The sequence below is a fragment of the Desulfovibrio sp. An276 genome (assembly GCF_002159665.1).
Lineage (GTDB): Bacteria > Desulfobacterota > Desulfovibrionia > Desulfovibrionales > Desulfovibrionaceae > Desulfovibrio > Desulfovibrio faecigallinarum.
The window spans coordinates 1-56,431 of the sequence record NZ_NFJC01000013.1; the positions used below are offsets into that span (position 1 = coordinate 1).

Below are 56,431 nucleotides of genomic sequence, written 5' to 3' on the forward strand. Positions count from 1 at the left end.
TGTAGGGCCGAGGAAGACTACCTCGTTGATAGGCTGGAGGTGGAAGTGCCGTGAGGCATGGAGCTGACCAGTACTAATAGCCCGTGAGTCTTATTCTTCCAAAAAATAAACTTCCTTCCTCCCTGTTTGATTATATATTTGCATATTTCTTGGTGACCATGGAGAGGAGGGTACACCCGATCCCATTCCGAACTCGGAAGTTAAGCTCCTTTTCGCCGATGATACTGCATATCTTCATGTGGGAAAGTAGGTAGTTGCCAAGATTTTTCATGGAAGCCCCGTAGAGCACGTTCTGCTCCGGGGCTTTTTGCATTGTTGTTGCTCAAAAACTGTATTCATCATGCAAGAGGGGCCGTCTTCTCCCCCAGAGTATTTCTGGAGAGAATGCGGCCCCCGATTTCAGTTAGGGTTTCACAGGTAATTAGTAGCTCTCGTCCTCGTCCTCATCATCGTCATAGTCCGGGTATTCAGGTGGAATCTTGCCCACAGCCTTCACAAGCCTGAATTCGTCAGGATCTTCTTTCTTCACTTCCTGATAAGGAAACGGTGATCTTGTGCATCCACTCGTCTCCATAGTCGAAGACATAGAAGAAGTATTGCTTGGGACTGAGATTGAGATTTGCCAGGGTCACCTCGCTGGCAAGCCTGATTTGGTCAGCCTCGTCGCTGTACTCCCTTTCGGCATCAATCGTATCTTCGGAGGCGAAACGAAGAGCATGTGGGGCGTTTGGTCGCCTTCCGCCAAACTGGAAGTCCCACAAGTGATGATCGTATCTCTCGAAAAGTGTGAAAATTTCGTCGTGAAGATCTTCCAGGGTGTTGGTAGAAAGGGCATCAATTGTCCTGTAGATGTCCTTGTATTTCTCCCCACAGCCCTCGAGAAGGCTGATGCACAGGCGCAGATAGTAGGGTTTGCTGCCGTCAGGAACATAGGGCATGGAGGTCTCCTCCTTGTGGTCAGAGTAGTATTGCCTTGAGCTGTGTGAGAGCGTTTTGGAGGCTGAGCCTTGGCGCACGCCTTGCATGCCAGCGCAGCCGCGGCAGGGCGGAAAGACAAGGAGTGAGTTGCAATGCCATGACAGCCCTTGCGGGCATGGTTTTGAGGCGGCATACTGGGCTGGATAGAGATTTGATTCGGAGGATGTCATGAAAGAACAGCGACGCGGACTTGCCCGTCTTGTGTATGCGCTGCGCTACTCGCTGGAGGGCCTGCGCGCTACCTGGAAGGACGAGGAAGCCTTCAGGGAGATTGTCCTGCTATGCATGGTTGGCGTTCCCCTTGGCCTGTACCTTGGTTCATCCTGGGCAGAGCGGGTGTTGCTCATAGTGCCGCTTGTCTTGTGTGTTGTCGTGGAGCTCCTCAATACCGCCATAGAGAATGTCGTGGACCTCGTCTCGCCAGAGTGGCATCCCCTTGCCAAGAAGGCCAAGGACATGGGCAGTGCTGCCCAGTTTGTCTGCCAGATATTTCTGGCCTGTGTGTGGCTTGGCTTTCTGATTGGCCTTGTCCTTGAGTAGTCCCGGGGCTTGCGTGCCTCACATGTCCCCTGAATCTGACAAAAGCCCAAGCCTTGTGGCCCGCTCCTCCAAAAGTTTTGCGTAGTCCTTTTGAGCTCCTCAGGCAGAAAGCTTTTTTGCACAAGAGCGAACAGGACAGGCAGGCTTGCTGCAAGCTGGTCGCAGGCTGTCCGAAACTGTTTTGCATTGAGCCCGATGTTTTTGGCAAAGCTGGCAAAGTCCTCGAACTTCAGCTTGTTCTTCTTGCCGTTGATGGTCAGTGCCATTTCCTCTGGGGCATCCTTTTCAGGAATCACAAGGCGTGTGGAGAGAAGATCGTAGGCAGGGGCAAGGCGCCTTGTACGTACAACTCCATCCTGGAGCAGCGAAAAGTTCTTCAGATGCGGTCTTTGACCGGCATTTGGCGCTGCGCAAGTATTGTTTCTTCCTTGAGAAAAGGGCATAAATCGTACCTTGCGAACAGCAAATTCCCCTATACCCACAATACTGGAGGCTTATTAGGGCATGCAGATTCTGGATTGCGACGTTGTTGTCGCCGGTGGCGGGCCTGCCGGCACCTTTGCGGCTGTGAAGGCCGCGGAGGCCGGAGCCCATGTCATACTGGTGGACAAGGCCTATGTGGGCAAGAGTGGCTGCGGCACCTTCGGGGCAGGCTCCTTCAAGGCCTACATCAAGGAAGAGGACAGCTACGATCTCTGGTACGGCAAGGCCGTTGAGGAAGGCTTCTTCATCAACGATCAGGACTGGCTCAGGCAGCATTTCGAGACCATTGGGGATCGCGTGCACGATCTCGAGCGCTACGGTGTTGTCTTCGAGAAGAATCCCAACGGTACCTACAACCGCATCGAGGGCCAGGGTTCGTCCGACGAGCGCCCCATCAAGACGCTCATGTTCCACGGCCCCCAGTTCATGGAAGTCATGCGCAAGGCCTGTGAAAAGACGGGCGTAAAGATTGTGGATCGCGTCATGTGCGTGAGCCTTGTGCACGACAAAAAGAAACCCAATGCCATACGCGGCGTTATGGGTTTCCACGGTGTCACTGGCGAGCTCTATCTTTTCAGGGCCAAGGCCGTTGTGCTCACCACTGGCGCCCAGGCCTACAAGTCCCACTATGCAGATCTGCATATGGTGACTGGCGATTCCCACATCATGGGCCTCAATGCAGGCGCTGCCCTTTGCAATTACGAGTTCAACTGCCACCAGCTGACACACGCTGGCTTTGCCACCCACGGCATGAACATTTCCCAGGGCCTGGGCGCCAAGTTTGTGAACGCCCTTGGCGAGGATTTCACAGCCAAGTACGATCCAGAGTACGCCTCCCACGGCAACCTGTGGCGTATTTCCGCCTCCATGGCCATGGAAGTGCATTTCGGGCGTGGCCCCCTTTATTTTGACTACTCCTCCTACACTCCGAAGGATTGGGAGCTTTTCGCGCGCACATTGCCCCTCATGTACAGATCCTATGTGCAGGCAGGCTACGTGACCAACGAGGGCGTCTGTCGCAAGGGCAAGCTCGAATGGGTCTCTGCCCTCATTGGCAACGTGGGCTTTGGCGGAGGATTGTGGATCGACATCAACGGTCGCACCACTCTGGAGGGCCTCTACGCAGCAGGCGATGCGTCCTACGGTCCGACCTCGGGCGTGGAGGGCTTTTGCGCCTACGCCATGCCGGCTGCCTCCACCACGGGAACCATTGCCGGTCAGTCCGCAGCTGCCTATGCCGCAAGCGTGGATGCTGTGGAGCTGGATCAGCAGGAGATAGACGCGGCTGCCTGGGCCATGACAGAACCCATGCGCCATGCGACTGGCTGCGATCCCGCCCATGTGGTCATAGCCGTTCAGGAAGCCCTCTTCCCCTACGACGTCTACATTCTGCGTACAGAGGAGAAGATGCAAAGGGCGCTTTGCCGCATACAGGAGATCAAGGAGGACGACGTTCCCCGCCTCAAGGCTGCGGATCCCCATGGGCTGCGCTTTGCGCTTGAGGCCAGGAACATGGTGCTTTGTGCGGAAGCCATGCTCACTGCAGCACTTTTCCGCAAGGAGAGCCGCGGCTCCCATTTGCGCCTGGACTATCCGGAAATCGACAATGAAAACTGGCTCAAGTGGATCATGATTGAAAAGGGTAGCGACAACGGGCTTGCGCTGTCCACGAAGGACATCCCCATTGACCGCTATCCCTTGCGCCCTGAAAGGAAGCGCGAGCTGCACGCCTCCATTGCCGCTGCCAGAAAACTCGGGGAGAACATCTGATGGGAGTCAGACACATAGACAAGAAAAAGTGCCTGCGCTGCGGATTGTGCGTGACCATCTGCCCGCAGGATGTCCTGCGCAGGGACGATAAGAAGTACCCTGTCATCACCTATCTGCAGGACTGTCAGTCCTGTTTTCTGTGCGAAAAGTACTGCCCGGCCCAGGCCATCACTGTCTCCGCAGACAGGGAGCGACGCCCTGTACTGCCCTGGTGAGGATGCGCCCCCTGTCTGTGACAAAGGGACAGGGGCCTTTCGGACACAAAACAGGGAGCATCCAGCAAGGAGCACCTAAATGATCGCCAACATGCCAGCCGATACCTTTCTCTTCTACGTCGGCGTCTTTTTGCTGCAGTTTGTCCTCGTGACAGGCTATGGCATCTGGTGGGCACTGCAAAAGGACAAGCCCCACACTGACGATGAAGAAGGACTCGACACCTAAAGCCGGAAAGGTCCACCAATCCCCCGTAAGCCGGACATCCAGATGGCTAATACGACCGCAAGCCTGATCACATCGGGATTTTTGTCATGACCGTAACCATTCTCATACTTGTCGGGTACTTTGTACTCATGCTTGCCATTGGCTGGATTGCCTCGCGCCGCATCCGCGATTCCAGGGACTACTTTCTCGGCGGCAAGGGCTTCGGGCCCTGGCTTACGGCCTTCAAGTTCGCCTCCACCTGGGAGAGCGGCGTGAAGCTCGTGGGCGCCCCGGGCATGGCCTGGAACGTGGGCTGGGCTGGGTTTTCCATGGGGATAGCGACACCCATCTGCTACTTCTTTTCCTTTCGCGTCTTTGGCCAGCGCCTGAAGGTAGCCTTTGATCACTTCAATGTGCTGACCCTGCCGCAGCTTCTGGAAAAGCGCTACCAGAGCCGTACTGTGCGCATCCTTGCGGCTGCAGCCATAGTCATAGGCCTTGGGGGCTCCCTTGTTGCCCAGTTCAAGGCAACGGGCGAGATCTTCAGCGTGACGCTCGAGACATCCTATCTGAACGGCCTTTTCCTTGGCGCAGGCATAGTGGGCGTCTACTGCATTCTGGGAGGGTATCTTGCCTCTGTGTGGACGGACTGCCTGCAGGGCGTTCTCATGATCATTGGCTCCATAGTCATCATGGTGGCGACTGCCACCGTGGCCTTCGGCGGCCTGCACTGGAACTTCATCCCTGAGCTGAACTTAAGCCTTGCGGCCATTGACTCGAACCTTCTGGACATCACGGGTGGCGGGAAGATTCCGGTCACGCAGATTGTGATCATAGTCGTAATCACCGGCCTTGTGGGTCTTGCCCTACCACAGCAAAGCGTTGCCATCTTCAGCATGCGCGACGTGCGCACAGCGCGCACGGCCCTTGTGATCTGCACCTTCTTTTCCGCTATCCTTGCCTGGACGCTTGTGCCCACAGGCATGATGGCACGCATTGTGCTCGATCCGGCAACCATACCCAACCCGGACGCAGTCATACCCCTGCTCATACAAAAGGTTCTCTCGCCTGTGACAGGCGGGCTTTTCATAGCGGCCATACTTTCGGCCATCATGTCCACAGTGAGCGGCAGCATCGTGGTTGCAGCAGCAACGCTTTCCGAGGATATCTTCAAACTGATCATTCCCGAGCGCTACGAAAGGCATCCTGTCCTCTACAATCGCGCAGGAGCCTCGTTCTTTGTGCTTGTGTCCATGCTGCTTGCCATTGAGCCTCCCACGATCATCTTCTGGATAGGCGTCTTTGCCTTCGGCTTTCTGGTCTTCACCTTCCTCATGCCCATGATAGGCGTCATCCTGCTTCCGCGCACACCAGCAAGGGCAGTCATTGCGCAGATGGTAGTAACCATGATTGTCATTCCCATCTGGACCATTGTCGGACAGAAGGCAACCGGCATCCCTGCGCTGTTGGTGGGCCTTGTGATCTCGCCGCTCAGCTTCTTTGCTGTGTACTGGCTTACAAGGGAAAAGCTCTTGAGAGAGGATATGGCACGGCTGTGGAAGAAGTTCGCGCGACTCTAGACGATACGGGAAGGTTGGGGCAGGAGCTTTCAAGCTCGGGCCTCAACTGGACTGTTCCTGCCCTGTACAAGCGCTACGGTTTCTTGCGCAGGCTGAAGGAAGAGGTCTTTTTCGATCTGCTCTACTACCCCTACTGGTTCTTGAGCTATCGGGAGGAGCTTTCCTGGCGATTCTTCGGGAAGAGGCAGGTTGAAGAGCTGCGCATTCTGGATGGTGTGAGCGCTCGCTCGCAAAAGCTCATTCAGGCCCCGGAAAGTGTGCGCGAGCGCATTGTGTTTGCCGAAGGCCCGGAGGATTGCGCACATCCGGACAATGCGCTCAAGACGTGTGGGGGCAGGCAGTTTGCGGAAGCCTTGGTGTTCAGGGGTGAGGATGTCCTGGTCAGGGCCAGGGCACACGTGGTGTCCTGCACTGTGACAAAAGAAGAGGCCCTTCAAAAGGGGTACTGCGATCTTTTGCGGGACATGGGCAAATTCTACAATAGACCACTGGGACTTTGGGCCACCATGACAAGTCTTGGGCAGGAGGCTGCACGTATCTGCAAGCCTTTCTGGATCATGCGCTCCCAAAGCCACGAGGAGAGGGTCTTTGTCTTTGACGCGAGCACTGGCCTTGGCGGTGTGGCAGAGTACTGGAATGTGGTGGACTATCTGACAAATACTGGGGGAGAAGGATGAGGAACAACACAAGAGATGCTGTCCAGGAAGATGGCCGTTTGAAAAAAAGTCCCAGAAAAGGGACAGGAGTCTTTGCAAGGGGCCTGCAGGTATTGCTTTTGGCAGCAGGACTTGTTTTCGCGCAGGCTCAAGGTGTCCGGGCAGTGGATTTCAAGGTTGCCGGCGAATGGGTCGTGAACTTTGACTACGGCCAGAACGGCAACTTCACTGGCGGCAACGGCCAGACAGGCTACAACGGCAGCCAGGACGAATTCGACGCCAAGCAGCGGCTGCGCATACAGGTGGACGCTGTGGTCTCGGAGTATCTCTCCGGCACGGTCTTTTTCGAAATCGGCGAAACTACATGGGGCGACGCCCCGACTGGTGGCGCTCTGGGCACGGATCAGCCCATCATAGAGGTGCGCCGCGCCTACATAGACTGGACCATCCCGGACACGAACTTCAAGGTGCGCATGGGCCTGCAGGGCGCCATTGTGCCAAGCTACGCCATGGCAAAGCCGCAAAGCCTTGGCGATGACTTTGCTGCAGTGGCCTTCAGCTGGCAGTTCCACGAGAACGTGGGCGTGAGCGGCTTTTGGGGCAGGCTCTACAACGACAACTACGCTGGCCGCCCCAATGGCAGCGGGGGACGTTCCTACGCGAACTATCTGGACAATCTGGATGCCTTTGTGCTGACTCTGCCCGTGACCTTCGATATGGGCAAGGTGACACCCTGGGTCATGTATGCAGCCATTGGCCCCAATGCCTTCAAGGGCTATGGTGAAAACGGGGAGTTTGACGGCGAAAGGTACGGCAATTTCAGCAATGCCACGGGCGTGTCCGGCCCCTGGATCACCAGAGGCCTTTTGCCTGCCTGGGCCAACAAGGTGATATTGCGCGGCGCAGACAAGGCCTTCGACTCCTACGGCAACGGTTTCTGGGCTGGTGTGACCGGCGACATTACGGTCATGGACGCCCTGCGCATAGCCTGGGATTTTACCTACGGCACTGTGAGCTTTGATTCCAGCGCCTTCAACCGTCAGGGCTGGATGGGTGCCCTGCTTGTGGAATACGCCTTTGACTGGGGCACACCCGGCCTTGTGGGCTGGTACGCGACAGGCGACGACGCAAACCTTGGCAACGGTTCCGAGCGTCTGCCTTCCATCAGCACTGGCGCCATGGACAATGTCTTTTCCAACTACGCCCTGGACGGCAAGGTCTACATCGGTCGCGACGCTGCCATGTACAACAACCTCGCTGGCTCCTGGGCGATTGGCCTGCGCGTGCGTGACGTAAGCTTTATCGAGAACCTGACTCACATCTTCCGGGTGTACTACATAGGCGGCACAAACAGTGCCGGCATCCTGGACGAGGCGCGCAGCCGCGACTTCAATCCCACGCCCAACAACTTTGGCGGCCAGGCCTATGGCGTGGAGAACATGTATCTGACGGACCACGACTCTGCCATGGAATTTGGCGTGACTTCGGTCCTTGATGTGTACGAAAATCTCAAAATAGCCCTGGACGTGGGCTATATTGCTCTGTGGCTGGACAAATCCGAGGATGTCTGGGGCAGCTCCAAAATCAACGGCAGGGACGACACCACGCGTGACGCCTGGAACGCCAACCTGATGTTCCTCTATTCCTTCTAAACGCCATGGGGGTGTGGCGCCTCTTCAATATGCACGAGGCTCCCCTGACGCAAGGCAAGGGGAGCCTCAAACTTTGGAGGAGTGGGCGGCGCTCAGAAGAGCTGGACACGATCGAGGAGCAGATCAACGAGATTGCAGTGGAAAATCCCCTGATTGTCGTGGAAGTTGTGGGGAATATCCATGCGAACGACCACCTTGCGGAAAAAATCTCCCGTAAGCTTCAGGGATGCGAGCTCGGAAGACTCCTTTGCTTCTGTATCCATCCTGAAGGCGGACTGGATATAAACTCTTTTGTCCATGTCATTCACGACAAAATCGATTTCCCTTTGAGTGTTGGCACCATTGGTGCGATCGCTCACAACGCCCACGTCAACGGAATAGCCGCGCCGAACAAGCTCAAGGTAGAGGATATTCTCCATGATATGCCCCGGATCGTACTGCCGAAAGTTGAGCCGTGCGTTGCGAAGTCCCATATCCGTATAGTAGTACTTGTTTGGGTATTTAAAATATGTCTTTCCTTTAACGTCATAGCGTTTTGCCATGGAAACAAGAAAAGAATCGATGATATGCTGTGTATAATTTGAGACAAGAGAGGAACTAATTTTTTCGTTACGCATGCTTGTCAGAGCGTTTGCTATTTTTGTAGGATTTGTCAAAGAACTTATCTGAGATGCCAAAAAATCAAGAATATTATTTAATATATCTTCTCGTTCTATTTTATATCGTTCAACGATATCTTTAACATATAATTCCTGATAAAGTGAGGCAAGATACTCTTTTTTATCGTTTTCATCTTGAAGAAATGTAAGACGTGGCATGCCACCATACAGCATGTAGTTTTCAAGAGCCTTTTGTTCGTCTCCTCCGAAAAACGAGGAGAATTCGGAAAAACTCAAGGGAAAAACATGGATCTGGGTGGCACGACCACGAAATTCTGTTGAGATATCCCTGGAAAGGCCTTGAGAGTTGCTGCCTGTCACATAGACATCCAGATTCTTGTACGATTTGAGCTCGTTCAGCATGTCATAGATAGAAACCTCGATATCACCGTTTTCTCTGTCAATGACCTTGAACGTGAACTGAACCTCATCAATAAAGAGATAAAATTTTTCTTCCGGATGTTTTGTGACAACGCTCTCGACAAACTCGCACAGGGTGATCGGATTCCTGAATCTGTAGAAGCGTCTTTGATCCAGTTCTATCTTGAGGATATGATTTTCCTCTACCCCTTGGGACAAAAGATAGTTGTTGAACAACTCAAAGAGCAGCACAGATTTGCCACAGCGCCGAATCCCCGTGACTACCTTGATTTCTCCGTTCCACATATGGCGTATCAGGCGATTGAGATAGAAGTCTCGCTGGATCATAGCACGTACCTCTTACTTATGACGTATTTGTCGTTACTTTTTTGCATGATAGGCAAGATTTCTGAAAAATCAAGAGATTGGAGGAGTCAATCATGGCTTTGACTCTCTTTGCCTGGCCAGATAGATTCTCCCAAAGCGTTCCCCCTGGACCTTTCGTCTGTCCGCCAATCCAGACTGTATGCCAGGCGCTCTTTTTGCTAAATTTCAAGGAATAGCATGGATCTTTCCCTGTTCGTCTCGATTCTCGCCTGGTTTGTGGCCGCCTTTGTCAGCGGCCTGTGCGGCATAGGCGCCGCCGCTATCGCGACAGCCATACAGATCACCGTCATGCCCGTGCAGACTGTGGTGCTTGTCTCCTGTCTCACAGGTTTGTCTGTCGGCCTTGTCATGAGCCTCAGATACTTTCGCTACTGTCGCTGGAAGACTGCCATGCTCATGTTTGGGGGCACCATCCCCGGTTCCCTTTTGGGCCTGTTCATCCTGCAGTACGCTCCTGCCCATATCCTGGAAATCTTCGTGGGCATCATGCTCATCTTCTGCACTGCGGGCATGGCTCTTTTCAAAAACGTCAGTCTCTTGCGGGAAAGCACGGCAGCAAGCATTGTCGTGGGCATGATAGGCGGCATGCTTGGTACCTGCGTGAACATAGATGGACCCGTTGTCGCCATTTACGGTCTGCAGGCTGGCTGGCAGCCGCTAATCTTCCTTGGGACCACCAGCATCTACTTCCTTTTGCGCATTCTGGTTACCTGCACCATGCAGGCTTCGGCTGGCCTCTATACGACTGAAATACTCCACTATGTGTTTTTTTGCGTGCCCTTTGTGGTACTGGGGATCCTGCTTTCCATGCCGGTCGTGAAGAGAGTGAATGCGGAAACCTTTCGCAAGGTTGTCCAGGCTGTCATTGTACTGGCAGGCATATTGTGTCTTGGCAGGGCCATCCTGTGATGGTTGTGAGCAGATTGTCAGGCAACAGAATTTTTGTACCAGGATTCGACAACAAAAGTATACCAGTCGTCAGCCAAAATCCGACAGGAAAATGTACCAGCGCCTGCTTTGGAAGAAGCCAGGTGGGTGCCATACAGAGGGGGGCAGGGCTTGCCCTGTGTCTGGCTCGCGCCCGTGCCAGTACAAGGCTAAACCGCTTCGCGACACTTGCGCCCACCAACATGCATGAGGCTTTCCTGTTGCAAGAGATGGGAGCCTCAATCTTTTGGAGAAGGGGAGAGGGGCAGGAGGCCATTGTGCCATATTGCCAAGGCAGAAACGTATCCATTGCGAAAGGACACAGACAGCAGGCAGCGGGGCAGTGCGGGGGAAAGCCCCCTTGTCCCCATGGGCGCGGTTCCGGAATTCGAATCTCTGTCTCTCCGCGACACATGGCAGCCCTCCTTGTAACACAACATGATATTGATCCCACACGCGACACAAAACTGTTCCTCCCTCGATTCTGGATGGTTGGGGCAGAGCCTTGCCAATGCCGCAAAAGGGGATACACTCCCGAAAACCCCGGACCTGTCCGGACTCAATCTCCTGGGAGCACCTCGCATGACCGCTTTTTTTCAGGGGCTGTCGCTTGGCCTTGCCTACGTCGCACCCATTGGGCTGCAAAACCTCTTTGTCATCAACTCCGCCCTGTCCCGTCCGCGATGGGTTGCCTTCCGCATTGCGGGGATAGTGATCTTCTTCGATATCCTGCTCTCTATGGCAGGCTTTTTCGGTGTGGGCGCCATCATCACCCGTTCGGATCTTGCGAAGATGGTGATCCTGGGAGTTGGCAGTCTGCTTGTTTTTGTCATAGGTGCTAGGCTTGTCTTGAGCCGCGATGTTGCGACAGCAGAGCTTTCCATGGACATGCCATTGTGGAAGGTGGCCTGGATGGCCTTTGCAGTAACCTGGCTCAACCCCCAGGCCCTGCTTGATGTCTCTCTTCTTTTGGGGGCATTTCGTGCTGTTTTGGCGGAGAGCGAGACTACTGCCTTCATCCTGGGCGTAGTCTCGGCCTCAAGCATGTGGTTTTTTTGGCTTACGGCAGCGACAAGCCTTCTGAAAAGCCGCTTCACGCCCAAGGTTTTGCGCATCATCAACCTTGTCTGCGGCCTTGTGATCTGCGGCTACGCCATCAGTCTTGCGCTCTCCTTTATGGACCTTGTGCGGGGGTGATGTGGCAAGCGACCTTATGGGCAATATCTTTCCTGATATCACTTTCTTGGCACGCAGAACGACAAACGTTTATCATGATGAACTACCTCGCACTTACGTGCGAGGTTTCGCGGGGGCGTACCCCCGCTTTTAGCAATATTCCGAGTTCGAAACATTGGTGCAGATCTCGGACTACTGCGGACGTGTCCACAACGCCCCCATCGAGTTAAATGGGGAGAAGCTCTTTCCGTGGATCGCGCAGGCCTGCTTGTGCGGCTTTTTGTTGCCAAGGAGCAGAAGATCCAGCTCGACAGGGACAACGGCAATGGTGGCGGCAATGGCAATAGCGGCGCTGGAACTACGATTACTCCGCCTTCTCCCAAGACCCACAACTTCTTCATGACAGCCGAGCTTGATTCCGTCCGCATCAACAGGGACGTGAACCGTATCCTGGAGGAAGTGACCTCGCATCTGGCAAATTCCGGCATGAAGCTGAAGTTCAGGCTGGAAGTCAGTGGCGAGTCTCCCGATGGCGTGGATCAGCAGACTGTCCGCACTGTCGTGGAGAATTGCATGGCGCTCAAGATCAGGGACTTCCATTTCGACGAATAGTCCCTATTGTCAGTGTCTGACAAAACAAAAAATACCCGTCGGGGCTTTGTCCTCCGACGGGTGTATCATCTTGAGATAGCTGGCCTTTCTGCTCTATAGCGAGTTCAGCACAGCTCTATGCGTTTCTTGTGCGTGTCTTTGAGCGGCGATTCTCCGAACATGCGCTTGTACTCGCGGCTGAACTGGGTAGGGCTCTCATAGCCCACTGCATAGGCTGCACTGGCAACGTCGTATTCACCATTCAGCATCATGCGCTGGGCCTCAGCCGCAGGGTCTTCTGGTACTGCAGGGGGCTCAAGGACGTCATCGAACCCCCATCTTGCAGGACTTCTTGTAAAACGCCATCCCCCAGTGGAGGATCTGTGTGTAGCCTCTGGTCTTGAGCTCTGTGTCGTACTGGCGCTCTTCGATCTGCAGCAGGGCCTTTTCGACTTCAGCCTCCAGCTCTTCCCTAGAATCGGCGCGCTTGACCTCAATGACTGCGGCACGCTTGTCCCGTTCATCCTGCACAATGAGATCGAAAAAGCCCTCTCCGGCTTCCCTGTTGGAGGTTACTGGATACAAGAGCATGAAGATGCCAAGCAGGAAGGAGTGATAGAAGTGCTCCCTGTACTTGTAGTCTTGGACACTAGAACTTGTGAGAAGCATCGTCCCAAGCGACTTTTCCAGATTCTGCGCATCGCCCTTCCAGAACAGATTGAAAAAGTCTTCTTGCTTGTCCTTGGGCAGCATCTGGCTGAACCAGGATTTGATTTCGTTTCGGAAAACATCCTTCACTTCCCTGTTGGGAATGGCAAGAACTGTTCGCCCGGGGCCAGGAGGCACAACGCAATTTGCGCTATCCGAAGAAGGTGTCAGATAGCCTGTGAGATAGAGCAGCGTCCAGAAATTGTCCTCATCTGTGTATATCTGGTTGTAGTTGAGGTCTTCCTTGATCGCTACTGCTATGTTTTTTCCTTCTGTCAGAGAGGCTATATCATCCTGGACTGTCGAGGGCATACGCCCCAAGAAGGCCTTGGTCAGCTCGTTGCCACTAGTTCCTACCCAATAAGCTTTCGGCTTTTCTTGGGGAATACTTTGCGCATCGGCAAGATACTTCATTATGCTCCAGGGGCAATAGATATCCGAACGATCTCCAAAATGATACCCGTCGTACCATGACTTAAGCTCGTCCCGTTTTTCTTCAAGGCCAGCGTCGAAAAGCATCTGGTCTACTTCACATTGCGTGAATCCAAAGACGTCAGCATACTTGGGATTGGCGATATCAAAGCAGTCCAGATTATTCAGACCAGTAAAGATGCTTTCCTTGGTGATGCGCAAGGCTCCTGTAAGGATGCCAAATTTGAGATAGGGATTTGTTTTCAGCGCGTCCGAGAGAAAACCGCGCATGAACACGATCATCTCGTCGTAGTAGCCCCTCTCCGCAGCCTTTGCGACAGGTACATCGTATTCGTCAATGAGAAGGATGACAGGTTTGTTGTAGTGCTGGAAGAGGACTCTGGTGATCGTGAGAAGAGAGCTGCAGAGTGTAGTCTCGTTTGTTTCGCAATCTATCAGTTTTTGAAAAAGCCTTCGATCTCTGGATTTGATGTTGGCGTTCTCTAGAACTTCGTCGTGCAGTGTGCATATCTCGCTGATCAGATTTTGTATGCTCTCTACGGCTTCTTTGTATGTTAGCTTGTCAGCTCTCTTCAGAGTCAGGGAGACGACGGGATACTGGTTCATCCACTCCCTGCATAGAGTCTTGTTTTCGGCAACCTTGAGACCCGCAAAAAGCTCCCCGCTGTTTTTTGTGACATCGAAAAACTCGGCCAGCATGGACATGAACATCGTCTTGCCGAAACGCCTAGGGCGAGTGAAAAGCGTAGCGCTTGAAGGCAAGCGGAAACGGGTGGCATCAGTTGGATCTTGAAGAAATTGCACCAGAAATTCGGTTTTGTCGACGTAGTAGCCGTAATTTTGGCGCAGTTTCGCAAACAGTTCGACATTAACAATGTTGATCGGCATGCTCCTTCCTCCCGAGGCACGCTGTCCTTGTCATTGGGCCTTCTCTAAAGTTGCTGCTCTCCTCCCGCGTTGCAAGGGGTCAACACATTTCGGGTGAAATTCTATCACAAGGACAAGGTACGGTTTTCGTTTTTTGCGGTCAATCCAATGTCCGAGGCAAAACACTGCGGTGCTCGTCGTCTGCAAGGACGTATTCTGCCCTTGCGCAGTACATATGGAAGGCAACACCCTTTTAGCAGACGCGCCGAAATACCCCATCTGTAAGTGGGACATAAGGCGCGCTATAATAAAAAAGCAGTCTTTGTAGACCCTTGGGTCTTAACAAAGACTGCTCTTGCTTCCATAAGTGGCGGAGAGATAGAGATTCGAACTCTAGAACGGCTTTAGACCGTTACACGATTTCCAATCGTGCTCCTTCGGCCAACTCGGACATCTCTCCGCGAGTGAACTTGTGCCTTATACGCACTAATCGTAACTTTGGCAAGCAAAAAATCAGCAAAAAATCACTTTTTTTCCTGCTGGCCAGATTTTTCTTCTTCAGTGCCTGCCTCTGGCTCCCTGTTCCGCGAGCGTTGGGAGTGTTTCTTGCCTACCCAGTAGAACAAGCCAAGCCCAAGTATGCCCGCAAGGGTGATGCCCACCTCGTTGACAGCCTGGACATCCATGGGAAGCCCCTAGAAGGCCATATTGCTGAAACCGCTGTCCACGAAGAGGACCTGACCGGTCACAGCGCTGGCAAGGTCGGAAGCGAGATAGACTGCAGTGCCACCCACATCGGTTGTCTCGATGTTGCGATGCAGGGGAGCAGTTTCCTCAACCTTGCTGAACACGCTCTTGAGCCCGCTCACTGCGGAGGCAGCCAGGGTCTTGACTGGGCCAGCACTTATGGCATTCACACGCACGCCCTTGGCGCCAAGGTCATAGGAGAGGTAGCGCACGGAAGCTTCGAGGGCTGCCTTGGCAACACCCATGACGTTGTAGCCGGGGACGATCTTGGTAGAACCGTAGTAGGTCATGGCCATGACGGAGCCACCCTCGTTCATCAGGGGTGCAAAGGCGCGACAGATGCCGAGCAGAGAGTAGGCGGAAATGTCCAGGGCCAGATGGAAGCCCGCGCGGGTGGTGTGCAGGAAATCGTCCTTCAGATCCTCGCGGTTGGCGTAGGCCACGGAATGGACAAGAATGTCGACGCCGCCCCACTTTTCCTTCACGAGCTCGGCTGCAGCCTCGATCTGATCGTCCTTGCTCACATCGCACTGGAAGGTGAACTCGCCACCAATTTCCTCTGCCAGGGGATCAAGGCGCTTCTTGATGGCGTCACCGACGTAATTGAAGGCCAGCCTTGCACCGGCAGCCTTGAACGACTGGGAAATGCCCCAGGCAATGCTCTTGTTGTTTGCGACGCCAAAAACAAGGGCTTTCTTTCCTTCAAGCAACATATTTGTTCTCCCTTGAGCTGGTTATGGAAACTAGTGGATACCCAGCTCGCGTCCCGTGAGGATGCGATAGGCGTCCTGGTACTTGGCTGCCGTGGCCTCGACCACTTCTTCGGGCAGGGCGGGCGCAGGCGGCTGCATGTCCCAGGGCTGGCTCTTGAGCCAGTCGCGCAGATACTGCTTGTCAAAGCTGGGCTGGCTATGCCCGGGCTCGTAGCTTTCTGCTGGCCAGAAACGAGAGGAGTCCGGAGTCAGAACCTCGTCGATAAGGTGCAGGGTTCCATCAATGATGCCGAATTCCAGCTTTGTGTCGGCCACGATGATGCCGCGGGAGGCAGCGTAGTCGCGTCCCTTCTTGTAGATGGCCAGGGTCTTTTCCTCGACCTCCTTGGCAATGTCCTCGCCAAGGAGTGTACGGGCGCAGTCTACCGTGATGTTCTCGTCGTGCTGTCCGAACTGGGCCTTGGTGGAAGGAGTGAAGATGGGCTCTTCCAGCTTGTCGGATTCCTTCAGACCCTCGGGAAGCTTGTGACCGCAGATAGTGCCGTCATCCTGGTAGGATTTCCAGCCGGAGCCGGAAATGTAGCCGCGCACAATGCATTCCACGGGCAGGGGACGGGCCCTGCGCACCAGGACTGCGCGGCCTTCGAGCTGGTCTGCCCAGGGCTGCAGTTCCTGGGGGAATTTGTTCACATCGCTTTCAATGATGTGGTTCGGCACGATGTCCTTGAACATGTCCATCCAGAACAATGTGATCTGGTTCAGGACAACACCCTTGTAGGGAATGGGTCTGGACATCATGACGTCGAAGGCGCTCATGCGGTCTGTGGTCACAATGAGCAGGGTTTTGTCGTCAACGGCGTAGATGTCGCGCACCTTGCCGCGGGACAGGAGAGGAAAAGCGTTTATGCCCGTACGGGTAATTATTTTCACAAAACACCTCGTCTAGGTTGCTCCTGCCTGTGCGCATGGGCGCTGCGGGGCCTTGGCCCAGACAATCGGCAGGGAATGGAGCGAAGGGCGCTTTAGTTTCGCACTTCCACGGAAAGGGCGTGCGCTTCCAGGCCCTCGAGGCGGGCAAGCCTTGCTATGGCTTCCCTGTTGTCGCGCAGGAAATTGCGCGACGTTGCTACGATACTTGTTTTCTTGCAGAAGGTCTGCACGGACAGTGCAGAGGAAAAGCGTGCCGTGCCAAGTGTGGGAAGCACGTGGTTCGGGCCGGCAAAGTAGTCGCCCACTGGCTCGGGACTGTTGTGACCCATGAAGACTGCGCCGGCGTTCTTGATGTAGGGCAGGGTTTCCCAGGGGGAGCGGATGCACAGCTCCAGATGCTCTGGCGCAATCTGGTTTGCGACACTCAGGGCATCGTTCAGGGAGGGCACAACCACGATGGCTCCCCAATCCTTGAGGGACGTTGTGGCGATTGCCGTTCTCGGCAGTTTCGCGCACTGCTCTTCGAGTTCCTCGGCAAGGGCTTTGGCCATGAGGGGATCGAGCACAATACAGACAGCCGAGGCCAGGGGATCGTGTTCTGCCTGGCTCAAGAGATCGGCCGCAAGCCAGCGGGGATTTGCGGAACTGTCGGCTATGACGCAGACCTCGCTTGGTCCTGCAATCATGTCTATGCCGACCTTGCCCTGGACCAGACGCTTGGCAGTGGTCACAAAGAGGTTGCCGGGACCTGCTATGATGTCCACCGGGGCTATGGACTCTGTGCCGTAGGCCATGGCCGCTATGGCCCAGGCCCCGCCCACGCGGTAGACTTCGTGTATGTCGAGAAGATGCGCTGCTGCCAGGATGACAGGGTTCACTGTGCCGTCCGCTCTCGGGGGCGTGCACACGGCAATTTCCGGAACGCCAGCCACTAGGGCCGGAATGGCGTTCATGAGCAGGGAGGAGACCAGGGGTGTGTTGCCACCCTTGCCGCCCGGAACGTAGAGGCCAGCACGGGGCAGGGGATTCACTATCTGCCCAAGGATGCTACCGTCTGCGCGCGTCTGCAGCCAGGTCTTTTCCTTCTGTTCCTCGTGGAAGGTGCGGATGTTGCTGCAGGCTTGGGCTATGACTTCCCTGTCCTCGCTGGCCACGCTTGCAGCGCCCAGGGCGATTTCCTGCTCGCTCAGGCGTATGGGAGCCGCGAAGTCCGGGCAGTCGAATTTTTGTGTGTAGCCGACAAGGGCTTCGTCGCCCTTTTCCCTGACGTTTGCCAGAATGTCCCTGACACTCGCTTCCACGTCTGCGGAGCCGGGGTTGCCGCGTTCCTGCAGCCACTGACCCTGGGCTGCCCATTCGCGTTCACTCTGCAAATTGATGATGCGACATATTGCCATGACTGAAATACCTCTTGAGCGGGCACAATACAGGAATTGTTTCCTATTGTCTAACTATACAAGTCAACTGTCCCCGGAAAAAGACAACCGGAGGCCAGGGCCTCCGGTTGTCTCGAGAGCTATGTGGGGTGCGAAACCCTAGCGGGCTTCACGGGCGTGGCTTTCACAGGCCTCGTCGGCCCTTGCCACGGACGCTGCAACGCGAGCTTCAAGGCTCTTTGCGTAGGCGTCGAGGTCTGCGATGGGGGTTTTTGCCACACCGCTTTCCATGGCTGCCTTCGCCACTGCCGGAGTCATGGTGGTGAGGATGCGCGGATCGAGAGGCATGGGCAGGATGTAGTCCCTGCCAAAGGACGGGGCCTTTTCAAGGTTGTAGGCCTTCAAAACCTCTGCCGGGATGGGTTCGTGGGCAAGGCTTGCGAGAGCATGGGCTGCGGCGAGCTTCATCTCCTCGTTGATGCAGGTTGCGTGCACGTCCAAAGCACCGCGGAAGATGTACGGGAAGCCGGAAACGTTGTTGATCTGGTTCGGATAGTCGGACCTGCCTGTGCCAATGATGGCGTCCTCGCGGGCAGCGCGCGCCTCCTCGAAGGAAATTTCCGGATCCGGGTTGGCAAGGGCGAAGATGACAGGATTCGGGGCCATGCTCTTCACCATATCCTGGTTCAGGATACCCTTCTTGGAAAGGCCGAGGAAGAGGTCCGCGTCCTTCATGCAGGTGGCGAGATCGCCGACATTGGTTTCTTGCGCAAACTCTTCCTTGTAGGCGTTCACGCCTGCGCGGCCCTTGTAGATAAGGCCCTTGCTGTCAAACATGTGGATATTCTTTGCTGGCACGCCAAGGAGGGTGTAGAACTTCGAACAGGCTATGCCGGCAGCGCCTGCGCCCACCACCACGATCTTCATATCGCTCATCTTCTTGCCAGTGATCTCGCAGGCGTTGATGAGGGCAGCGCCGGAAATGATGGCTGTGCCGTGCTGATCGTCGTGGAAGACGGGGATGTTCATGAGCTCTATGAGCTTGCGCTCTATGTAGAAGCACTCCGGAGCCTTGATATCCTCAAGGTTGATGCCGCCAAAAGTGGGCTCAAGGGCCTTGACTATGGCTATGAATTTGTCGGGATCAAGTTCGTCCACATCGATGTCGTAGGAGTCCACGTCGGCAAAATGCTTGAAAAGGCACCCCTTTCCTTCCATGACGGGCTTGCCTGCCAAAGCACCGATATTGCCAAGGCCAAGGACAGCCGTGCCGTTGCTCACGACACCCACAAGATTGGCCTTGCCAGTGTAGATGTTGGCAGATGCGGGGTCTGCCACTATTTCCCTGCAGGCCTCTGCAACGCCGGGGGAATAGGCCAGGGCCAGATCCCTCTGAGTATGAAAGGGCTTGATGGGCAGCACTTCAAGCTTTCCTGGGCGCGGGAAACGGTGGTAGGCGAGGGCGTCGGCCTTGAGATCTTGAGCCATGGCTAATCCTTGTTTGTATGGCACTGCCAGGGGCCCCTGGCAGAGGCTTGAGGGGAAAAAGAAAGGCCGCCCCAAACGGTGCTGAAGCGGCCGTCTCTTGCAAAAGTACTAGACCAGGCGACCGAGGAGTTCCATCCTGTCGCCGGGCAGGAGCATGATGGGCGGAATGTCGATGAGGGTGTAGCAACCGAAGCGCTCTTCCTGGCTTAAGCGCACAGCGGCCCTGGCGCTTGCCACCAAGACCTGGGCCGTGAGGGCAGGGTTGTTGATGCGCATCTCGAAGCGCAGCTGCTGGTTGTGGGCTGCACCCGAGGCGCCTATGCGCTCCATGACAACGCCGTGGGATGCGTCTGCCACAAGCTCGAGGGCTGCGCTATCCTTCACCACTGTGACCACGAGGGGATCGTGGGCAAAGTAAGGGTCTGCCTTGATGGCTGCCTCGACCTGCTCCCCTGTGTAGCCCTTTTCGAGGACCACATAGACGTGGCGGGAGTGGCGGCCACCGCCAAGGGGAATGGTGATGGCCGTTGCGTCGGCAACGCCCTCGATGGCGCGCACTGCTGCGCTGTGGCCCATGGAGCGGCCGCGGCCGAAGTTGGTGAAGGTGGTGCCCACAGGGGTCATGGCCTCGAAAAGGGCGCGCTGGACGGAGTCCGTGCCGGGATCCCAGCCTGCGGCTGTCACGGCTACTGCGTGACCCTTGATGGCTGCGTTTTCAAGGTGGCCCACGACTTCCACGATGCGATCGTGGATATCAAAGCTGTCCACTGTGCAAAAGCCTCTGGAGAGAAGCTCGCCGGCAGCGCCGGGGCAGAGGCGGGAAGGCAGGCCCATGATGACAACGTCGGGCTTTTCCACGTGTTCGCACAGGTCATCGAAGCTCGGAAAATCCGGAACTCCCCGCAGGTCGTAGGGGGTTGTGCCAATTGAGGTCTGACGGCGAACAACACCGACGCACGTGCAGTCCGGGACCAATTCGATGGCCCTCAAGACACAGCGGCCAATGTTGCCCAATCCGAGAATGGCAGCGGTAAAGGCCATGTTTTCTCCTGGTATGAATCTGAAGCGCTCAGGCTAAGTGGTTGAAAAACAAGGGGAGTCTCTCCTCCCGACTTCCAGGCGGGGCAACAGTATAGGGGGCTCAAAAAAGATACGCAAGAGCGAAAAAAGGTGAAATTTTGGGCAGGTCCAATGTCCGGGGTGGCTTTTGTGAAATGTATCTTGTGGCGAGAAGGGTGTGCCATCAGGAGCAATCGCTTCCCAAAAAACTTCCCGGACCCCGGACATCCTCGGCAAGGACAACACGGGCCCTTGCCAGATGCTCTTCGAAGGCAAGGGAGGGCACAACGAGATTGGGTGTCTTCTTTGGCAGCCCCTTGTGCAGGGGCTCTGGCTCGGATGGGTACCACTCGTTCATGGGCGAGAGCACAAGGGTGCAGGTTATGGGGATGTCTGGAAGGGCCCTTTTCAGGAGGGAACAGAGGCTTTTGCGCGCGCTCCTTGTGCAAAGATCCGCACAGATGAGGACGCCTTCCTCGCGTGTCCTGGCAGACTGCTCCTGGATGCGAAAGGCAAGCTCTGCAAAACCTTCCGAAGGCCCGGAATTTTCCAAAGCACCCGTATCCTCCAGCCAGATTGTGGCGCGCCCATTGGCAAGAAGCATAGTCTGGACTTCCTTTGCCCTGCCTTTTGTGCCGCAGACAAGGTGCAGGCCTGGGCCCTCGGAAACAGGGCCTTGCTCCGCAGGGGCTTGCCCTGCAAGAAGTTCTTCAGCAACCCGCAGGATCTCGAGGTTGCCAAGAAAGGCCTTGCCTTGCGTATCGGCAATGCTGCCCTGCATGTCGCAGTACATGAGCCGCACAAGGGTACGGAGGGCTGCTGCATCGTTGTTGCAAAAGGAGAGGGCTGACTTTGAGTCCGGCAGATTGTAGAAGGCAATGTGGTTTGAGGTAGCAGAAGCTATGCGGGCTATCTCCTCGTTTGTCAGGGGGAGAATGCCTGCCTTTCTCGCGGCAAGGCAGAAGTCAACGGCAGGCTGGACGCCCAGGGGACCGTGGCCGGCAAAGGACATGCGATAGCCTTGCCCGACCTTTGCCTCTTTCACTCTGGCTGTCAGGGGTTTGGCAAAGTCGTGCACAAGGGCTGTGGCGATATCCTCAAGGCCAAAGTCCGTCCGCTCAAGTGCTGCCTGCAACACAAGCATTGTGTGCGTCCAGACACTGTCCTCCATGTGATAGTCCGAAGTTGAGCCCGGATAGACCTGAGGTGTTGCCTTGAGGGCCAGGACAAGCTTCGGGCAGGCCGAATAGAGGAAGGTCACAAGATTTCTGCACAAAGTCTGGCGTTCGAGATCCATATGTCGTGTCCAGAAAACATGGGTTTTGGAGCAGGGCTTTTGCAGCCCTTACTGTGTGGACAGGGGAGTGGGAGTTCGTATCTCCCCTGCGACACCGTAGCCGAAAAAAAAGGGAGATTTTTGGGCAAAATGGCCCGGATTTTCGGACAGGCTATGGGCCTTCGTAAAAAAAAATTCAACTTTTTGTCAAAAAAAGCTTGCCAAGGAGGGGCGATTGCTGTAGGTATCTTTCTCGCGCCGAAGTGGTGGAATTGGTAGACACGCTAGGTTCAGGGTCTAGTTCTCGCAAGGGAGTGGGAGTTCGAGTCTCCCCTTCGGCACCATCAGAAAGCAACGGGCTGGAATCGAAAAGGGTTCCGGCCTTTTTTTGTGCCCGCCCTTCCTGTCTTCGAAAAGACGGAAAAGGCGGGCTAAATATACAAGGCGCTTCCTGGGGAGCAGAGTATTGTGCAGGACCGTGCGGACTGACCTATTTGCCGTTTCTTTCCAAAAGCCAGGTCTGCCAGGCGCGCAGGCATGCCTTCTGGGTTCCGTCCAGGCGCTTCATAACCTCTTCTTCCATGGCCTTTGGCAAAGGCCCGTAGAAGGCCTCGGCAATGCTTCCGGCAATGGCCGCCTGGGTGTCGCTGTCGCCGCCAAGCCAGATGGCAAGGCGTATGGCGTCCTCTGTGTCCGTGCTCTCCAGAAAGGCCGTGATGGCCTCGGGGACAGAGCCCTGGCAGGTGACGTCGAAACTGTAGCCGGGCTTGATTTGCGCAAGCGTGCGCCCCATGTCGTAGCCGTAGCGGGAGCCCACGTGGGTTTTGATGTCCTCTTTCGAGGAACCGTTGCGCGCAAGATAGATGGCTGTGGCAACAGCGCAGGCGCCCTTGATGCCCTCGGGATGGCCGTGGGTCACGCGGGCAGAGATGGTCGCATACTCCTCGGTCTCCTCAAGGCTTTGGCAGACCCATCCAACCGAGGAGACGCGCATGGCGGAACCGTTGCCAAAGCTGTAGCTCGAGCTTTGGCCGTTGGTCTCAAGCCAGCGCGTAAAGTTTCCCCCGTAGCCGGCATTGGGGTACATGTGCCCAAAGCGCAGCATGCTCTCGCGCACAAGTTTTTCTGTCGCGGCCTTGTTGCCGTAGCCATTGCGCATGGCATCCCCTATGGCGAGGGTCATGACGCTGTCGTCCGTAGGACGGGAGAATTTGCCAAAGAGGGGGAAGCTTTTCTTGTCTCCCCGCACAGGTCCCCATTCGTACATTGATCCGGCGATATCGCCGGCTATGGCTCCAAGCATGGGTCACCTCCTGAAAGTTCGCGGTTTGGCCCAGGGTTCGGACTTGTCCCATGTCCTTTTCGTCTATCGTATCTCTCTTTTCTCCTACCCTCAGGCAGGGCAAATGTCATGTGCCTCAAAGGCGGATAGGGCCGAAATGAAGCGGGCAGGAAGCCGTGATACGCGTTTTTTTCGGACAGGCTGGAAAAATGTTCATTTCATCCCTTGACATATATTCGATATCGAACTACTTTCCGTCCATGAGGCCGGCAGGAAATCAGCTCCTGTCGGCAGGATTTTTGTCCATACTGTTCGATGTCGAACATATATAAGGAGACCATCATGAGCACCATTTCTTCCACTACCATTGATCTTCAGGCACAAAGAAGCGAGCTGCACGATGCGCTGAATCTGACAGGTGCCGAAATTTCCGTAAACAACCTGCCAGCTGGTGCTGCTGTGCCCTTCGTGCATTCCCACAAGAATAACGAGGAAATCTACATGGTCCTGCAGGGCAGGGGCGAGGCTTGGGTGGACGGTACTGTCCACGAGCTTCATACAGGCAGCTGTCTCAAGATTGGCACGGGTGCTGCCCGCGCCATCCGCGCTGCAGAGGACAGCGCCCTCTCCTTTGTCTGTGTGCAGGTGAAGGAAGGCTCCCTTGAGGGCTACACCATGAGCGACGCAGAGCTTGTGAAGCCCGAAAACGGTCCTTCCTGGCTCGCCTAAGGGGCAAGGTTGTTGAGCAGTTGCCCGAAATGCCGCACTATCCGGAAAAATCCGGACGGGTACGGAACACCATCCGGGCAGGACGCAGGAAAGAAGTATCATGGACAACACAGAACTTCTTTGTGCACTTGAGCTGTACAGGCAATCCATAGACAATGCAGAGGATTTGAGCCTCGCGGAAAAAGTCTGGGAGACGGATTCTTCGGTCTCCATGATTTTCCCCCTGGGGCAGGCCCAGGGCTGGGACAATGTCCGCGACACTTTCTACAAAAAGGTCATGGTCGGTCGCTTTGACAAAAGGGAGCTTTGCGTTGTCGGGACATCCAGGAGTATCGTGCGCGAGAGCTTTGCCATAGTGGAATTCGACTGGGAATTCCACGCCCGCAAAAGGGAGGATGGCTCGTCCGTCAACACAAAGGGCCGCGAAAGCCAGGTGTACGAGAAGAAGGACGGCGCATGGCGCCTTGTCCACGTCCACTACTCGCAGCGCGTCTGATCCCGGAGCATTTGGGTAGCGATGCGCAAAAGACATGGGGCCGGATCCTTGTGATTACAAGGACCCGGCCCCGGTTTTTTTCGTACGTCCGAAAGGTGATGGGCTTTTGGGGCTAGTGCGCAGCCCCCCAGTCGCTGCCTATGCCGCAGTCCACCTTGAGTCTGGGCTCGAAGGGCACACCTTCCGGATCAACACCTTCCATGATGGCTACCACGCGCTCACCTGCCCTGCCGGCATTCTCCCACGGGGCTTCGAGGACAAGCTCGTCGTGAACCTGCAGGACCATTTTTGCCTTGAGCGCGGCAAGCTCTCCGTCCTGCCAGACTCTCAGCATGGCTATCTTTATGATGTCCGCTGCGGATCCCTGGATCACTGTGTTGATGGCCTGCCTGCGAGCCAGGGCCTGCTCCTGGGTATTGTTGGAGCTTATGTTTGGCAAAAGGCGCCTTCTGCCGCCGATGGTGGTCACAAAGCCATGCTCCATGGCCTCTTGTTCCACCCTTTCGTAAAAGTCCTTCAAACCGGTCAAACGCTCGAAGTAGCGGGCGATGAAGGCCTTGGCCTCGTTGGTATTCACCCCAATCTCGCGCGCCAGCTTTTGCGCGCCCATGCCGTAGATAAGGCCAAAGTTGATGGTCTTGGCATTGCGGCGCTGATCCCCTGTCACCTCTTCGGGTGCAAGGTCGTAGATGAGGGCAGCCGTGCGGGTGTGTATGTCCTCGTCGTTGGCAAAGGCCTGCAAAAGTTCCCTGTCCCGGCTCATGTGGGCAAGCACGCGCAGCTCTATTTGCGAGTAGTCGCAGCTTATGAGAAGCGAGCCCTTCTCGGCCACAAAGCAGGAGCGCATGCGCTTGCCAAGGGCCCCGCGCACGGGAATGTTCTGCAGATTGGGATTGCTGGAAGAAAGGCGCCCCGTTGCCGTGGCTTCCTGGTTGAAGGTGGTGTGCAGCCTTCCCTGATGGTCTGTGAGCTTTGGCAGGGGCTCAAGATAGGTCGAGCGCACCTTTTCCAGCTTGCGGAAACGGAGGATAGCGTCCACCACAGGATTGCCGGCAAGGCTTTCCAGGGCCTCCTGGCTTGTGGAGGGCTGGCCTGTGCGCGTCTTGCGCGAGGCGTGCAGTTTCAACTTTGTGTAGAGAATCTCGCCCAACTGCTGGGAGGAGCGCAGATTGAAGGTCTCCCCTGCAGCCTCGTAGATGTCCTGGGTCAGGGTGGAGAGCTCCTGGCGCACCTCGCCGAGGAAATTCTGAAAGGCAGCCATGTCTATGGATATGCCCGTATCCTCCATGTCCGCAAGGACTGCGGTGAGCGGAAGCTCAAGCGTGTGGTAGAGGCTGGCCAGGCCATCGCGCTCAAGCCTCTTTCTTCCCCATTCCTCCATGGCAAGGGCTACAAGCCCTGGCCCCTGCACATCCACGTCGTTGGGAAGCGAGGCCTGGCCCACAATGCGCTGCCATGTGTAGTTGCCCTCCTCGGGATTGAAGAGGTAGGCCGCAAGGCCAAGATCGTAGAGGCCCTGGCTTTTGGCCCGCAAAAGAAGGTTGTCGCGCCAGACACTTCCCTTGCGCATGAGCTCCTTTGCGCTTGCCACAACAAGGAGCCAGGCGGACGCGCTCCAGGAAGCAAGTTCTGCCTCGCCTCCCTGCCAGAGAAAGCTTTTTGGGGAAGCCGGAGTGTCCTTTTCCTGTTTATCCTGGAAGGCCAGGCCCACGCAGCGGGGGCCTTTTTCTCCCTCGGGCCAGATCACGGCAAGGCGCGCGCCCTGGCAGGAGGGCAGCTCGTCTGCGCTTTTAAGGGTGGGAAGACTTGCCACGGACGATCCCCTTGCAAGATCAAGAAGGCTTGCGCCCTCTCTTGCCCGCAAAATGTCCGTCTCGTCACGCGCCTGGGGCTCTGCCCTGGCTGCGCTTCCCTTTTGGGCTCTGGCCCTTTGGGGTGCGAGATCTGGTTCGGGTGTTTGCGCACTTTCCCTGCCAAGGGCCAGGATGTCCTGGAAGAGCTGGCGCAGTTCGAACTCCTTTGCGAGGGCAAGAGCCTGGTTCAGGTCCAGGGGGCGCACTGAAAGGTCATCCATGCCCAGATTCTGGCACTGGCTGGTGGAAAGGGTGGTGAGCTTTCTAAAGACAAACATCTCCTCAAGATGGCCGTCCAACTTTTTCTGATGCTTTGGCGAGAGCAGGGAGAATCGGTCGCGTATGGCCTCAAGGCCAGGGAAGTCCTTCAATATCTGCTGGGCTGTCTTGGGGCCAATGCCTGGAACGCCGGGAATGTTGTCCACACTATCGCCAGTGAGCGCCTGCAGATCGGCCCAGATGGCAATGGGTATGCCGGCCTCCTCCTCGACGCCCTTGGCAGTATAGATCTTTTCGTCCTTTCCTGCCGGATCCCACATGATGACATTGTCGTTCAGGCACTGCTTCAGATCCTTGTCAGCGGAGACAATGACCACAGGTCTCTCTTTTGAATACCTTGCGGCAAGCGAAGCTATGCAGTCGTCCGCCTCGCACCCTTTTGATTCCTCATAGTAGAGGCCAAGGGCCTGTACCATGCGCACTATGGGTTCTATCTGGCTTGCCAGAGCCTCCGGCATGGCAAGGCGGTTTGCCTTGTAGTCGGGATAGAGTTCGTGGCGGAAGTTCTTGCCGTGCCCATCCTTGAAGAAGGCAAAGTAGGCCGGCCTTTCCTTGCGCAAGATGCGCACAAGGATGCGGCTCACCACGGTCAGGGCTCCGGTGGGAAAACCGTCCGAGCGCTGCAGGGAGCTGTTGGCGTAAAAGCCCCTGTACATGTAGGCTGTGCCGTCCATGAGAAAGAGGGGCTTTTTGTCGGACGAAAAGTTGGCTGGCAGGGGCATGGCTGGGCTCCTTCGACACCTTGTTTTTTTTTGCTCCAAAGTCGGAAAGAAAGGTAAATACGCGCTCTTTGCTCAGTTTGTTCCCTGCAGGAAAAATGCCTTGGCATTTTGACAAGGGCAGGGCAAAAAACGTAGTTTCCTGAAAATGTGTCTTGGTACAAGACGTATCTTCGAATAACGCCGTATCGGAAAATGGCTTGCGGGAACTTTCCTCTGCAGTCCCGCTGTTTGTCAACAGGGGACATTTTTCAGGACAATGCCCAGGGCAGGACTTATGAGCGCAAACGAGACAGACAGGAAGGATACATCCCGGATCCCATCCCCTGCAGGGGATGGGGCCCATGCCTTGCAGCCGGACAGCATGGCAAGCCTTGCCCTTGTGCGGGAAGGGGATACTCTGCGTGTCACGCTTTCCGGGTCCTGGTCCCTTGAGGGAGTGCAGCCGGCAAAGAGCATGCAAAAGGCCTTCTCGCGCCTTGGCGAGGAGGGCCTAGCCTGCGTCGAGATTTGTGCGCAGGACCTTGGAGAGTGGGACAGTTCCCTTCTGGCCTTTGTGGTAGACATGCGAAGGGCGGCAGGCGCACATGGCCTGGCCTGCGAGCTTCTTTTGCCTGAGTCCATGCAGGACCTTTTGCGCCTTGCGTTCGCAGTCAAGAGCAGGGAAGGGTCCGAGAAGGAAAAGAGGAAGCTTGGCTTTCTGGAGGGCCTTGGCGCAAAGGCCCTTGAATTCCCTGCCAGGTTTTCCGATGTTCTGGAATTTGTGGGCGATATAGCACTCTCCCTGGGACGTCTTTTTCGCGGCAAAAGCGCCATGCGCAGCAAGGATTTTTTTGCCGCCATGTACGAGTGCAGCGTGGGCTCCCTTGCCATAGTGGCCATCACCAATCTGCTCTTCGGCCTGATCCTCGCCTTTGTGGGTTCCGTGCAGCTTGTCTCCTTTGGGGCCCAGATCTACGTGGCAGGCCTTGTGGGCATAGGCATGCTGCGCGTTCTTGGCGCAGTCATGGTGGGTGTTGTCATGTCCGGCCGCGTGGGCGCGGCCTACGCAGCCCTCATAGGCACCATGCAGGTCAACGAGGAGGTGGACGCTTTGGAAACCATGGGCATATCGCCCGTGGACTTCCTGGTTTTGCCGCGCCTTTTGGCTCTCACCATCATGATTCCCCTGCTCACTGTGGTGGCGGATCTCATGGGCATGGTGGGCGGCTTTCTTGTGGGTGTTGGCATCCTGGATCTTTCCCCTGCCCAGTACATTCAGTCCACCATCAATATGGTCAATTTCAAGCACGGCGTTGTGGGCCTTGCCTACGCCGTAAGCTTTGGCGTGGTCATAGCCTTTTTCGGCTGCTACCACGGCATGCGCTGCTCACGCAGCGCCCAGGGTGTGGGCCGTGCCACCACTACGGCCGTGGTGCACTCCCTTGTGGGCATCATCGTGAGCACGGCCATCATCACCATCATCTGCAATGTTCTCAAAATCTAGCGGAGGCCGTATGGCAAGCGGGTTGCAAACAATAGTCCCAAAGCCAGCGGGGACCGTTATCGAAGCCAAAAGCCTGACCGTAGGCTACGGAAGCTTCGTGCTCATGCGCGACGTAAGCTTTACTGTAGGGAAGGGAGAAATCTTCTTCATCATGGGGGGATCGGGCTGCGGCAAATCCACTCTCTTGCGTGTGCTCATGGGCTTGAAGGAACCCCAGGGGGGCGAGGTGACCTTTCTGGAAAAACCGTTTTGGCCAGGAACCCTTGCCGATCGCTACGAGGCAAGGCGGCGCAGCGGCGTCCTCTTCCAGGGCGGCGCCCTCTGGTCCTCCATGACCCTTGCGGAAAACGTATCCCTGCCCCTTGAGCAGTACACGTCGCTTTCGCAGGCGGAAATCCGCTCTCAGGCAAGGCTCAAGCTTGCCCTGACCGGTCTTGCCGGCTTCGAGGACTACTACCCCTCGGAAATTTCCGGAGGCATGCGCAAGCGCGCAGGCCTTGCCCGCGCCCTGGCCCTGGATCCGGCAGTCCTCTTCCTGGATGAGCCCTCGGCTGGCCTTGATCCCGTAAGCTCCCGCCTTTTGGACGATCTCATCCTCGAACTGCGCGAGAGCCTTGGCACAACCTTTGTCATTGTTTCCCACGAGCTCGCCAGCATCTACGCCATTGCGGACACCTGCATCTTTTTGGACGCCACAACGCGCGCCATGACTGCAATGGGCAATCCCCATGCCCTGCTCAAATCCCCGGACACGGACGAGGCAGCCATGCGCTTCCTTACCCGCGGGGAGGGAAGGCAAAAGGACTAGAGTCCCAACTCAAGGCCAGTATCAAGGTCACCATTGTCACCATCAGTGTTCCCGGAAAAAGCCTTGCCCTGCGAGCCTTTCCGGGCGTGAGAACTCCCATGCAACTAGAAAAACACAAGGCCGGAGTCGGTCTGTTCATTCTGGCTACCCTTGCCCTGCTCATTTGCGGAATCATCGCCCTTGGTGGCGGCAGGTACTTTTCCCGCGACACGGAATACGTTCTCTACTTCGACTCCTCCGTGAACGGCCTGACCATAGGATCCCCGGTTATGCTCAGGGGCGTCCCCTTGGGGGCTGTCACGCGCATAACCCTTATGACCGGTGCCAGCGACACAGGAGTGACTACGCCCGTGAACATCCGCATCAATGCGGATAATCTGGTGCAGGCCTCTGGCGAGCGTGTGCACGACGAGGTGGCGGAGCAGGAAATCATCCGTACCATGATAAGCAAGGGCATGCGCGCCCAGCTGCAGACAGCAAGCCTGCTCACCGGTCAGGCGCGCATACAGCTCGACTTCTACCCGGACGTGCCCGCCAGATTCCGTTCGCCAACACCGCTTCTGGAAATCCCCACCGTGGCCTCGCCCATAGAGTCTTTGCAGAAAAGTTTGAGCAAGGTTCCAGTGGAGGAGATGGCAGCCCGCCTGCAAAACTCCCTTGTCCTCATCAACGAATTTCTGGCAAGCGGCAGTCTGCAGCGCACAGTGGAAGCCATGGAGGCAACTCTAACGACCACCAACAGCCTTTTGCAGGATCTCGGGGACGCGCCTGCGCTGGTTGAGAAGATCCTTGCCAATCTCGCTGTCAGCACAGATGCCGTGAAGAAAGAGACGCCGGCAACCCTTGCAGAGTTCCGCAAGGCCCTGCAGGACTTTGGTGCGGCAACAGCCCAGCTGAAGGTTTTTGCCTCGGCCGCAACCGAGCTTGTGAGCCCGGACGCTGTGCTTTCCAACAATCTTGAGCGCCTCTTGCGCGACGGAGCAGCCGCAGCGCGCTCTCTGCGCAATTTTGCAGACACCCTCGAACGCAATCCCGAGTCCATCCTGCGCGGCCGCCAGGGGGCCTATTAGGAGATAATTCATGAGAACATTGCGTCTGTCCATCCTGAGTCTTGTTCTGTGCGCTCTTTTGACAGTCCTTTTGTCCGCCTGTTCGAGCAGACCAACGGATTTCTACATGCTTGCGGCAGACACGGAACCCTTGAGCGCCGCAACAATGCCCGAGACCACCCTGGCCCTTGGGGGTATCATGATACCGGCCTATCTCGACAGGCCGAGCGTGGTCGTTCTGGCAGGCGAGGGAACAGGACTTACAGTTCCCCGCTTCAACGTCTGGGCAGAGCCCCTGCAGCAGGGCTTACGCAGGGTCATGGCAAGCATGCTGGCAAAGCCCCTGTACGAGGAGGGCGTAACCGTCCTTCCCAGGGGTGCCGACAGGGGTGATACGGATTTTGCCCTGCACATGGAAATCGTGCGCCTGGACGCGGACGCCAATGGCAATGTGGTACTCGAAGCGCGCTGGACCCTGGTCAACAGGGAAGACAAGCGCGTGGCGGGCAGGGGAAGCTTTGCTGCCAGCGACAAGATTGATATGCCCGCCTTTGGCAGCAGTGCCATGTTCAACAGCGTTGTCGAGGCGGAAAGCAGGCTCGTGCAGACCTACGCCAAGGAACTTTCCGCTGAACTCAAGCGCATTGTTCGCAAGGAAAGGGCCAGGGGCACAGCAAGAACAGGGAGAGACAGATAGGCAGGGAGTAGATGTATTCGAAGACGGTCATGCCAGTGGAAATGCCAAAGGGCGGACGCATCTACGTTCTCAAGAACGGCTATGTGTACTGGGCCTCGGAGTGGCATTGGGACAGGGAAAAGAAAAGGACCTTGGACAATCGCGTCTGCATAGGAAAGAAGGTCGAGGACAGGGAAGGATGGCTCTACCCCAACGCGAGGTATTTCGATCTGTTTGGGGAAGAGAAGCCGGAAATCCCCTGGTACAGCCGAAAAAGGCCAGATTCTGATTTCTGATTTGTGTCTGATCCAGAAAAATCGGCTTGCCTTGCAAGAAACGCCACGAAAAAGGGCCCAGGGTGATGCACCCTGGGCCCTTGAAGTATGCTTACAGAATCAGACTAGAAGGCCTGTCTGTAGATTTCGGCGACAGCAGCGTCGGTCATCCTGCGGGGGTTGGTGAGACCGCAGGCGTCCTTCTGGGCGTTGGCAGTCATGATCGGGATATCGTCCTCGCTGACCTGCACGCCGTACTTTGCTGCGCAGGCGCGGATGTTGGCGGGGATTTCCACATCCTGGGACAGGGTGCGAATGGCCTTGATGGCGAGGCGGGAAGCTTCGTCAGAGGTCTTGCCCTTGGTCAGTTCGCCAAGGAGTTCGGCGATGCGGCCGAAGCGGCGGCGGCTGGAGATACGGTTGTATTCGCAGACGTAGGGCAGGAGGATGGCGTTGCATTCGCCATGGGGCAGGTTGTAGAAGCCGCCGAGCTGGTGAGCCATGGCGTGCACGTGACCCAGGCTTGCGTTGTTGAAGGCCATGCCGGCGAGGTACTGGGCATAGCACATGCCTTCACGGGCTTCCTTGTCTGTGCCGTTGGCAACTGCGCGGCGCAGGTAACGGTTGATGTATTCCATGGCCTTTTCGGCGCAGGCGTCGGTCATGGGGGTGGCTGCGGTGGACACGTAGGCTTCCACAGCGTGGGTCAGGGCGTCCATACCGGTGGCAGCGGTCAGTGCTGGGGGCATGCCCATCATGAGGACGGGGTCGTCGATGGCAACGGAAGGGGTGCAGCGCCAGTCAACGATGGCCATCTTCACCTTGCGGCTGGTGTCGGTAATGATGCAGAAGCGGGTCATTTCCGAAGCCGTGCCGGCGGTGGTGTTCACTGCGATGTAGGGCGGGAAGGGTTTGCTGGACTTGTCCACGCCTTCGTAGTCATGGATCTTGCCGCCGTTGCCAACCACAAAGCCGACGCCCTTGGCACAGTCATGGGAGGAGCCGCCACCGATGGAGATGAGGCTGTCGCACTTGTTGTCATTGTAGGCGGCAGTGGCTGCCTCGACATTCTTGTCGGTGGGGTTCGGGACGGTTTCGTCGTAGATGGCGTAGTTGACGCCACCAGCGTCGAGAATGTCGGTCACCTGCTTCAGAACGCCACAGGCAACAATGCCCTTATCTGTAACGATCAGCGGCTTGGCTCCGCCGATGGATTTCAGTCTGTTGGGGATTTCCTTGGAGCAACCTTGTCCAACCAGAGTAACTGTGGGGATGAAGAAAGACGTAACCTGGCCCATGTGCATGCTTTTCAGTTCAGAACTCATGTGGTTCCTCCTAAGAACGTAAGAAAAAGAAGTCTGACTACAAGGATTTTTGGGGGTTGTTTAAAAATTTCCTTTGATAATTTATCTTTTCAGGTTGCAATACAGGCATATGTAAGGCGATGTCTGTATGCAACATGTAGGCTTAGCTTCCTTGTATCTCAATTTTGCAGGTCTGGCAATATGTCCAGACATTTTTTTCAACAACTTTTTTATTTTTTTTGAGGAAAAACAATTGTGATAAATGGTACAAGCTGCAAAACACAAATGGATTTTTGGGAACGGTAGCCTTGTGAAGCGGGTAACTATTTGACAATGCACAAAAAAATATCCCCCGAAACTGGAGTTTCAGGGGATATGCTGCGTGCTTTTTTGCACAATGGCAGGCATCTTGGGCTGCCGCAAGGGACAAAAATATTTTTTTAGCGCTTGTTGACCATGACCTTGGCCGGGCGAACAAGCCTGCCCTGCAGGCTGTAGCCGCCCTGCATGACACAGGCAATGCTGTCGTTCGGCAGATCTTCCCTGCTCTGAGTGCCAATGGCCTCGTGCAGGGCAGGATCGAAGACATCGCCCTCCTTGCCTACGCGCTCAAGGCCGTGCTTTGCGCAGGCATCGAGCAAGAGCTTCTGGGTCATTTCCACACCCTGCAGAAGGTTCTTGCAGGCCTCGTCCCTTGAGCCGTAGGTGATGGCGAGTTCAAGGTTGTCCAGGGAGGGGATGAGATCCTTCATGACGTTTTCGGCAGCGTACTTCAAATGCTCGCCGTGCTCGCGGTTGAGGCGCTTCTTGAAGTTCTCAAGTTCTGCCAGATTGCGCAGGCGGATGTCGCGGATTTCTTCCTCCGTGGCCTTGCGCAGGGCTTCCATGGCCGAGCGCAAATTCTCGGCCTCCTTTTCAAGATCCTCGTAGGAAGGCTTTGCCTCTTCCTCGCCGGCATTTTCTTCCTCGGGGGCCTTCTCCCCGGCTTCGGCTGCAGCCTCGCTCTGGGCCTCGTCACCGATTTTTTCGTTTCCCTGTTCAGCCTCGGACTCTTCCCTGGGGGCTTCCTCGGTCACGATTTCCACGGGGATTTCCACTGCACCCTCGGGGATGTCCTGATCTTTCACGGACTGTTCGCTGGCTGCCCTTTCCTGGGTGGTTGTATCTTTTTGTCTCTCATCCATGATGTTTCCCTCGAAATTTTGCTTTGGCCCAGCTTCCTCCATATATTTTATTAAAGGAAGGGCCCTGGACAAAGTCTGACGTATCTTGCGTCATAGCCTTGCGAAAATGCAAACTAAGTCCGCTTTGGCTTTTGTCTAGACGGTAAGGCCATGCAAGCCTTCTGTCAGCACAAGGGGGCAAGCCCCAAATCAAGGTATTTTTCGGCAAGGTCCGTTTCCTCGCGCGTTATGGAAATGCGGGCCCTGTCCACTTCTGGCAGAGCTGCAAGACAGACGTGTACTTCCTTTCCCAGGGAAAGGAGAGCGTCCTTTTTCATGAACATGGACGCGGGACAGACCCTGTAGAGGTAGAGTCTGCCGTTTACAAGGACATAGGGGAAGATGTTGCAGGCTATGGGGCGAAGTGTATTGTCCAGTTTGCAGCCTTTTGGGCCAAGGGCCCTGCAGCCGCGCTTATCAAGGGCAGCCGTGTGGCTGTCAAGAAGGTAGAAGTCGTCGGCCGTTCTTTGCGAGACCTGACTGTCGAGCAGGGCCATGGGAAAGGGTGTGGTCTCTTCCTGCGGGCCGCAGCAAAAGCGGCACTTGGGACAATAGGGGTTTTGGACAACCTGGCCGCAAAGGCGCATGTCCATACGGTGGGGAAATATTTTTGCCCACCTTTCCCTGAAGCCTGCTATCCTTTCGCTCTCCGACACATCCATACTGGTATGACCTCCATGTCCATTGCTGAATATGCTTTCAAGGTAGGCACGACATGCCCCTTGGCAAGGGGATTGCCCTAGTCAAAGTCCGCCAGAAGGCTTGCGAGATGCATGCAGGAAGGGACCTTGTCCGTATTTTTGAGCTGGGATGTAAGGCGGAAGATGGCGTTGGTCAGGGTCGTTGAGGAAACACCGCTTTTTATGGATTCGTAGGCCTCGAGATAGGCGCCCAAGAGATCGCAGGCCTTGACTATCTGGCCGTCCAGGGGATGCTCCGCATCTGTATCGTGCTTTGTGTCCAGTTCGGCAAAGCCTGCCAGAGCTCTGGTTTCGGCCTCTGGCTCCTTCGGGAGAAGTATGCGCTCACAAAATTCCGAGTCCGTGCCAAGGCCAAGGTAGTAGCCCAAAAGTGTGCCGAGAACACTTTCCTTTGCCGTACGCAGGGAAGCAAAGATGCGTCTGTCGAGCTCCTCTGCCTCGTATTCGCGTATGAGGCGCGCAAGCTCGTCCGAGGACTGTTTCACTGGCGAGATGATGTCGCGGGTGAGCAGTTCCGGCAGATCGTGGAAGAGGCCGCAGAAGAAATTGTTGACCATGCGCGCCGTGCAGGCCCCGTGTGCAAGGGTATAGAGGTAAGCAAGGGAACCTACAAGGAACATGTGGCCCAGAACGTCCGTCTGAGGAATGCGGGGGATCTGCGTCCAGCGCACCTGAAAGCGCAGCTGGCCACTGAAGTTGGCAAGGCGGGAGATGGCAGAATGAGCGTCCAGGATTTCGGAAAGGCCTGTCACCTCTTCGCTCATGGCCGTAAGGTCCCTGTCAAAGTTTTCCGCAATGAGAGGCATTTCCGCATCAAAGGAATTTAAGGGCTCTATGAGCCTGAACTCCCAGCGCGAGGCAAAAAGGTGGGCGGCCTTGAGGATGGTCCTTGCCTTGCCAAAGCTTTCCCGCTCGCTATGCCATTCCCGAAAGCGATCCCAAAAGGATCCCAAGGGCGAGAGCACAGGAGCGAGGGTCGCAAAGACATAGGCCGCAAGCTTTGTGTAGCGCTCGTTGTCCTCGCGTATGCGGTAGAAAAGCGGAGGCTTTATGTCCGTGACCACTGTGCGGAAGAGGTAGTCGAAAAGTGCGCCCTCAATGATCTGCTGTGCAAGAGCGTAGTCACTGGCATCGGGCAGTCCCTTCAAAGTTCTTGTCCAGAGAAGGTGGGCCACGATCATCTTGTGGGCCTGCTTGTCCAGTTCTGCTAGGTGGCAGGGCCGCAGCTTGTCGTTCCAGCGCTGCATGTAGGCGCCACAAAAAAGCTGGCGCAAAAGGCCCTTGCGGACAAGGGCAGGGGAGGAGACACCCGCCTGGGAAGAAAGGGAGGATGGGTTGTACATGTGAAAAGTCCGGACAGAAAAATATGCAGGGAAAAACACGCCTTTTTGTGACATGACGCGATCTTTGCCTTGACAAGATGGGGAAAACTCTATAGGGGAGACCGTTCAAGGCAATTCCACTGTCCCCGTTTGGTGGTAGCCTTGCATCAGGCACAACAAATTTTCTATCGAGCGGCAGCCAAATTCTGGCGCCGACGGAGTTTTGCTTTATGAAGACCTTCAGCCCCACACCCAAGGACATCGACCGCAAGTGGTACGTTGTCGATGCCCAGGATCAGGTGCTCGGACGTCTGGCCACCCAGATTGCCCACCGCCTGCGTGGCAAGCACAAGCCCGAATTTGCTCCCCACATGGACAACGGGGACTTCATTATCGTGGTCAACTGCGATAAAATCAAGGTGACCGGGACCAAGATGGACAAGAAGCTGTACTACCGCCATTCCGGCTGGGTAGGCGGCCTGAAGTCCACCACTCTTGCCGACATGCTGGCCGAGAAGCCCGAGCGCGTGCTCGTGGCTGCCGTGAAGGGCATGCTTCCCAAGAACCGTCTCGCCCGTCATATGCTGAAGAAGCTCAAGGTGTATGCCGGACCCGAACATCCCCACACCGCTCAGCAGCCTCAGCCCTTGACGCTGCCCTATTAAAAAGGAGTGATCCATGAGCACTGCTTTCCATTACGGCACCGGACGGCGCAAGACTGCTACTGCCCGCACCCGCATCTACACGGGCACAGGCAACATCGTGGTGAACGGTCGTCCCTACCAGGAATATTTCAACCGCAAGACCCTGCAGATGGTCGTGAACCAGCCCCTGAAGCTGGTCAGCCTTGACGACAAGCTCGACGTGCATGTCAATGTCTGTGGCGGCGGCAACGCCGGCCAGGCCGAAGCTGTGCGTCACGGCATCAGCCGCGCCCTGCTTCTGCTTGATCCGGGCCTGCGCAGCGTCCTGAAGAAGGCCGGTTTCCTCACCCGCGATTCCCGCAAGAAGGAACGCAAGAAGTACGGTCTGCGCGCAGCTCGCGCCCGTTACCAGTACAGCAAGCGTTAATATTTCGCAGAGTCATCTGCACCGTATATGGAAACGACAGTCTCTTGTTTTTTGGGGGACTGTCGTTTCTTGTATCCAAAGCTTGCGCCCCAAGCTTGTATCCAAGGAATATCAAGGAGGTTCTACATGGCACTGGATCCCCGTCAGGTCCCCGACTGGCAGATTGCCCTGGACGCCGAAAAGAATATGAAAACGATCGAGACCCTTGCCGGAGAGCTCGGTCTCGAAAAGCAGGAAGTCCTGCCCTATGGACACTATATGGCCAAAATCGAGGATCGCGCCATCCTCAACCGCCTGGCCTCCCGTCCCAACGGCAAATACATTGACGTGACTGCCATCACCCCCACTCCCCTTGGCGAGGGCAAGTCCACCACGACCATCGGCCTTGTGCAGGGTCTTGGCAAGCGCGGCAAGAAGAGCACTGCTGCCATTCGCCAGCCCTCCGCAGGACCTGTCATGGGCATGAAGGGATCCGCTGCCGGCGGCGGCCTTGCACAGTGCATTCCCCTTGAACCCTACAGCCTCAACTTTACCGGCGACATCCACGCCATCACCCAGGCCAACAATATGGCCATGGTGGCCCTGACCGCCAGGATGCAGCACGAGCGCAACTACACGGACGAAAAGCTCCTTGCCCTTTCGGGCATGCCCCGCCTGAACATAGATCCCACCAGGGTGATCATGAACTGGGCCATGGACTTCTGCGTTCAGTCCCTGCGTAATGTCATCATCGGCATCGAGGGCGAGGGCAGGCGCAACGACGGCTTTATGATGAACTCCCACTTTGTCATCACTGCCGCATCGGAAGTCATGTCTATCCTCTCCCTGGCAACGGACCTTGCCGATTTGCGCAGGCGCCTTGGCAAGATCGTGGTCGCCCTGGACAGAAACGGCAAGCCCGTGACCACCGAGGATTTGCAGGTGGCAGGCGCCATGACCGCCTGGCTCACCACTGCCATCAAGCCCAACCTTATCCAGACCCTGGAAGGCCAGCCCGTGTTCGTGCACGCAGGCCCCTTTGCCAACATCTCCCTGGGCCAGAGCTCAGTCATAGCCGACAAGGTGGCCCTGAAGCTCTCCGACTACCACGTGACGGAATCCGGCTTCGGTTCGGAAATCGGCTACGAGAAGTTCTGGAACATCAAGTGTCGCAGAAGCGGCCTTGCTCCAGACGCAGTGGTCATTGTGGCCACCATCCGTGCCTTGAAGCGCCACGGTGGTGCACCCGCGCCCGTTCCCGGCCGTCCCATGCCCGAGGACTACACGAAGGAGAACGTGGGCCTTGTGGAGAAGGGTTGCGAGAACCTTCTGCGCCACATCGAAATTGTACAGAAGTCCGGAGTTTCGGCAGTGGTCTGCCTGAACGCCTTTGTGACAGACACCAAGGAAGAGATCGCTGCTGTCAGGCGTTTTTGCGACAACGCTCATGCCCGTTTTGCAGTGTCCGAACACTGGGCAAAGGGCGGCGACGGTGCTCTTGAACTGGCAGACGCAGTGCTCGACGCCACAAGCGAGAAAGCCAGCTTCAAGCCCCTGGTCACGCCCGACCAGCCCTTTGCAGAGCGCATCAGCCGCATTGCCAGCGAGGTCTACGGCGCTGACGGCGTTGACTTCACGGATCTTGCACAGGCAAGGCTCAAGGAATTGCAGGCCCGCGAGGACGCTCATGAACTCGACGTCTGCATGGTCAAGACGCAGTACTCCCTCTCCGACAATCCGAAGCTGAACGGTGCGCCCAAGGGATGGCGTCTTTCCGTGCGCGACGTTCTCTTCCACGGCGGAGCCGGCCTTGTCATCCCCGTGGCAGGCGACATCAGCCTCATGCCCGGAACAGGCTCGAGGCCTGCCTACCGCAACATTGACGTGGACACCGAAACGGGTGTTGTGAGCGGCCTCTTCTAAACAAAAGAGGACAAATCGTATGTGCCGGACAGGGGACAAAATCCTCTGCCCGGCACCTTGTTTTTTGTGGGCCTGGAAGAAAATAGGGCAAAAGCCAGGGCCAACGACCAGCGGGGTTTGGCAAAAGGGCCTGACAAGCGTGCGAAAAATTTTTTTTGTTTCGCAATTTCTTAACTTTTTGCTTGCTTTTGTGTATACAGGGAACTTGGCTGGCGTCTTCTCTGCCCCTTGCAAGGCTTGCGCCTTAGACCTTTCCTGCAAAGAGAAAGGGCCTCTTGTGCGAATCTTTAGGCCAATCCCCTTCAAACCTGGACCCGAAACGCATTTTCGGGCGGCAAAAGCCTTCCCCCGGCTCGGGGATGGATTGCAGTTGTTTTTTGGGGGTATGCGGCGCCGTTTCTCCAACCTTTTACGCAAGTAGGAGATAAGATGAAATTTGCAAAGTCTCTTGTGGCCGTGCTGGCCATGGCGGGTTTTTGCCTTGGTGCTGCGCCCTTCGCCGGTGCAGCCGACCAGGGCCCTGTCAAAATTGGAGTGTACCTGCCTCTTACGGGACAGAACGCCTTTGGCGGCCAGCTTGAGCTCGACGGCGTCAGGCTTGCCCACAAGGAAATGCCCAAGGTCCTCGGTCGCGATGTTGAGCTTGTTGTCGTGGACAACAAGTCCGACAAGGTTGAAGCCGGCAATGCCGTGAAACGCCTTATCGAGCGCGACAACGTCAGCGCCATCATCGGCACCTATGGCTCCTCCCTGGCTCTGGCCGGCGGCGAGGTGGCAGAAAAGGGCAAGACCCCTGCCGTTGGTACTTCCTGCACCAATCCCCTGGTGACCATGGGCAAGAAGTACTACTTCCGTGTGTGCTACATCGACCCCTGGCAGGGCGCTGCTGCGGCCACCTATGTCTACAACAACCTCGGCTTCAAGAAGGCCGGCATCCTCATGGACATGACCAACGACTACGCCGTGGGTCTTGCCTCCTTCTTCAAGCGTTCCTTCAAGAAGCTCGGCGGCGAGATTGTCGCTGACCTCAAGTACAGCTCCGGCGACCAGGACTTCACTGCCCAGCTGACTGAGCTTATCAAGCAGAAGCCCGATGTGGTCTTCATGCCCGCCTACTTTGCCGAAGGCGCCATCATCATGAAGCAGGCCCGCGAACTCGGCGCCACCTTCCGCCTCATGGGCGCTGACGCCATGGACAACCCCGACACAGTGAAGCTCGGCGGCAAGGCTGTGGAAGGCTTCCTGCACACCACCTTCCCCTACGACGCCAAGATGCCCAACATGAGCGCCGAAGCCAAGAAGTTCACCGAAGTGTGGTACGCTGCCAATCCCGGCAAGGACCCCAACGTCAACGCTGCCCTTGGCTACAATGCCTACTATCTGATTCTTGACGCCATCACCCGCGCCAATTCCGACAAGCCTCAGGCCATCACAGAGGCTCTCGCCAAGACCAAGAATCTGTCCACTCCTCTCGGCAGCCTCTCCATCAACGCGACCCACGACGCAGAAATGCCCGTTGGTATCATTGAATACCGCAACGGTCAGCGCGTGTACCTCACCGAAGTCACACCCAAGTAGCCTTTCTCTTCTTTTGCCGGGCATGTCCCCCAAAAAGGGGGCATGTCCGGCTTTCGCTCATTGTCGTAAAGACTTCCTGGGGGGATCTCAATGAGCCTGGAAATGTTTCTTCAGCACTGTTTCAATGCGCTGACACTGGGGTCGCTCTACGCCCTGATAGCCATTGGTTACACCATGGTCTACGGCGTTTTGCGTCTCATCAACTTCGCCCACGGCGACATATTGATGGTCGGAGCATACTTTGTCTTCTTCGGGACCTTCGCCTTTGGCTGGCCCTGGGGTGTTTCCGCCATCGTGGCCGTCTGTGGCGCAAGCCTTTTGGGCGTTTTGGTGGAAAGGGTGGCCTACAGACCCCTGCGCGAGGCTCCGCGCATTTCGGCCCTCATTTCCGCAATTGCCGTGTCCTTCTTCATAGAAAGCCTGGCTGTGGTGGTCTTTACCGGCCAGCCCCGTCCCGTGCTGCAGCCCGACTGGCTCATCAGTGAATGGCAGTGGGGCAATATCCGCATCCTGAAGCTCACGGCCTTTGTGCCCGTCATGACTGCCGTGCTGGTGGCAGGCCTGCTCTACATTCTCTACCGCACGAAACCTGGCCTTGCCATGCGCGCCATCTCCAAGGACATCGAGACAACAAGGCTTATGGGCGTGCGTGTGGACAACATCATTGCCTTTACCTTCGCGGTCGGTTCCGCGCTTGCTGCTGCCTCTGGCATCATGTGGGCTCTGCGTTACCCCCAGGTGCATCCCTACATGGGCATTATGCCGGGTCTGAAAGCCTTTGTGGCAGCAGTCGTTGGCGGTATCGGCTCCGTTCAGGGCGCAGTGATAGGCGGTGTCATTCTCGGTTTCGTGGAAATCATGTCCATCGCCTTCTTCCCGGAAATGTCCGGATACCGCGACGCCTTTGCCTTCATCATTCTGGTTCTTGTGCTCGTCTTCAAGCCTACTGGCCTGCTAGGTGAGAATCTGAAGGAGAAGATCTGATGCGGTTCAATCGTACTACCTTCATATGCCTGGCACTCATGGCCGCGGGCGGGCTGTTTCTGACCCAGGCGGACATGTTCCTGGGCAACTACCAGCTCTATATTCTGAAGCTTTTCTTCATCAACGCCATTCTGGCCCTGTCTTTGAACCTCATCTACGGATTCACAGGCATGTTCTCCCTCGGGCACGCCGGATTCATGGCTCTTGGCGCCTACATGGCAGCCCTGTGCATCCTGCCGCCCGAACAAAAGGAGATGATGTGGATTCTGGAACCCATCATCTGGCCTTTCTCGGATCTTTTCACGCCCTTCTGGCTTGCAGTCATTTTGGGTGGCCTTGTGGCCTTCATATTTGCCCTCTTCATAGCAGTGCCTGCTCTCAGATTGGGTGACGACTACCTTGGCATTGCCACCCTGGGCTTTGCAGAAATCATCCGCGTTCTTCTGACCAATGCCACACCCATCACCAACGGTTCCTTGGGCATCAAGGGTATACCGGATTCAGCGACACTCTTGACCTGCTATGTGTGGATGCTGATAACCCTTGTGGTCATTGCGCGCATTGTCTACGGCAACTTTGGCAATGTTCTGCGCTGCATCCGCGACAACGAGATCGCGGCCCAGGTTATGGGCATCAACGTCTTTGGCTACAAGGTCATGTCCTTTTGCGTGGGCGCCTTCTTTGCAGGCGTTGGCGGCGCACTGCTTGGCAGCCACCTTTCCACCATCGACCCCAAGATGTTCAACTTCCTTCTGACCTTCCAGGTGCTCATGTATGTGGTTGCAGGCGGCCTTGGTTCCCTGACGGGTTCCATCCTTGGCGCTGGTATCATCACAGTGCTGCTTGAGTGGCTGCGCGCCATAGAAGAGCCCATGGACTTCTTCGGCCTTGTGGAAATTCCGGGCATCCCTGGCATGCGCATGGTGGTCTTCTCGGTGCTCTTGCTTGCCATCATTCTCTACCGCAGAGAAGGCATCATGGGCTCCAGGGAAATCACCATTGATGGAATAGGCAGATTCTTCCGCCGCCTCACAACCAGAACAGCAGGGAGGGAAGGATAATGAGCTTTACTGTTCCCAGTCCCACGGACGCCCTGCTTTCTGCACAGAATGTCACCATGCGTTTTGGCGGCATCGTGGCAGTGAACGAAATGAACGTTGCCCTGCCCAAGGGCAGCATTTGCGGTATCATTGGTCCCAACGGTGCCGGCAAGACGACGCTGTTCAACATTCTGAGCGGCTTTTACACACCCACAGAGGGTGACGTGATCTTCGCTGGCAAGTCCATACGCAAGAAGAGCCCGGACCAGGTCTGCAAGCTCGGCATGGCAAGGACCTTCCAGAACATCCGCCTCTCAAGTCAGATGACGGTTCTTGAAAACGTCATGGTCGGCTGTCATGTGCGCCGCCACTGCTCCTGGTGGATGGCAGCCCTTGGCCTTCCCAACTACTACCGCGAGGAAGGAGAGATCAGGGAAAAGGCCCGCGCCCTGGTGGACAAGGTGGACCTTGGCTCCATGCAGAACGAAAAGGCAGGCTCGCTTCCCTACGGCGCCCAAAGGCGCCTCGAGATTGCCAGGGCCCTTGCCACAGAACCAAGGCTTCTTTTGCTGGACGAGCCGGCAGCAGGCATGAACCCCCAGGAAAGCCTAGATCTCATGCATTTCATTCGCCAGATTCGCGACGAATTCGATCTGACGATTTTGCTTATCGAGCACGACATGAAGGTTGTCATGGGTGTGTGCGAATACATCTGGGTCATGGAATACGGGGCCCTGATTGCCGAGGGCGAGCCCGCGGAAATCCAGGCAAACCCGGAGGTCATTCGCGCCTACCTTGGCGATGACTTCGTCAAGGAAAGCTAGGAGGCAATAATGTCCACGCCCGACATCATGTTGGAAATCAAGGATCTGTACGTCAACTACGGCGGCATCTGCGCTGTGCAGGGCGTCAATCTGAACATCAGGCGCGGCAGCATCGTAACCCTTGTAGGCGCCAACGGCGCAGGCAAGAGCAGCATCATCCGCAGTATTGCCGGCCTGAACCGCCAGGTGACAGGCGACATTCTCTTTTCGCGCAAGCAGGGCGACAAGGCAGAATCCATCATAGGTCTCAAGCCCGAAAACATGGTCCGCAGGGGCATCAGCCTTTCTCCGGAAGGCAGGCGCATCCTTCCCCATCTGACAGTGCAGGAAAACCTCATGCTCGGGGCCTATTCCCGCAACGACAAGGAAGGCATCCAAAAGGACATCGAGCGCGTCTATGAGCTCTTCCCCCGCCTTGAGGAGCGTCACTGGCAAAAGGGCGGAACACTGTCCGGTGGCGAGCAACAGATGCTTGCTGTCGGCAGGGCGCTCATGAGCCAGCCGGATCTCATTATGCTGGACGAGCCCTCTCTTGGCCTCGCACCTCTCCTCGTCAAGGAAATCTTCAGCATTATCGAACGCATTCATGAGACAGGCATGACTGTCCTGCTTGTGGAACAGAACGCCTTTGCGGCCCTCAATGTCGCGGACTACGCCTACATCCTGGAAGTGGGACGCATAGCCCTTGAGGGTACAGGCAAGGAACTGCTCGCCAACCCCCAGGTGCGCGCAGCCTACCTTGGCGGCTAGGAATTCTGCCCCTCATCAATTTTGTGGCCCTTCTCCCGGACATGGAAGAAGGGCCTTATTCTTGGCCTCAGGGAGAGGACATCCCAGGACCTATACGTCAATATCGATTTCGTACTTGTCGTCGATGAGCAGACAGTTCACGCCATGTTCCCTTGGGGTGAGAGCCATGTGCTTTGAGCGAATAAGGCCCATCTTCAGGTGATCCATGGAAAAAAGGTAGGGGTATTTGTATTTTTCGAGCAATTGTTGTGCGCAGACAGTCTTGCCTGTATGTGATGCGCCGGCCAGCAGCACAACCATGACTTGTCCTATTTGTGTTTGCTCAAAAAAGGGGAAACAGACGCCTTTTGCGTGCTGTTCCCCCATTGTTTGAATTCTTACTGACGTTCTCTCTAGTCCAGCACAAATCGCTGGCCAGCGTGTCCTGTAGGATAGCTGACAGTGATGGCCTGCCCGGCAAATGTCCAGAGCGGCTGCTTCGTGTTGTGCAGGGCATGCTGCCAGATGTCATGATAGAACACCGGCCACCAGTCGTGTTCGCCAACAGGACCAAGGCTTGTGGTTCCAAGCTCTATGTAGGAGTCGAAGCGGAAAGACATGGCATAGTATTCACGACGTATGCCCTGTCCCAGGAACTTGCCAGTCTGGCGGTTTGCCACGATGGTGTAGAGGAAGTCCTCGACCGGGAACGTGTCTCCCTCGGCTCTTGGAGAGTAGGAAAGCAGAAGAAAGTCCTCGTAGGTCGAGACGTTCACAAGAACGGGATGTATCTGGTCGCTCAGCCAGTTTCTGGGGGACGTCTGCATGAGCTCGCACTCTGTGCCGTCTGGCCTTGTGTAGAAGAAGGACCAGCTCTGGTTCTCGTCCCCGTTTTCGGCAAGGCGGGCATTTTCTATCACTCGTTCGGTGTAGGTACCAGTGACAGGAAGCACAACCTTGTCCGCCTCCAGAATTGGGGAATGAACCACCATGGTCTTTTCGTTCAGGGTCACGCGATAGAAGAGCCATTCACCTGCGTTGGGCTGTTCCGCAAAGCCAAAGTGGGTGTAGATGCGTCCGGCTGACAAAAAGCCATGGCCTACAGGAGTGGCCTGGTCTGCGCCAAGAATGGTAAAGCTGTTTCCGCCATTGAGACCATCGAAATGAATGGCTCCGGCATTGGGGGTGGGCAGATCTGTGGGCTCCGGGGCCTTGGCAAACCAGGCAGCCGAGGGTGCAACATAGGATATGGGCATGTTCTTATCCCCCCTGTTGATATGGGAAAAGGACCGATCACGCCCACAATGCAGCGCGGGTCGGTATCGATCTGGACAATCAGGCAAGCTTGGTTGCACGCACTCTTGCTTGTATCAGGCAAAAGCAGGATGCATTTGTTTTTGTTTGTAGCACAGGAAGAACAGCCTTTGCCAGAGTCTGGGGCCCCTTTTTGTGCCTTGGCTTCAAAAAAGTTCGCGATCTGCCGAAACTTGCCTGCCCTATGCCTTGTTCCTTTCTCCAAGATGAAGGCGCATCTGATGCCAGACCTGTCCCCCATGCGTAGAATCCGATACGCCCTCGTCCGCAAAACCAAATTCCCTGTAGAAGGGAACAAGCGCCTCTTTGCAGGTGAGGACAATGCCAGCCCTCTTGCGTGCGCAAGATTCGGCAATCACTTCTGAAAGGACATGGTGGGCAAGCCCCTCGCCCCTGTGCATGGGATCCGTGCAGACACTGAAGAGCATCTGCCAAGCGCCGTTTTTCTCGTGCAGGGAGGCATTTGCGTACATCTCGTCAGCAAGATCCCTGCACTCTGTCGCAAGGCCGCAGGAATAGGCGAGAAGCTTTTTCTCGTCAAAAAGAAGCCAGAAGCATTCCGGATAGATGGCAAGGCGCTCTTGAAGGCGCGTCCTGTCCGCAGCCTCTTCGGGCGGAAAGGACACAGTTTCGAGCTCTTCTATTGCCTCAAGATCGTCGGGAGTCGCGTGGCGCAGGCAGAGCATCAGGCCTCCATGCCAAGGTAGGCTGTGCGCACCTTTTCGGAAGCAAGGAGGTTTGCAGAACTGTCTTCCATGGTGACACAGCCGTTTTCCATGACATAGCCACGGTGGGCAATGCGCAGAGCCTGGTTGGCGTTCTGTTCCACCAAAAAGACAGTTGTGCCGTCGCTGTTGACCTTCTGTATGATCTGGAAGATCTGCTGGATGATGATGGGGGCAAGGCCAAGGGATGGTTCGTCAAGAAGCAGAAGCTTCGGGCGGGCCATGATGGCACGGCCCACTGCCAGCATCTGTTGCTCACCACCGGAAAGTGTTCCGCCTGCCTGGCCTATGCGCTGTTTCAGGATAGGGAAGAGCGAGAAGACATATTCCATGTCGCTTGCTATGCCGTCCTTGTCCCTGCGCAAAAAGGCGCCAAGATCCAGATTTTCGGCAACAGTCAGCTCAGGGAAGATGAGACGGCCTTCCGGAACCTGGGATATGCCAAGTTTCACGATTTCGTTCGGAGGAAGTTCGTGAATGGGCTTGCCCTTGAAGAGTATGGTGCCGGATCTCGGGTGCTGTATGCCGCAGATGGTCATGAGGGTCGTGGACTTTCCTGCGCCGTTTGCGCCGATGAGGGTCACGATTTCCCCTTCGTCCACGTGCAGGCTCACGTCACGCAAAGCCTGAATGACACCGTAGTAGGTATTGACGTTCTTGAGCTCAAGCATCGCGACTTTCTCCGAGGTAGGCCTTGATGACGTCCGGATTGCTGCGAATTTCGGCAGGCGTTCCGCTGGCAATGGGGGAACCGTATTCCATGACGTAGATGCGGTCTGACAGGGACATGACCATACTCATGTCGTGCTCTATGAGCAGCACAGAAAGAGAGTACCTCTCCCTCAGGGAAAGGATGAGCTCGCGCAGATCCCTTGTCTCGTTGGGGTTCATGCCGGCAGCAGGCTCGTCCAAAAGAAGCATGTGCGGATCCGTTGCCAGGGCCCTGGCTATTTCAAGGCGCCTTTGGTCACCGTAGGGCAGATTGCAGGCAGTCTCGTCCCACTGGCGCTCAAGCCCCACTGTCTTCAGAAGATCGTAGCTCTTGTCAACGGTCTGCTGTTCTTCCTCCCTGGTTCTCCTGTCGCGGAGAAGGGCCGAGAGGATGCCAGCCCTTGTTCTGCAGTGGCAGCCCACCATGACGTTTTCAAGAACAGTCATCTGGCTGAAGAGGCGGATGTTCTGGAAGGTCCTGGCCATGCCAAGGGCCGTGATCTCGTGCGTCTTCTTGCCTATGAGGCTATGTGTAACCCCGTCCACTGTAAGATTGATGGAGCCGGCAGTAGGCCTGTAGATACCTGTCACACAGTTGAAGAAGGTAGTCTTGCCAGCGCCGTTTGGTCCGATGAGGGCCACGATTTCCTTTTCGTCCACCTTGAGACAGACCTCGTTCAGGGCGCGCAGGCCACCGAAGTCCTGGGTCAGCTCGTGTACTTCAAGAACGGGTTTCATGCAGCGCCTTCCTTGCCCTCAAGGGCGCTTATGCGATACTTGCGCCGCTCCCCGGTAATAAGGCCCTGGGGCCTGAAGATCATCATGAGCACCATGACAAGACCGAAGAGAAGCATGCGGTAGTCCGCAAAGGCGCGCAGGTATTCGGGCACGAGAATGAGTATGAGCGCGCCAAGGGTCACGCCCGTGATGGAGCCCATGCCGCCCAAAACGACCATGGAGAGCATCATGGCACTTTCCATGAAGGTGAAGGACGCAGGGTTCACAAAGCTTGTCTTGGCTGCGAAGAAGACACCGGCAAAGCCTGCCCAGGCGGAGCTCAAGGCAAAGGCCGAGAGCTTGACCCTGGTCAGATTGATGCCCATGGCCTCGGAGGCTATCTCGTCTTCGCGCAGGGCCTGCAGGGCAAGGCCCACGCGGGAGTTCTTGAGGCGCGTAATGATGATGATGGCAACAATGACAGCTGCCACGCACAGGTAGTAGAGGTAGACCGTTGCCTGCTGGATATCGAGCTCAATGCCGAAGAGTCCGGGTTTGGGAATGTTGCTTATGCCGTGGCTGCCGCCAGTGACGGAGACCCAGTTCAAGAGCATGAGACGCACGATTTCGCCAAAGCCCAGGGTGACGATGGCAAGATAGTCGCCGCGCAGACGCAGCACCGGAAAGCCCAGGGCCAGGCCAAAGAGGATGGTCATCACACCGCCAATGGGCAGGCAGATCCAGAAGCCGAAGCCGAAATAGGTGGTGAGCAGGGCGTAGGTGTAGGCGCCAATGGCATAAAAGGCCGCGTAGCCGAGCACAAGCTGTCCAGCAAGGCCAACAATGATGTTGAGGCCCAGGGCCAGCATGACGTAGATGAGCGCCGAAATGAGAATGGAAATCTGGTAGATGCTGCCGATCACGGGCAAGAAGGGGATGAGCAGCAGTAAGGCGACAAGAATGCCAAGGCTTGTGCGCCTGGCCTTGGGCTCCTTGAGGAGAGCAGCCACCGATGTCACGGCAGCGGGCATTTTCAGGGAGAAGCTTGAGCGCTGGCTCGCAAAGTACCACTGCCACAAAAGCGAGGCAAAGAAGATGCCAACGCCAAGGGCTGCCAAACGTTCCCAGAGGAAGATGACGGACTTGTCCGGCTGGATCTGCAGACCCATGATGGGCGAGCAGAGCACCATGAACCAGACAGCCGCAAGAAGTGCATGCAGTATCCGTTTCATGGGTCTACACCTTTTGGACCTGATGCTTGCCGAGAATGCCGTCAGGTCTGAAAATGAGGATGAGGATGAGCAGGCAGAAGGCAAGCACGTCCTCGTAGTTGCCTGCCACGTAGCCTGTGGTAAAGGATTCGGCAAGGCCCAGGGTGAGGCCGCCAAGAACTGCTCCGGGAACTGAGCCTATGCCGCCAAGAACTGCGGCAGTGAAGGCCTTCATGCCTGCCAGAAATCCTATGCCAAAGTTGATTTGTCCCATGTGGGAAGCGATGAGCACGCCACCAAGGGCTGCCAGAGCGGAGCCCACGATGAAAGTCACGGAAATGATGTGGTTTGCGTCAATGCCGAGCAGCATTGCCATGGTACGGTTCTGGGCAGTGGCGCGCATGGCCTTGCCCATACGCGTATAGCGTATCCACAGCATGAGGCCGATCATGGTGGTAAAGCTCACAACCAGGATGAAAAAGTCGCTTGGACCCAGAACGTAGTTGAATTTTTCCAGCAGCCAGTCAATGTCCGGCAAAAGCATGGGGAAGGGCACAAAGTCGGGAGTCTGCGCCAGAAGCACGTAGTTTTGCAGGAAGGTGGACATGCCGATGGCGGAAATGAGCGGGCTCAGTCTCGGAGCATTGCGCAGGGGCTTGTAGGCGATCTTTTCCATGGTGTAGCCGTAGGCCGAGGTCCAGACTATGGCTGCCAGGGCGGCTACGATGAGAATGCCGCCTGCAGGAAAGCCCAGATAGCCCAAAAGCCCTGCAACCAGCAGGGCCGTGAAGGCGCCAACCATGTATATTTCGCCGTGCGCGAAGTTGATGAGGCCGATAATGCCGTAGACCAGAGTGTATCCGAGCGCGATGAGCGCATAGATGCTGCCTCTGGTCAGTCCGCCGAAAAAGAGTTCTATAAAGTATTGAAAGTCCATGCCGGTCTCTTGACCCTGGTCAAAAAGACGGAAGGGCAGATCTCCCTTCCGTCTTCAAGAAAAGGTGTTTAGTCGAGCGTCACGCTGTAGTCGGTTTCCACAAACTTGCCACCCTTGATCTGGTAGACGGAGAGTGCAAGACCAGCGGCGTCGCCGCTCTTGTTGAAGACAAGGTCGCCAAGGGGAGTGGAGACCTTCTTGGTGTGCAGGGCTTCAACAATCTTGGCAGTCTCGGTGGAACCGGCTTCCTTGATGGCATTGATGAGCGCAAGCATTGCACTGTAGGCATTGTAGTAGAAGGAGCCGGGCTCGGCATTGAACATGTCTATATGGCCCTGGCGAGCTTCCTTGTAGATGGGCAGGGAGGCTGTATCCTTGGGGTAGGAGCAGTACACACCCTCTGCTGCCTCGCCGGCCATCTTGATGAAGGCGTCGTCCTTCAGGCCGTCGGGGCCGATCACAACAGTGTTGACGCGTGCGCGGCGCATCTGCTGGAGAAGCTTGGAGGCAGTGGGCTGGTAGCCGCCGAAGACAATGATATCTGCCTTTGCGTGGCGCAGCTTGCGCACGATGGGGCTGAAGTCCACAGCGTCGGGGGTGATGGCTTCAAAAAGCACGGTCTTGGCGCCGCCAGCTTCCATGAGGGTGCGGTTGTTGTCGCAAAACCCCTTGCCGTAGTCGCCGTTGTCATGGACGTAGGCGACTTTCTTGACCTTCAGCTTCTCGAGCATAAAGCGGCTGGTGAGCTTTGCCTGATCGTCGTCCTTGGCAATGGTGCGGAAGAACATGGGGTTCACGCCACCAGCGGAAAGGCCGGGGGTGGTGGCGGAGGGAGACATGGCTACGATGTGGGCATCATTGTACAGGGGCAGGGAAGCCTTTGCAGGGCCGGAACAGATGTGGCCCATGACCACTGCCACCTTGTCGGAAATGAGCTTTGTGGCCACATTGGTGGCAAGTTCGGGCTTGCACTGATCGTCGCCGATGACAAGCTCGATCTGTTTGCCGAGCACGCCGCCCTGGGCGTTGGCCTTTGCCACCACGACCTTGGCGGCATTGAGGCTGGGCACGCCGTAGGAGGCAAGGTCACCGGAGTGGGCACCGGCGATGCCGATTTTGATGGTGTCTGCGGCATGGAGCGGAGCCGCAAGGCCGAGGCTCAGAAGGGCCGCTGCCACGGCACCGAGGAAGACGCGTTTCATGACATCCCTCCTTCAAGGAAGCTTTTGACAACATTTGCAGATTGATATTCGCAAAAGGTCACGGATTTTACGGACAAAGCCGCAGGATGGCAAGCCTTGGCCCGCCTAAAGTCACGCCTGCCCTGCGCGTCTGTCCACTCCCCTTGAGGGCGACAGATACGAGAGGCTGAACAGGTGTATTTGCACATTTTGCCTGAACCCGCATGTTTACGCAAGACTTTTGCGCAGGGAGAACACTGTCTTGGCCCTGTCCGGGACCAGTTTGGAGTTAAGATAAATTTTTCACAAGCGACAAAAGGTGTTTATCTTGGCGTTGTACGAAGGAAATCACACCATATGTCATACAATTTTTAGAAAAAAGCATATATTTTTATTTATAAAAGCACAATATTGACAAAATAAGATATCTTTTTTTCGGGAAACACATTCTCTCTTGAAGGCTTTTTTCAATGTTGATTTTGTCATTTGTACAGGTGAATGATAAAGGAATCTGGCACTATGTGATCTGCTGTGCTTTCCCGAATCTGCGTTATTGAAGGAAAACAAAATTTGTTTTCTGCTTTTGTGCTTTTTGTCACAAGCGTGGCGGTGATTTTTGTCTGGCTGGAAACAAGGGTGGACCAAAAGCCGACCTTCGAATGCCTGCAGGAACAAAAAAAGGGAGAAGGGCCAAAAGCCCCTCTCCCCGCAAGTCGGAAAAAGGATGGCGCTAGTCGAGCGTCAGGCTGTAGTCGGTTTCCTCGTACTTTCCACCCTTGATGGTATAGATGGAGAGGGCAAGGCCGGAAGCGTCGCCGCTCTTGCTGAAGACAAGCTCGCCAACGGGAGTGGCGACCTTGCTGGTGTGCAGGGCTTCAATAACCTTGTCGGTGTCTGTGGTGCCGGCTACCTTTATGGCGTTCACAAGAGCCAGCATGGCACTGTAGGCATTGTAGTACACAGGACCGGGCTCGGCCTTGAAGGTGTCGATGTGTTCTTGGCGCGCTTCCTTGTAGATGGGCAGGAAGGAGGTGTCCTTGGGGTAGGCTGTGAACACGCCTTCGGCTGCCTGGCCTGCCATCTTCAGGAAGGCATCGTCCTTCAGACTGTCAGGGCCAATCATGGGAGTCTTCACGCGGGCTCTGCGCATCTGCTGGAGAAGCTTGGATGCCAGGGGCTGGTAGCCGCCAAAGACGATGATGTCTGCCTTTGAGTGGCGCAGTTTGCGCACAATTGGGCTCAAATCCACTGCATCGGGAGTGACAGCCTCGAAAAGAACTGTCTTTGTTCCCGCGGCTTCCATAAGAACCTTGTTGGTGTCGCAAAAGCCCTTGCCGTAGTCGCCGTTGTCATGGACGTAGGCTATGTTCTTGGCCTTCAGACTTTCGAGCATGAAGCGGCTGCTCAGCTGCGCCAGAGCATCGTTCTTGGCAATGGTGCGGAAGAACATGGGGTTTTCGCCGCTTTCGGAAAGAGCCGGGGTGGTGGCTGTGGGAGACATGGCAATGATGTGGGCATCATTGTACAGGGGCAGGGAAGCCTTGGCAGGGCCGGAACAGATGGGGCCCATGACAGCCGCCACCTGATCGGAAATGAGCTTTGTAGCCACATTGGTGGCAAGCTCAGGCTTGCACTGATCGTCGCCTATGACAAGTTCGATCTGTTTGCCCAGTATTCCACCCTGGGCATTGACCTTGGCAGCCACAATCTTGGCTGCATTGAGGCCGGGCACTCCATAGCAGGCGAGATCACCGGTGTGGGCTCCGGCAACGCCTATTTTGATGGTTTCTGCTGCCTGAAGCGGAGCGCAAACGCCCAGGCTCAGAAGGGCCGCAGTCACGGCACCAATGAAGACGCGTTTCATGACATCCCTCCACAGAGGACGTGTTTTGCAAGGTTTTGTTGTATTTGGCTTGGCCTGATACGCAAAAGGTTGCGAAACCTATCGACAAAACCCGGTTCTGGCAAGCCCTGTGTCGTCTTGCAAGGAACGTCATTTGCGCAGAGCCCGAAAGTAGGGTAAGGATCCTCCATGGCGCCAACTTTTTGCCGTATTTTCGGGAAGGTCGGACTTTCTTCAACTTTTGGACGCCTGGTGTGCCCGCACCCTGTACGGGATGCGCTGTCGCAAGAGGCACATCCGCCTGGGTACTGGCGCAAACACCATTGGGGCAAGCGAAAACCGGCAAGGGGTTGAAGACTCACTGCGCATGCGTACACATGCCTCAAAATGCGCAGGACACAGAACAAATCTGGAAAGGAGGAAGGCGCCTTTCCCCAGCATAAAGAGAGGGGAAAGGCGCCGGTATTGGGTATGAAACGTATTGCAAGTTTTGTGGCTGCCCTTGTGTGTCTTGTCCAGCTGGCCCTGCCCGTGCAGGCAGCGGATCTTGTGAAGGTTCCAACAGCATGGCTGGACGAACACGAAACATTCCTCATCTGGTACGCCAAGGAAAAGGGCTGGGACAAGGAAGCTGGTCTGGACATAGAGATGAAGCTCTTCAGCTCCGGTCCGGACATTCTGACTGCTCTCCCTGCAGGGGAGTGGGTTTTTGGAGCAGTGGGAGCGCTGCCTGCCATGCTGGGCAATCTGCGCCACGGCATCAGCATCATTGCCTATGCCAACAATGAGGCTGAAGACTGCACGTCCGTTGTCGTGCGCGAGGACAGCTCCATTGCCAGGGTGAAGGGATGGAATAAGGACTATCCCGAAGTCTACGGCGATCCCGAAACCGTCAAGGGCAAGACCTTTCTGGTGACGACCCTTACCTCCTCGCACTACGCTTTGAGCAACTGGCTGAACGTTCTTGGGCTCAAGGACAGCGATGTCGTGATCAAGAACATGGATCAGGCTCAGGCTTTGGGCGCATTTGAGAACAATATCGGTGACGGTGTGGCCATCTGGGCTCCCTATACCTTCATCATCAAGGAAAAGGGTGGCGTTGTCTTTGCCGGCGACATTGTCAAATGCAAGAAGTCCAACCCGATTGTTCTCATTGCCGACACAAAGTACGCAGAAGAGCATCCCGATGTGGTCGCCAAATTCCTTGGCGTCTACATGCGTGGCGTGGAAATGCTCAAGAAGACAACGCCAGAGGCGATTCTGGACGAATACCAGCGCTTCTATCTGGAATTTGTCGGCAAGCCCTACAACCGCAACCAGGCGCTCATGGATCTGAAGACACATCCTGTCTATTCGCTTGACGAGCAGCTAGCCATCTTTGACGACAGCAAGGGCCCGAGCCAGGCTCAGCTGCACCAGCAGGACGTGGCAGCCTTCTTCTCCAAGGTGGGACGCATAAGCCCCGAAGAAGCCGCCAAGGTGCAGGATGGAACCTACGCCACAGGAAAGTATCTGAAGCTTCTCAAAGAGCAGCAAAAGTAGGGATCAGCAAAAGCAGGTATCGTCTGCGACTTTTGCCGATATGGGCTCTTTTTTGCCTGTGAACCTTTCTGTCTGGGTATCCGTCCTTTGGATGCTTGTGCATCCGGGGAATGGATACCCTGCTTTTTCTTGCATCATGGTAGAGGAGGAAGGCGCCTTTTCCCCTGCACGCGGGGGCTGCGCCTGATTTTGGATGAAGACAGAACATGCGCCCGAAGCAGAACTCATCTTGCATGGAGGCCCCATTCTGACCATGGATGACCCCTCCATGGTTGAGGCCGTAGCAGTGGGTCAGGGCCGGATTCTTGCCGCAGGTTCCCTTGCCTCCGCGCTTTCATTTCGCACGCCTGCGACCCGTGTTGTGGATCTTTGCGGGAAAACCCTGCTTCCGGGATTTGTCGATGCCCACAGCCACTTCATTGACACAAGCATACGTACAGCCTGGGTGGATCTGCGAAGTACCCCCTTGGGATCGGTCAAAAGCATCGAGGATATGGTTGAACTCCTCTCCTTGCGCGCCGAAGGGACCAGACCGGGAAAGTGGATCGTGGGCTGGGGCTACGACGACACCAATATTGCCGAACTTCGCCATCCCACAAGGCTGGATCTGGACAGAGCAAGCAGCAGCCACCCCATAGTGCTGCAGCACATCTCTGGGTGGGTGACCGCCTCCAATTCGCTGGCCCTTGCAAGGGCTGGTCTTGACAGCAGTGTCGAGGATACGGAGACCACGGTCTTCAGACGCATGGAGGACGGCTCTCTTTCGGGCGTCATAGAGGCAAGCATCTGCCCTGTGCTTTCAAAGGTTGCGCCTCCAGGCGACGAGGAGGTTATACAGAGCCTTGCCTGTGGCTCTGCCATGTATCTGGCAAAGGGCTGCACAACTGCGCAGGAAGGGTGGATAGCGGATCCAGTGTGGATAACCCAGGCCAGAAAGGCCCTTGAGCAGGGCTATCTCAGGGTGCGCCTTGTGCTCTATCCCCTGGCTCAGGGCACAAGCCTCGACAACTACCGAAAGCTCTTTCCCGTAGCACCTTCGGGAACAAGCCTCGACAAGGATATGAGACTCATCCTTGGCGCTTCCAAGCTGTCAGCGGATGGCTCCATCCAGGCATACACTGGCTATCTTTTGCAACCCTATCACATTTGCCCGCAGGGAAAGGAAGCTTACAGAGGCTATCCCTCCAACGATCCTGCGTATCTTGCGTCCCGCATAGAGAACCTGCATCGCATGGGAGTGCAGATTGCAGTGCACTGCAATGGCGACGCTGCCATAGACATGGCTCTGGACGCCCTTGAAAAGGCGCAGGCAGCGTACCCCCGCAGGGATGCCCGCCACATCATCATCCACAGCCAGATGGCCCGTGATGATCAGATAGAGCGCATGGCAAGACTCGGCATTGTCCCCTCCTTCTTTGCTGCGCACATCTACTACTGGGGAGACCGCCACTACCACATCTTCATGGGGCCAGAGCGTGCAAGGCGCATGAGTCCGGCAGGCTCGGCACTGCGCTGCGGTATTCCCTTTACCCTGCACAACGATACCTATGTGACACCCATAGCTCCTCTGGGGCTTGTCTGGGCAGCCGTGAACCGCACAAGCAGCGGGGGACTGGATCTGGGAAGAATGGAGCAGGGGATTCCTGTTCTGGAGGCCCTGAAGGCCGTGACCATACATGCCGCGCGCCAGGGTTTCGAGGAAGAGCGCAAGGGCAGCATAGCAAAAGGCAAGATGGCGGATCTCGTGGCCCTGGACAAAAATCCCTGTGACGTGGATCCCATGGAAATCAGGGACATCCGGGTGACAGCAACCCTGGTTGCCGGCAAGGTCGAATACGGTAGCCTGTAGGGCAGGGATGATGCAAAAGAAGGGGAGAAGGGTACATTGACCCTTCTCCCCTGACCTTTTTTCTGCTTTGTTTGATGGCGCTCTTATTGTGCCTTGCCTGCCCTGGCCTCTTCTGCCGCAAGGCCGATATATTTGTTGGTTATATAGCCGCTTGCGTGAATCTTGTTCAGCTCCTGCCTTGTGATGCGTCCGGAATGTTCCAGAAATTCCGCAAGGTGGGTGAACCACTGCTGCACCCTGGAAGGCCCGTTGTTTGTGTCAAAGGCTGCCTCAAGATCAGTCAGTGTGTAGATGTT

The 56,431-nt window shown here is 56.1% G+C and carries 53 protein-coding genes, 2 tRNA genes, 2 rRNA genes and 1 pseudogene (1 of these 58 cut by a window edge); 30 read left to right on the forward strand and 28 right to left on the reverse strand.

What is annotated here, in order from left to right:
• A 23S ribosomal RNA gene (locus tag B5F76_RS06785) occupies window positions 1–98 on the forward strand; the annotation flags it as partial.
• 50 nt (window positions 99–148) lie between these two features.
• Window positions 149–263, forward strand: a 5S ribosomal RNA gene (gene rrf, locus B5F76_RS06790).
• 246 nt (window positions 264–509) lie between these two features.
• Here the strand turns inward: rrf and B5F76_RS06795 are convergent.
• Window positions 510–938: a plasmid pRiA4b ORF-3 family protein gene (locus tag B5F76_RS06795; protein ID WP_162608735.1), complete on the reverse strand. Its 429-nt coding sequence runs from the start codon at window positions 936–938 to the stop codon at window positions 510–512.
• 208 nt (window positions 939–1,146) lie between these two features.
• Between B5F76_RS06795 and B5F76_RS06800 the strand changes: the two genes are divergently transcribed.
• Entirely contained in the window at window positions 1,147–1,518 is a 372-nt protein-coding gene (locus tag B5F76_RS06800; RefSeq protein ID WP_087352625.1) for a diacylglycerol kinase, read from the forward strand.
• A 155-nt stretch (window positions 1,519–1,673) separates the two neighbouring features.
• Here the strand turns inward: B5F76_RS06800 and B5F76_RS15575 are convergent.
• A pseudogene (locus B5F76_RS15575) lies at window positions 1,674–1,961 on the reverse strand (HipA domain-containing protein); the annotation flags it as partial.
• A 61-nt stretch (window positions 1,962–2,022) separates the two neighbouring features.
• Between B5F76_RS15575 and B5F76_RS06810 the strand changes: the two are divergent.
• From B5F76_RS06810 to B5F76_RS06830, 6 genes are all read left to right on the forward strand, one after another.
• Window positions 2,023–3,771, forward strand: coding sequence for an FAD-dependent oxidoreductase (locus tag B5F76_RS06810; protein ID WP_087352627.1), 1,749 nt, complete (start codon window positions 2,023–2,025; stop codon window positions 3,769–3,771).
• Window positions 3,771–3,986, forward strand: coding sequence for a 4Fe-4S dicluster domain-containing protein (locus tag B5F76_RS06815; protein ID WP_087352629.1), 216 nt, complete (start codon window positions 3,771–3,773; stop codon window positions 3,984–3,986). The genes B5F76_RS06810 and B5F76_RS06815 overlap by 1 nt, the downstream gene beginning before the upstream one ends.
• Window positions 3,987–4,065: 79 nt before the next feature.
• Window positions 4,066–4,212 carry a hypothetical protein gene (locus tag B5F76_RS14820; protein ID WP_162608736.1) on the forward strand — a complete coding sequence of 49 codons (147 nt, stop codon included), beginning with the start codon at window positions 4,066–4,068 and terminating at the stop codon, window positions 4,210–4,212.
• An 86-nt stretch (window positions 4,213–4,298) separates the two neighbouring features.
• Entirely contained in the window at window positions 4,299–5,771 is a 1,473-nt protein-coding gene (locus B5F76_RS06820) for a sodium:solute symporter family transporter (protein ID WP_087352631.1), read from the forward strand.
• Window positions 5,747–6,448, forward strand: coding sequence for a hypothetical protein (locus B5F76_RS06825; RefSeq protein WP_144268407.1), 702 nt, complete (start codon window positions 5,747–5,749; stop codon window positions 6,446–6,448). Before B5F76_RS06820 ends, B5F76_RS06825 begins: the two co-directional genes overlap by 25 nt.
• Window positions 6,449–6,486: 38 nt before the next feature.
• Window positions 6,487–8,079, forward strand: coding sequence for an outer membrane homotrimeric porin (locus B5F76_RS06830; protein ID WP_275074550.1), 1,593 nt, complete (start codon window positions 6,487–6,489; stop codon window positions 8,077–8,079).
• A 92-nt stretch (window positions 8,080–8,171) separates the two neighbouring features.
• Here the strand turns inward: B5F76_RS06830 and B5F76_RS06835 are convergent, their stop codons facing one another.
• Window positions 8,172–9,446 (reverse strand): ATP-binding protein, encoded by a 1,275-nt coding sequence (locus B5F76_RS06835; protein ID WP_087352635.1) that lies wholly within the window; start codon window positions 9,444–9,446, stop codon window positions 8,172–8,174.
• Between the two features lie 216 nt (window positions 9,447–9,662).
• Between B5F76_RS06835 and B5F76_RS06840 the strand changes: the two genes are divergently transcribed.
• The 3 genes from B5F76_RS06840 (at window position 9,663) to B5F76_RS06850 (ending at window position 12,200) form a co-directional block, all read left to right on the forward strand.
• Window positions 9,663–10,394, forward strand: a complete 732-nt coding sequence (locus B5F76_RS06840; protein ID WP_087352637.1) for a sulfite exporter TauE/SafE family protein — start codon at window positions 9,663–9,665, stop codon at window positions 10,392–10,394.
• Window positions 10,395–10,994: 600 nt separating this feature from the next.
• Window positions 10,995–11,609, forward strand: a complete 615-nt coding sequence (locus B5F76_RS06845; RefSeq protein WP_087352639.1) for a LysE/ArgO family amino acid transporter — start codon at window positions 10,995–10,997, stop codon at window positions 11,607–11,609.
• A 228-nt stretch (window positions 11,610–11,837) separates the two neighbouring features.
• A complete protein-coding gene (locus B5F76_RS06850; protein WP_087352641.1) occupies window positions 11,838–12,200 on the forward strand; it encodes a hypothetical protein in 363 nt (120 codons plus the stop codon).
• Between the two features lie 104 nt (window positions 12,201–12,304).
• Here the strand turns inward: B5F76_RS06850 and B5F76_RS06855 are convergent, their stop codons facing one another.
• The 10 genes from B5F76_RS06855 to B5F76_RS06895 form a co-directional block, all read right to left on the reverse strand.
• Window positions 12,305–12,451: a helix-turn-helix domain-containing protein gene (locus tag B5F76_RS06855; RefSeq protein ID WP_446717628.1), complete on the reverse strand. Its 147-nt coding sequence runs from the start codon at window positions 12,449–12,451 to the stop codon at window positions 12,305–12,307.
• Window positions 12,452–12,503: 52 nt separating this feature from the next.
• Complete coding sequence (locus tag B5F76_RS06860) at window positions 12,504–14,207, reverse strand: AAA family ATPase (protein WP_087352643.1); 1,704 nt, start codon at window positions 14,205–14,207, stop codon at window positions 12,504–12,506.
• A gap of 347 nt (window positions 14,208–14,554) precedes the next feature.
• Window positions 14,555–14,646, reverse strand: a tRNA-Ser gene (locus B5F76_RS06865).
• A 64-nt stretch (window positions 14,647–14,710) separates the two neighbouring features.
• Window positions 14,711–14,872 carry a hypothetical protein gene (locus B5F76_RS14825; protein WP_162608738.1) on the reverse strand — a complete coding sequence of 54 codons (162 nt, stop codon included), beginning with the start codon at window positions 14,870–14,872 and terminating at the stop codon, window positions 14,711–14,713.
• 9 nt (window positions 14,873–14,881) lie between these two features.
• On the reverse strand, window positions 14,882–15,646 hold the full coding sequence (locus tag B5F76_RS06870) for an enoyl-ACP reductase FabI (protein WP_087352645.1): 765 nt from the start codon (window positions 15,644–15,646) through the stop codon (window positions 14,882–14,884).
• A 30-nt stretch (window positions 15,647–15,676) separates the two neighbouring features.
• Complete coding sequence (locus B5F76_RS06875) at window positions 15,677–16,576, reverse strand: phosphoribosylaminoimidazolesuccinocarboxamide synthase (RefSeq protein WP_087352647.1); 900 nt, start codon at window positions 16,574–16,576, stop codon at window positions 15,677–15,679.
• Between the two features lie 92 nt (window positions 16,577–16,668).
• Complete coding sequence (gene hisD, locus B5F76_RS06880; RefSeq protein ID WP_087352649.1) at window positions 16,669–17,973, reverse strand: histidinol dehydrogenase; 1,305 nt, start codon at window positions 17,971–17,973, stop codon at window positions 16,669–16,671.
• 138 nt (window positions 17,974–18,111) lie between these two features.
• The gene (locus B5F76_RS06885; RefSeq protein WP_087352651.1) at window positions 18,112–19,440 is read right to left on the reverse strand and encodes a malic enzyme-like NAD(P)-binding protein; all 1,329 of its coding nucleotides are present in this window, start codon (window positions 19,438–19,440) and stop codon (window positions 18,112–18,114) included.
• A gap of 108 nt (window positions 19,441–19,548) precedes the next feature.
• Window positions 19,549–20,481, reverse strand: a complete 933-nt coding sequence (locus B5F76_RS06890) for a diaminopimelate dehydrogenase (protein WP_087352653.1) — start codon at window positions 20,479–20,481, stop codon at window positions 19,549–19,551.
• A gap of 202 nt (window positions 20,482–20,683) precedes the next feature.
• Window positions 20,684–21,796, reverse strand: coding sequence for a hypothetical protein (locus tag B5F76_RS06895; RefSeq protein WP_087352655.1), 1,113 nt, complete (start codon window positions 21,794–21,796; stop codon window positions 20,684–20,686).
• A gap of 236 nt (window positions 21,797–22,032) precedes the next feature.
• On the opposite strand from B5F76_RS06895, the gene B5F76_RS06905 reads away from it, so the two are divergent.
• Window positions 22,033–22,119 (forward strand) — tRNA-Leu (locus B5F76_RS06905).
• 146 nt (window positions 22,120–22,265) lie between these two features.
• Here the strand turns inward: B5F76_RS06905 and B5F76_RS06910 are convergent.
• Window positions 22,266–23,078 (reverse strand): ADP-ribosylglycohydrolase family protein, encoded by an 813-nt coding sequence (locus tag B5F76_RS06910; protein ID WP_087352659.1) that lies wholly within the window; start codon window positions 23,076–23,078, stop codon window positions 22,266–22,268.
• 321 nt (window positions 23,079–23,399) lie between these two features.
• Here B5F76_RS06910 and B5F76_RS06915 point away from each other — a divergent pair, with 321 nt between their 5' ends.
• Complete coding sequence (locus B5F76_RS06915; RefSeq protein ID WP_087352661.1) at window positions 23,400–23,786, forward strand: cupin domain-containing protein; 387 nt, start codon at window positions 23,400–23,402, stop codon at window positions 23,784–23,786.
• Between the two features lie 100 nt (window positions 23,787–23,886).
• On the forward strand, window positions 23,887–24,282 hold the full coding sequence (locus B5F76_RS06920; protein ID WP_087352663.1) for a DUF4440 domain-containing protein: 396 nt from the start codon (window positions 23,887–23,889) through the stop codon (window positions 24,280–24,282).
• Between the two features lie 112 nt (window positions 24,283–24,394).
• Here the strand turns inward: B5F76_RS06920 and polA are convergent, their stop codons facing one another.
• On the reverse strand, window positions 24,395–27,136 hold the full coding sequence (polA, locus tag B5F76_RS06925; protein WP_087352665.1) for a DNA polymerase I: 2,742 nt from the start codon (window positions 27,134–27,136) through the stop codon (window positions 24,395–24,397).
• A gap of 256 nt (window positions 27,137–27,392) precedes the next feature.
• Between polA and B5F76_RS06930 the strand changes: the two genes are divergently transcribed.
• From B5F76_RS06930 to B5F76_RS06950, 5 genes are all read left to right on the forward strand, one after another.
• Window positions 27,393–28,619 carry an MlaE family ABC transporter permease gene (locus B5F76_RS06930; RefSeq protein WP_239406987.1) on the forward strand — a complete coding sequence of 409 codons (1,227 nt, stop codon included), beginning with the start codon at window positions 27,393–27,395 and terminating at the stop codon, window positions 28,617–28,619.
• A gap of 10 nt (window positions 28,620–28,629) precedes the next feature.
• Window positions 28,630–29,427 carry an ABC transporter ATP-binding protein gene (locus B5F76_RS06935; protein WP_087352667.1) on the forward strand — a complete coding sequence of 266 codons (798 nt, stop codon included), beginning with the start codon at window positions 28,630–28,632 and terminating at the stop codon, window positions 29,425–29,427.
• A 98-nt stretch (window positions 29,428–29,525) separates the two neighbouring features.
• Window positions 29,526–30,497: an MlaD family protein gene (locus B5F76_RS06940; RefSeq protein WP_087352669.1), complete on the forward strand. Its 972-nt coding sequence runs from the start codon at window positions 29,526–29,528 to the stop codon at window positions 30,495–30,497.
• A gap of 10 nt (window positions 30,498–30,507) precedes the next feature.
• Complete coding sequence (locus tag B5F76_RS06945; RefSeq protein WP_087352671.1) at window positions 30,508–31,173, forward strand: PqiC family protein; 666 nt, start codon at window positions 30,508–30,510, stop codon at window positions 31,171–31,173.
• 11 nt (window positions 31,174–31,184) lie between these two features.
• Window positions 31,185–31,448, forward strand: a complete 264-nt coding sequence (locus tag B5F76_RS06950; protein ID WP_087352673.1) for a hypothetical protein — start codon at window positions 31,185–31,187, stop codon at window positions 31,446–31,448.
• Window positions 31,449–31,552: 104 nt separating this feature from the next.
• Here B5F76_RS06950 and B5F76_RS06955 read toward each other — a convergent pair whose 3' ends face one another.
• The 4 genes from B5F76_RS06955 to B5F76_RS06970 form a co-directional block, all read right to left on the reverse strand.
• Window positions 31,553–32,752: an iron-containing alcohol dehydrogenase gene (locus tag B5F76_RS06955; protein WP_087352675.1), complete on the reverse strand. Its 1,200-nt coding sequence runs from the start codon at window positions 32,750–32,752 to the stop codon at window positions 31,553–31,555.
• A 419-nt stretch (window positions 32,753–33,171) separates the two neighbouring features.
• Window positions 33,172–33,915, reverse strand: coding sequence for a nucleotide exchange factor GrpE (locus tag B5F76_RS06960; RefSeq protein ID WP_087352746.1), 744 nt, complete (start codon window positions 33,913–33,915; stop codon window positions 33,172–33,174).
• Between the two features lie 164 nt (window positions 33,916–34,079).
• Window positions 34,080–34,547, reverse strand: coding sequence for a hypothetical protein (locus B5F76_RS06965; RefSeq protein ID WP_162608739.1), 468 nt, complete (start codon window positions 34,545–34,547; stop codon window positions 34,080–34,082).
• Between the two features lie 146 nt (window positions 34,548–34,693).
• Window positions 34,694–35,998 carry an HD domain-containing protein gene (locus tag B5F76_RS06970; protein WP_087352679.1) on the reverse strand — a complete coding sequence of 435 codons (1,305 nt, stop codon included), beginning with the start codon at window positions 35,996–35,998 and terminating at the stop codon, window positions 34,694–34,696.
• Window positions 35,999–36,207: 209 nt separating this feature from the next.
• Between B5F76_RS06970 and rplM the strand changes: the two genes are divergently transcribed.
• The 8 genes from rplM (at window position 36,208) to B5F76_RS07015 (ending at window position 44,126) form a co-directional block, all read left to right on the forward strand.
• Window positions 36,208–36,642: a 50S ribosomal protein L13 gene (rplM, locus tag B5F76_RS06975; RefSeq protein ID WP_087352681.1), complete on the forward strand. Its 435-nt coding sequence runs from the start codon at window positions 36,208–36,210 to the stop codon at window positions 36,640–36,642.
• Between the two features lie 13 nt (window positions 36,643–36,655).
• On the forward strand, window positions 36,656–37,048 hold the full coding sequence (gene rpsI, locus B5F76_RS06980; protein WP_087352683.1) for a 30S ribosomal protein S9: 393 nt from the start codon (window positions 36,656–36,658) through the stop codon (window positions 37,046–37,048).
• A gap of 126 nt (window positions 37,049–37,174) precedes the next feature.
• Entirely contained in the window at window positions 37,175–38,950 is a 1,776-nt protein-coding gene (locus tag B5F76_RS06985; RefSeq protein WP_087352685.1) for a formate--tetrahydrofolate ligase, read from the forward strand.
• Window positions 38,951–39,379: 429 nt separating this feature from the next.
• On the forward strand, window positions 39,380–40,528 hold the full coding sequence (locus B5F76_RS06995) for an ABC transporter substrate-binding protein (RefSeq protein ID WP_087352689.1): 1,149 nt from the start codon (window positions 39,380–39,382) through the stop codon (window positions 40,526–40,528).
• Between the two features lie 90 nt (window positions 40,529–40,618).
• The gene (locus B5F76_RS07000) at window positions 40,619–41,512 is read left to right on the forward strand and encodes a branched-chain amino acid ABC transporter permease (RefSeq protein ID WP_087352691.1); all 894 of its coding nucleotides are present in this window, start codon (window positions 40,619–40,621) and stop codon (window positions 41,510–41,512) included.
• On the forward strand, window positions 41,512–42,573 hold the full coding sequence (locus B5F76_RS07005) for a branched-chain amino acid ABC transporter permease (protein WP_087352693.1): 1,062 nt from the start codon (window positions 41,512–41,514) through the stop codon (window positions 42,571–42,573). Before B5F76_RS07000 ends, B5F76_RS07005 begins: the two co-directional genes overlap by 1 nt.
• The gene (locus tag B5F76_RS07010) at window positions 42,573–43,376 is read left to right on the forward strand and encodes an ABC transporter ATP-binding protein (RefSeq protein WP_204218347.1); all 804 of its coding nucleotides are present in this window, start codon (window positions 42,573–42,575) and stop codon (window positions 43,374–43,376) included. Before B5F76_RS07005 ends, B5F76_RS07010 begins: the two co-directional genes overlap by 1 nt.
• 27 nt (window positions 43,377–43,403) lie before the next feature.
• On the forward strand, window positions 43,404–44,126 hold the full coding sequence (locus B5F76_RS07015) for an ABC transporter ATP-binding protein (RefSeq protein WP_087352748.1): 723 nt from the start codon (window positions 43,404–43,406) through the stop codon (window positions 44,124–44,126).
• Between the two features lie 392 nt (window positions 44,127–44,518).
• On the opposite strand, the gene B5F76_RS07025 is transcribed toward B5F76_RS07015, so the two are convergent.
• The 8 genes from B5F76_RS07025 to B5F76_RS07060 form a co-directional block, all read right to left on the reverse strand.
• Window positions 44,519–45,361: a hypothetical protein gene (locus B5F76_RS07025; RefSeq protein ID WP_087352697.1), complete on the reverse strand. Its 843-nt coding sequence runs from the start codon at window positions 45,359–45,361 to the stop codon at window positions 44,519–44,521.
• A gap of 240 nt (window positions 45,362–45,601) precedes the next feature.
• Window positions 45,602–46,105, reverse strand: coding sequence for a GNAT family N-acetyltransferase (locus B5F76_RS07030; protein ID WP_087352699.1), 504 nt, complete (start codon window positions 46,103–46,105; stop codon window positions 45,602–45,604).
• Entirely contained in the window at window positions 46,105–46,815 is a 711-nt protein-coding gene (locus tag B5F76_RS07035; RefSeq protein ID WP_087352702.1) for an ABC transporter ATP-binding protein, read from the reverse strand. Before B5F76_RS07035 ends, B5F76_RS07030 begins: the two co-directional genes overlap by 1 nt.
• A complete protein-coding gene (locus B5F76_RS07040) occupies window positions 46,808–47,593 on the reverse strand; it encodes an ABC transporter ATP-binding protein (RefSeq protein WP_087352704.1) in 786 nt (261 codons plus the stop codon). The genes B5F76_RS07035 and B5F76_RS07040 overlap by 8 nt, the downstream gene beginning before the upstream one ends.
• The gene (gene livM / locus B5F76_RS07045; protein WP_087352706.1) at window positions 47,590–48,804 is read right to left on the reverse strand and encodes a high-affinity branched-chain amino acid ABC transporter permease LivM; all 1,215 of its coding nucleotides are present in this window, start codon (window positions 48,802–48,804) and stop codon (window positions 47,590–47,592) included. The genes B5F76_RS07040 and livM overlap by 4 nt, the downstream gene beginning before the upstream one ends.
• A gap of 4 nt (window positions 48,805–48,808) precedes the next feature.
• Window positions 48,809–49,720: a branched-chain amino acid ABC transporter permease gene (locus B5F76_RS07050; RefSeq protein ID WP_087352708.1), complete on the reverse strand. Its 912-nt coding sequence runs from the start codon at window positions 49,718–49,720 to the stop codon at window positions 48,809–48,811.
• Window positions 49,721–49,788: 68 nt separating this feature from the next.
• A complete protein-coding gene (locus B5F76_RS07055) occupies window positions 49,789–50,922 on the reverse strand; it encodes a branched-chain amino acid ABC transporter substrate-binding protein (protein ID WP_087352710.1) in 1,134 nt (377 codons plus the stop codon).
• Between the two features lie 709 nt (window positions 50,923–51,631).
• The gene (locus B5F76_RS07060) at window positions 51,632–52,765 is read right to left on the reverse strand and encodes a branched-chain amino acid ABC transporter substrate-binding protein (protein WP_087352712.1); all 1,134 of its coding nucleotides are present in this window, start codon (window positions 52,763–52,765) and stop codon (window positions 51,632–51,634) included.
• Between the two features lie 450 nt (window positions 52,766–53,215).
• Here B5F76_RS07060 and B5F76_RS07065 point away from each other — a divergent pair, with 450 nt between their 5' ends.
• Entirely contained in the window at window positions 53,216–54,286 is a 1,071-nt protein-coding gene (locus tag B5F76_RS07065) for an ABC transporter substrate-binding protein (RefSeq protein ID WP_087352715.1), read from the forward strand.
• Between the two features lie 193 nt (window positions 54,287–54,479).
• Window positions 54,480–56,135, forward strand: a complete 1,656-nt coding sequence (locus tag B5F76_RS07070; protein ID WP_087352717.1) for an amidohydrolase — start codon at window positions 54,480–54,482, stop codon at window positions 56,133–56,135.
• Window positions 56,136–56,218: 83 nt separating this feature from the next.
• Here B5F76_RS07070 and B5F76_RS07075 read toward each other — a convergent pair whose 3' ends face one another.
• Window positions 56,219–56,431, reverse strand: the 3' end of a protein-coding gene (locus B5F76_RS07075; protein ID WP_087352720.1) for an ABC transporter substrate-binding protein. It continues 879 nt past the right edge of the window; 213 of the gene's 1,092 nt are visible here — the last part of the coding sequence; its start codon lies beyond the right edge, outside the window; its stop codon occupies window positions 56,219–56,221.

Coding starts and splice junctions, on each gene's coding strand:
- B5F76_RS07015 (WP_087352748.1), top strand. CDS start 43,404: ATGTTGGAAATCAAGGATCTGTACGTCAACTACGGCGGCATCTGCGCT.
- livM (WP_087352706.1), bottom strand. CDS start 48,804: ATGAAACGGATACTGCATGCACTTCTTGCGGCTGTCTGGTTCATGGTG.
- B5F76_RS07060 (WP_087352712.1), bottom strand. CDS start 52,765: ATGAAACGCGTCTTCATTGGTGCCGTGACTGCGGCCCTTCTGAGCCTG.
- B5F76_RS07050 (WP_087352708.1), bottom strand. CDS start 49,720: ATGGACTTTCAATACTTTATAGAACTCTTTTTCGGCGGACTGACCAGA.
- B5F76_RS07035 (WP_087352702.1), bottom strand. CDS start 46,815: ATGCTTGAGCTCAAGAACGTCAATACCTACTACGGTGTCATTCAGGCT.
- hisD (WP_087352649.1), bottom strand. CDS start 17,973: ATGGCAATATGTCGCATCATCAATTTGCAGAGTGAACGCGAATGGGCA.
- B5F76_RS06935 (WP_087352667.1), top strand. CDS start 28,630: ATGGCAAGCGGGTTGCAAACAATAGTCCCAAAGCCAGCGGGGACCGTT.
- B5F76_RS07025 (WP_087352697.1), bottom strand. CDS start 45,361: ATGCCCATATCCTATGTTGCACCCTCGGCTGCCTGGTTTGCCAAGGCC.
- B5F76_RS06960 (WP_087352746.1), bottom strand. CDS start 33,915: ATGGATGAGAGACAAAAAGATACAACCACCCAGGAAAGGGCAGCCAGC.
- B5F76_RS06945 (WP_087352671.1), top strand. CDS start 30,508: ATGAGAACATTGCGTCTGTCCATCCTGAGTCTTGTTCTGTGCGCTCTT.
- B5F76_RS06820 (WP_087352631.1), top strand. CDS start 4,299: ATGACCGTAACCATTCTCATACTTGTCGGGTACTTTGTACTCATGCTT.
- B5F76_RS07000 (WP_087352691.1), top strand. CDS start 40,619: ATGAGCCTGGAAATGTTTCTTCAGCACTGTTTCAATGCGCTGACACTG.
- B5F76_RS06955 (WP_087352675.1), bottom strand. CDS start 32,752: ATGAGTTCTGAACTGAAAAGCATGCACATGGGCCAGGTTACGTCTTTC.
- B5F76_RS06870 (WP_087352645.1), bottom strand. CDS start 15,646: ATGTTGCTTGAAGGAAAGAAAGCCCTTGTTTTTGGCGTCGCAAACAAC.
- B5F76_RS06885 (WP_087352651.1), bottom strand. CDS start 19,440: ATGGCTCAAGATCTCAAGGCCGACGCCCTCGCCTACCACCGTTTCCCG.
- B5F76_RS07065 (WP_087352715.1), top strand. CDS start 53,216: ATGAAACGTATTGCAAGTTTTGTGGCTGCCCTTGTGTGTCTTGTCCAG.
- B5F76_RS06835 (WP_087352635.1), bottom strand. CDS start 9,446: ATGATCCAGCGAGACTTCTATCTCAATCGCCTGATACGCCATATGTGG.
- polA (WP_087352665.1), bottom strand. CDS start 27,136: ATGCCCCTGCCAGCCAACTTTTCGTCCGACAAAAAGCCCCTCTTTCTC.
- rplM (WP_087352681.1), top strand. CDS start 36,208: ATGAAGACCTTCAGCCCCACACCCAAGGACATCGACCGCAAGTGGTAC.
- B5F76_RS07070 (WP_087352717.1), top strand. CDS start 54,480: ATGAAGACAGAACATGCGCCCGAAGCAGAACTCATCTTGCATGGAGGC.
- B5F76_RS14825 (WP_162608738.1), bottom strand. CDS start 14,872: ATGGATGTCCAGGCTGTCAACGAGGTGGGCATCACCCTTGCGGGCATA.
- B5F76_RS06995 (WP_087352689.1), top strand. CDS start 39,380: ATGAAATTTGCAAAGTCTCTTGTGGCCGTGCTGGCCATGGCGGGTTTT.
- B5F76_RS06895 (WP_087352655.1), bottom strand. CDS start 21,796: ATGGATCTCGAACGCCAGACTTTGTGCAGAAATCTTGTGACCTTCCTC.
- B5F76_RS06860 (WP_087352643.1), bottom strand. CDS start 14,207: ATGCCGATCAACATTGTTAATGTCGAACTGTTTGCGAAACTGCGCCAA.
- B5F76_RS06970 (WP_087352679.1), bottom strand. CDS start 35,998: ATGTACAACCCATCCTCCCTTTCTTCCCAGGCGGGTGTCTCCTCCCCT.
- B5F76_RS06920 (WP_087352663.1), top strand. CDS start 23,887: ATGGACAACACAGAACTTCTTTGTGCACTTGAGCTGTACAGGCAATCC.
- B5F76_RS06810 (WP_087352627.1), top strand. CDS start 2,023: ATGCAGATTCTGGATTGCGACGTTGTTGTCGCCGGTGGCGGGCCTGCC.
- B5F76_RS06890 (WP_087352653.1), bottom strand. CDS start 20,481: ATGGCCTTTACCGCTGCCATTCTCGGATTGGGCAACATTGGCCGCTGT.
- B5F76_RS07010 (WP_204218347.1), top strand. CDS start 42,573: ATGAGCTTTACTGTTCCCAGTCCCACGGACGCCCTGCTTTCTGCACAG.
- B5F76_RS06965 (WP_162608739.1), bottom strand. CDS start 34,547: ATGGACATGCGCCTTTGCGGCCAGGTTGTCCAAAACCCCTATTGTCCC.
- B5F76_RS06940 (WP_087352669.1), top strand. CDS start 29,526: ATGCAACTAGAAAAACACAAGGCCGGAGTCGGTCTGTTCATTCTGGCT.
- rpsI (WP_087352683.1), top strand. CDS start 36,656: ATGAGCACTGCTTTCCATTACGGCACCGGACGGCGCAAGACTGCTACT.
- B5F76_RS06930 (WP_239406987.1), top strand. CDS start 27,393: ATGCCCAGGGCAGGACTTATGAGCGCAAACGAGACAGACAGGAAGGAT.
- B5F76_RS06795 (WP_162608735.1), bottom strand. CDS start 938: ATGCCCTATGTTCCTGACGGCAGCAAACCCTACTATCTGCGCCTGTGC.
- B5F76_RS06845 (WP_087352639.1), top strand. CDS start 10,995: ATGACCGCTTTTTTTCAGGGGCTGTCGCTTGGCCTTGCCTACGTCGCA.
- B5F76_RS14820 (WP_162608736.1), top strand. CDS start 4,066: ATGATCGCCAACATGCCAGCCGATACCTTTCTCTTCTACGTCGGCGTC.
- B5F76_RS06910 (WP_087352659.1), bottom strand. CDS start 23,078: ATGCTTGGAGCCATAGCCGGCGATATCGCCGGATCAATGTACGAATGG.
- B5F76_RS07040 (WP_087352704.1), bottom strand. CDS start 47,593: ATGAAACCCGTTCTTGAAGTACACGAGCTGACCCAGGACTTCGGTGGC.
- B5F76_RS06800 (WP_087352625.1), top strand. CDS start 1,147: ATGAAAGAACAGCGACGCGGACTTGCCCGTCTTGTGTATGCGCTGCGC.
- B5F76_RS07055 (WP_087352710.1), bottom strand. CDS start 50,922: ATGAAACGCGTCTTCCTCGGTGCCGTGGCAGCGGCCCTTCTGAGCCTC.
- B5F76_RS06985 (WP_087352685.1), top strand. CDS start 37,175: ATGGCACTGGATCCCCGTCAGGTCCCCGACTGGCAGATTGCCCTGGAC.
- B5F76_RS06950 (WP_087352673.1), top strand. CDS start 31,185: ATGTATTCGAAGACGGTCATGCCAGTGGAAATGCCAAAGGGCGGACGC.
- B5F76_RS06815 (WP_087352629.1), top strand. CDS start 3,771: ATGGGAGTCAGACACATAGACAAGAAAAAGTGCCTGCGCTGCGGATTG.
- B5F76_RS06855 (WP_446717628.1), bottom strand. CDS start 12,451: ATGATGCTGAATGGTGAATACGACGTTGCCAGTGCAGCCTATGCAGTG.
- B5F76_RS06915 (WP_087352661.1), top strand. CDS start 23,400: ATGAGCACCATTTCTTCCACTACCATTGATCTTCAGGCACAAAGAAGC.
- B5F76_RS07005 (WP_087352693.1), top strand. CDS start 41,512: ATGCGGTTCAATCGTACTACCTTCATATGCCTGGCACTCATGGCCGCG.
- B5F76_RS07030 (WP_087352699.1), bottom strand. CDS start 46,105: ATGCTCTGCCTGCGCCACGCGACTCCCGACGATCTTGAGGCAATAGAA.
- B5F76_RS06840 (WP_087352637.1), top strand. CDS start 9,663: ATGGATCTTTCCCTGTTCGTCTCGATTCTCGCCTGGTTTGTGGCCGCC.